A 54705-nucleotide genomic window follows, 5' to 3' on the forward strand; every position below is an offset into this window, starting at 1 on the left:
AACGAAGACCGCTCCGGCTTCGTTCATGCTGAAGAAAGCGGCGGGCCTGAAGCCGGTGGGCAAGCGCAACCGTCCGAAAGGGTCGGTCAAGCCGGGCCACGTCGTCGCGGGCACCGTGACCGCGGCGCAGGTGAAGGCGATTGCCGAAGCCAAGATGAAAGACCTGAACGCCAACGACATTCAGGGCGCCATCAACATCATCCTCGGCTCGGCGAAGTCGGTCGGTATCGAGGTTAAGGGGTAAGCCATGGCCAAGATCGGTAAACGTTCGGCCGCTGCGCGGACCGCTTTCGAAGGCAAGGCCAACCTTTCGGTTGAAGAGGCCGTCAAGCTGATCAAATCGGCGGCTTCGGCCAAGTTCGACGAGACGCTTGAAATCGCGATGAACCTGGGCGTCGACCCGCGTCACGCCGACCAGATGGTCCGTGGCGTGGTGCAACTACCGCATGGCACCGGCAAGACCGTCCGCGTCGCCGTCTTCGCGCGTGGCGCCAAGGCCGACGAGGCGAAAGCCGCCGGGGCCGACATCGTGGGCGCCGAAGACCTGATGGAAACCATCCAGCAGGGCAAGATCGAATTCGATCGCTGCATCGCGACGCCGGACATGATGCCGCTCGTCGGCCGTCTGGGGAAAATCCTCGGGCCGCGCAACCTGATGCCGAACCCGAAAGTCGGCACCGTGACGATGGATGTGAAGAACGCCATCGAAGCGGCCAAGGGCGGCGAAGTGCAGTTCAAGGTCGAAAAGGCCGGCGTGATCCACGGCGGCATCGGCAAGGTCTCGTTCACCGAGGACAAGCTGGCGGACAACGTCCGTGCCTTTGTCGACGCGGTGTCGAAAGCCAAGCCGGCGGGCGCCAAGGGCACCTATCTGAAGAAGGTGTCGCTGTCCTCGACCATGGGCCCGGGCGTGACGGTCGATCTGACCTCGGCCGCGGCCCGCTGAGAATTTGCCGGGAAACCGGCGAATGACGGGGCTTGAAAAAGCCCCGTCCTGTCCGAGACGGAGGGTGGGGGTTTCCCCCGTAAGTCCTTCCCGAGATGGGGAACGAGAATTTCCGGGGCTGCTGCCTCGGGCGATCTCTCGGGAACCGATCGGACCCGACCTGCGGGCATGTGCCCGTGGGAAACAGAGCCGGGGGGAAACCCCCATACTTGGAGTGTAACCGTGGATAGAGCCCAAAAAGAGAAAGTGGTCGAGGAACTCGGCCAGATCTTCGAAAGCTCTGGCGTCGTGGTGGTTGCCCGCTACGAAGGCATGACGGTTGCTCAGATGCAGGACCTGCGCGCGAAAATGCGTGACGTGGGTGGGTCCGTGCGCGTTGCCAAGAACACGCTCGCCAAGATCGCCCTGGAAGGCAAGCCCTGCGAGAGCATGGCCAAACTTCTGACGGGGATGACCGTTCTTGCCTATTCCGAGGACCCGGTGGCTGCGGCCAAGGTCGCGGAAGCCTATGCCAAGACGAACGACAAGTTCGCCATTCTTGGCGGGGCCATGGGCAAGGACGCTCTGGATCCGGCCGGTGTCAAAGCCGTTGCCGCCATGCCGTCGCGCGAAGAGCTCATCGCTCAGATCGCGTCGTGCATCGGGGCGCCTGCTTCGAACATCGCCGGTGCCATTGGCGCGCCTGCTTCCAACATCGCGGGCATCCTCAAGACTCTTGAGGAGCGGGAAGCCGCCTGACGCAACATCTTGCCTTCGTCGGGATATCTCGACGTTGGATCAACCCTATATCAGAATGGAACGGAAAAATGGCCGATCTTAAAGCCCTTGCCGAGCAAATCGTCAACCTGACGCTGCTGCAGGCCCAAGAACTGAAAACCATCCTCAAGGACGAGTATGGCATCGAGCCGGCCGCCGGTGGCGCCGTCGTCATGGCTGGCCCGGCTGCTGGCCCGGCTGAAGCTGCGGAAGAAAAAACCGAGTTCGACGTCGTCCTCGTGGACGCCGGTGCGAACAAGATCAACGTGATCAAAGAAGTCCGCGCCGTCACCGGCCTGGGCCTCAAAGAAGCGAAAGATCTCGTCGAAGCCGGTGGCAAGGTGAAAGAAGCCGCTGCCAAGGCCGAAGCCGAAGAGATCAAGAAAAAGCTCGAAGCGGCTGGCGCCAAAGTCGAGCTCAAGTAATCGGGCAGGGTGCTGTCGCATCCTATCAGATGACTTCAGGCTGGGTTCGGGGTTTCCCCGAGCCCAGCCGTACCTGTCTCGGCAAGAGGTTTTGCGAAACCCTTTCCCAAGGCAGGGTCGGTTCGGGAGCCTTCCGGTGGGACGGAAGGCAGGTATGGAACCGCCTCCCATTCGCAAGCGGCGTGCATCGGGCCCCGACGATGCACACCCGCGAAGAGACGAAAGGTCACGACGAGCATGGCTCAAGCTTACGTTGGTCAGAAGCGTATCCGCCGTTACTACGGCAAAATTCGCGAAGTTCTGGAAATGCCGAACCTCATCGAGGTTCAGAAAGCCTCCTATGACCTGTTCCTGCGCTCGGGCGACGCCGATCGTCCGCTGGACGGCGAAGGCATTCAGGGCGTCTTCCAATCGGTCTTCCCGATCAAGGACTTCAATGACAACGCGATCCTCGAATTCGTGAAATACGAGCTCGAAAAGCCGAAATACGACGTTGACGAATGCATGAGCCGCGATCTGACCTATTCGGCGCCGCTCAAGGTGACGCTGCGTCTGATCGTGTTCGATGTCGATGAAACCACCGGGGCGCGGTCGGTCAAGGACATCAAGGAACAGGATGTCTACATGGGCGACATGCCCCTGATGACGCCCAATGGCACCTTCATCGTCAACGGCACCGAACGGGTGATCGTGTCGCAGATGCACCGCTCGCCCGGCGTGTTCTTCGACCATGACCGCGGCAAGACCCATTCCTCGGGCAAGCTTCTGTTCGCCTGCCGGATCATTCCCTATCGCGGCAGCTGGCTTGATTTCGAGTTCGACGCCAAGGACCTCGTGTTCGCGCGCATCGACCGTCGCCGCAAGCTGCCGGTGACGACGCTGCTTTATGCGCTCGGCCTCGATCAGGAAGGCATCATGGATGCCTATTACAACACCGTCACCTTCCGCGCCGAGGGCAAACGCGGCTGGGTGTCGAAGTTCTTCCCCGAGCGGGTGCGCGGCACCCGTCCGACCTATGACCTGATCGACGCCGCTTCGGGCGAAGTGATCCTGAAGGCGGGCGAAAAGGTCACGCCGCGGATGGTGAAGAAATGGCTCGATGAAGCCAAGGTGACCGAGCTGCTCTTGCCGTTCGACCACATCCTGGGCCGTTACTGCGCCAAGGACATCATCAACGAGCGCACCGGCTACATCTACATCGAAGCGGGCGACGAGCTGACGGCGGAATATGACCGTGACGGCCAGCTGGTCGGCGGTTCGGTGAAGACGCTTCTGGACAACGGCATCACCGAGATCCCCTGTCTCGACATCGACAACATCAACGTCGGCCCCTACATCCGCAACACGATGGCGGCGGACAAGAACATGGGCCGCGACGGCGCGCTGATGGACATCTACCGCGTCATGCGTCCGGGGGAACCGCCGACCGTCGAAGCCGCAAGCTCGATGTTCGACACGCTGTTCTTCGATTCGGAACGCTATGACCTCTCGGCCGTGGGCCGGGTGAAGATGAACATGCGTCTGGATCTGGATGCGCCGGACACCCAGCGCACGCTGCGCCGCGCCGACATCATCGCCTGCATCAAGGGGCTGGTGGAGCTGCGCGACGGCAAGGGCGAGATCGACGACATCGACCACCTCGGCAACCGCCGCGTGCGCTCGGTCGGCGAGCTGATGGAAAACCAGTATCGCGTCGGTCTTCTGCGCATGGAACGGGCGATCAAGGAACGCATGTCCTCGGTCGAGATCGACACGGTGATGCCGCAGGATCTGATCAACGCGAAACCGGCTGCGGCCGCGGTGCGCGAATTCTTCGGCTCCTCGCAGCTGTCGCAATTCATGGACCAGACCAACCCGCTTTCCGAAGTCACGCACAAGCGGCGTCTTTCGGCGCTCGGGCCGGGCGGTCTGACCCGCGAACGCGCGGGCTTCGAGGTGCGCGACGTTCACCCGACCCACTATGGCCGGATGTGCCCGATTGAAACGCCCGAAGGTCAGAACATCGGTCTGATCAACTCGCTGGCGACCTTTGCCCGCGTCAACAAATATGGCTTCATCGAGACCCCCTATCGCAAGGTCCGCGACGGTCAGGTGACCGACGAGGTCGTCTACATGTCGGCCACGGAAGAGATGCGCCACACCATCGCGCAGGCGAACGCCACGCTCGATGAGAACGGCAAGTTCGTCAACGATCTGGTCTCGACCCGTCAGGCCGGCGAATTCATGCTCAACCCGGTCGAGGCCGTGGACCTGATCGACGTGTCGCCGAAACAGCTGGTTTCGGTCGCCGCGGCGCTGATCCCCTTCCTTGAAAATGACGACGCCAACCGCGCCCTGATGGGCTCGAACATGCAACGTCAGGCGGTTCCGCTGCTGCGCAACGAAGCGCCCTTCGTCGGCACCGGCATGGAAGCGACGGTGGCGCGCGATTCGGGCGCCGCGATCATGGCCCGTCGTGGCGGGATCGTGGATCAGGTCGATGCGTCGCGTATCGTTATCCGCGCCAATGAAGACATCGGCATGGGCGACGCGGGCGTCGACATCTATCGTCTGCGCAAGTTCAAACGCTCGAACCAGTCCTCGACGATCAACCAGCGTCCGATCGTCAAGGTGGGCGACATCGTTGCCAAGGGTCAGGTTGTGGCGGACGGTCCCTCGACCGATCAGGGCGAACTGGCGCTGGGGCGCAACGTGGTCGTCGCCTTCATGCCCTGGAACGGCTACAACTACGAAGACTCGATCCTGATTTCGGAACGCATCCACCGCGATGACGTGTTCACCTCGATCCATATCGAGGAATACGAAGTGGCGGCGCGCGACACGAAACTCGGGCCGGAAGAGATCACCCGCGACATCCCGAACGTCGGCGAGGAAGCGCTTCGCAACCTCGACGAGGCGGGCATTGTCTATATCGGCGCCGAAGTTGGTCCGGGCGACATTCTTGTGGGCAAGATCACGCCGAAGGGCGAAAGCCCGATGACGCCGGAAGAAAAGCTTCTGCGCGCCATCTTCGGTGAAAAGGCGTCCGACGTCCGCGATACCTCGCTGCGTCTGCCGCCCGGCGCCTATGGCACGATCGTCGAGGTTCGCGTCTTCAACCGTCATGGTGTGGACAAGGACGAACGCGCGCTGCAGATCGAGCGTGAGGAAATCGAACGTCTTGCCCGCGACCGCGACGACGAGATGGCGATTTTGGAACGCAACATCTACGCGCGTCTGAAAACGCTGATCCTCGGCAAGGTGACGGTCAAAGGGCCGAAGAACACCTCGATCAAGGCCGGGTCGGAAATCACCGAAGAGCTGCTCGCCTCGCTGTCGCGTGGCCAGTGGTGGCAGCTGGCGCTGGAAAACGAAGCCGATGCCAAGGAAGTGGAAGCGCTGAACGACCAGTTCGACGCGCAGAAGCGCGCCCTTGAGCACCGTTTCGATGACAAGGTGGAGAAAGTCCGTCAGGGCGACGATCTGCCCCCCGGCGTGATGAAGATGGTCAAGGTCTTCGTCGCGGTGAAGCGCAAGCTGCAAGCGGGCGACAAGATGGCCGGTCGTCACGGCAACAAGGGTGTGGTGTCGAAGGTCGTTCCGATCGAAGACATGCCGTTCCTCGCCGATGGCACCCCGGTCGACCTCGTTCTGAACCCGCTCGGCGTGCCGTCGCGGATGAACGTCGGGCAGATCCTGGAAACCCACATGGGTTGGGCCAGCCGTGGTCTCGGCATCCGGATCGACGAGGCGCTGAAAGCCTATCGTCGCAACGGTGACCTGTCGCCCGTGCGCGAGGAAATGCGCCACGGCTACGGCGACGAGACCTACGAGGCGGTCTTTGCCGAGATGGAGAACGAGCGGTTCATCGAATGCGCCGAACAGGTGCGTGGTGGTGTTCCGATCGCCACCCCGGTCTTCGATGGTGCCAAGGAAGCTGATGTGAACGATGCGCTGATCCGCGCGGGCTTCAACAAGTCGGGCCAATCGATCGTCTTCGACGGCCGCACCGGCGAGCAATTCGCCCGTCCGGTCACCGTGGGCGTGAAATACTTCCTCAAGCTGCACCACCTTGTCGATGACAAGATGCACGCGCGCTCGACCGGGCCGTATTCGCTCGTCACCCAGCAACCGCTGGGCGGCAAGGCGCAATTCGGCGGTCAGCGTCTCGGGGAGATGGAGGTCTGGGCTCTGGAAGCTTACGGCGCCGCCTATACCCTGCAGGAGATGCTGACGGTGAAGTCGGACGACGTTGCCGGCCGGACCAAGGTCTACGAGAGCATCGTCAAGGGCGAGGACAACTTCGAGGCCGGCGTGCCGGAATCGTTCAACGTGCTTGTCAAGGAAGTGCGGGGCCTCGGCCTCAACATGGAACTCCTGGATTCGGAGGAAGAGTGAGCGCGAAAGCGCTCACCACCCCCCTCTGACCTCACGCAAGGAAAGATCTGATGAACCAGGAAATCACCAACAACAACCCGTTCAACCCGCTGGCGCAGCCGAAGGCCTTTGACGAGATCAAGATCTCGCTTGCTTCGCCGGAACGGATCCTCTCGTGGTCCTATGGCGAGATCAAGAAGCCCGAGACGATCAACTACCGGACCTTCAAGCCCGAGCGCGACGGCCTGTTCTGCGCCCGCATCTTCGGGCCGATCAAGGACTACGAATGCCTGTGCGGCAAATACAAGCGGATGAAATATCGCGGCGTCGTCTGCGAGAAATGCGGCGTTGAAGTCACGCTGCAAAAGGTCCGCCGCGAGCGCATGGGCCACATCGAGCTGGCCTCGCCCGTCGCCCACATCTGGTTCCTGAAATCGCTGCCCTCGCGCATCGGCCTGATGCTCGACATGACGCTGCGGGATCTGGAACGCATCCTTTATTTCGAAAACTACGTCGTGATCGAACCCGGTCTGACGGAGCTCTCCTATGGTCAGCTGCTGACCGAGGACGAATATCTGGATGCGCAGGACCAGTTCGGCGCCGACGCCTTCACCGCCAATATCGGTGCGGAAGCGATCCGCGAGATGCTGGCCGCGATCGACCTTGAGGCGACCGCGGAACAGCTGCGCGAGGAGCTGAAGGAAGCCACGGGCGAACTCAAGCCGAAGAAGATCATCAAGCGTCTGAAGATCGTCGAAAGCTTCCTTGAATCGCAAAACCGTCCCGAATGGATGATCCTGACGGTGCTGCCGGTGATCCCGCCGGAACTGCGCCCGCTGGTGCCGCTCGATGGCGGCCGCTTCGCGACCTCGGACCTGAACGACCTTTACCGTCGCGTGATCAACCGGAACAACCGTCTGAAACGGCTGATCGAACTGCGGGCGCCCGATATCATCGTGCGCAACGAAAAGCGGATGCTGCAGGAAGCCGTTGACGCTCTGTTCGACAACGGCCGTCGCGGTCGCGTCATCACCGGCACCAACAAGCGGCCGCTGAAATCGCTGTCCGACATGCTCAAGGGCAAGCAGGGCCGGTTCCGTCAGAACCTGCTCGGCAAGCGCGTCGACTTCTCGGGCCGCTCGGTCATCGTGACCGGGCCGGAACTCAAGCTGCATCAATGCGGCCTGCCGAAGAAAATGGCGCTCGAACTGTTCAAGCCCTTCATCTACTCGCGCCTTGAAGCCAAGGGCCTGTCGAGCACGGTGAAACAGGCGAAGAAACTGGTCGAGAAAGAGCGTCCCGAGGTCTGGGATATCCTTGACGAGGTGATCCGCGAACACCCGGTGCTGCTGAACCGCGCGCCGACGCTGCACCGTCTGGGGATTCAGGCGTTCGAGCCGACGCTGATCGAAGGCAAGGCGATCCAGCTGCACCCGCTCGTCTGCTCGGCCTTCAACGCCGACTTCGACGGTGACCAGATGGCCGTTCACGTGCCCCTCTCGCTGGAAGCCCAGCTCGAGGCGCGCGTGCTGATGATGTCGACGAACAACGTGCTCTCGCCCGCCAACGGCGCGCCGATCATCGTTCCGTCGCAGGACATGATCCTTGGGCTTTACTACACCACGATGGAGCGCAAGGGCATGGTCGGCGAAGGCATGGTCTTCGCCTCGGTCGAGGAAGTCGAACATGCGCTGACCTCGGGCGCCGTGCACCTGCATGCCAAGGTGAAGGCCCGGATCAAGCAGATCGACGAAGAGGGCAACGAGGTCTGGAAGCGCTATGACACTACGCCGGGCCGGATCCGTCTGGGCAACCTGCTGCCGCTCAATGCGAAAGCGCCCTTCGATCTGGTGAACCGCCCGCTGCGGAAGAAAGACGTGCAGAACGTCATCGACACCGTCTACCGCTACTGCGGCCAGAAGGAATCGGTGATCTTCTGTGACCAGATCATGGGTCTGGGCTTCCGCGAAGCGTTCAAGGCGGGCATCTCGTTCGGTAAGGACGACATGCTGATCCCCGAACGCAAGTGGGAGATCGTCGATGCCGTGCGCGATCAGGTCAAGGAATTCGAACAGCAATACATGGACGGTCTGATCACCCAAGGTGAGAAGTACAACAAGGTCGTCGATGCCTGGTCGAAATGCTCGGATGCCGTCGCGGCCGAGATGATGAAGGAAATTTCCGCCGTGCGCGTCGATGACGCGGGCGCCGAGAAAGAGCCGAACTCGGTCTACATGATGTCCCACTCCGGGGCGCGGGGTTCGCCGGCGCAGATGAAGCAGCTGGGGGGCATGCGCGGCCTGATGGCCAAGCCTTCGGGCGAGATCATCGAAACGCCGATCATCTCGAACTTCAAGGAAGGTCTGACCGTTCTTGAATACTTCAACTCGACCCACGGCGCCCGCAAGGGTCTGGCCGATACCGCGCTGAAGACGGCGAACTCGGGGTACCTGACCCGTCGTCTGGTGGACGTGGCGCAGGACTGCATCGTGCGTTCGCACGATTGCGGCACCGAACGCGCGATCACCGCTTCGGCGGCCGTCAACGACGGCGAAGTCGTCGCGCCGCTGTCGGAACGAGTGCTGGGCCGTGTCGCCGCCGATGACGTTCTGGTTCCGGGCACCGACGAGGTGCTGGTGCGCAAGAACGAGCTGATCGACGAGCGCAAGGCCGATCTGATCGAGCAGAACGCGATCCAGTCGATCCGCATCCGCTCGGCGCTGACCTGCGAGGCCGAAGAGGGCGTTTGCGCGCTCTGCTACGGTCGCGATCTGGCGCGTGGTACGCTGGTGAACCAGGGCGAAGCGGTGGGCATCATCGCGGCGCAGTCGATCGGCGAACCGGGCACGCAGCTGACGATGCGGACCTTCCACATCGGCGGCATCGCGCAGGGCGGCCAGCAGTCGTTCCTGGAAGCCAGCCAGGAGGGCAAGATCGAGTTCCGCAACGCCAACCTGCTGATCAACGACGCGGGCGAGCAGATCGTCATGGGCCGCAACATGCAGCTGGCGATCGTCTCGGATCAGGGCGAGGAACGGGCGAGCCACAAGCTGTCCTACGGCTCGAAGATCTTCGTCAAGGATGGCGACGCGGTGAAACGCGGCACCAAACTGTTCGAATGGGACCCCTATACCCTGCCGATCATCGCCGAAAAGGCCGGTGTGGCGAAATTCGTCGACCTGATCTCGGGCATTGCGGTGCGCGAAGAGACCGACGAAGCCACCGGCATGACGCAGAAGATCGTGACCGACTGGCGCTCGGCGCCGAAGGGCAACGATCTGAAGCCGGAGATCATCATCGTCGATGCCGATGGCGAGCCGGTCCGCAATGATGCGGGCAACCCGGTCACCTATCCGATGTCGGTCGATGCGATTCTGTCGGTCGAGGACGGGCAGGAGGTGAAGGCCGGGGACGTGGTGGCGCGTATTCCGCGCGAAGGGGCGAAGACCAAGGACATCACCGGGGGTCTTCCCCGCGTGGCGGAACTGTTCGAAGCCCGTCGTCCGAAGGATCACGCGATCATCGCCGAACTCGACGGCTATGTGCGCTTTGGCAAGGACTACAAGAACAAGCGCCGCATCACCATCGAGCCCTCGCAAGAGGGGCTGGAGCCGGTCGAATACATGGTGCCGAAAGGCAAGCACATCCCGGTGCAGGAAGGCGACTTCGTGCAGAAGGGCGACTACATCATGGACGGCAACCCGGCGCCGCATGACATTCTGCGCATCATGGGGATCGAGGCTCTGGCCGACTACCTCATCGACGAAGTGCAGGACGTTTACCGGCTGCAGGGCGTGAAGATCAACGACAAGCACATCGAGGTGATCGTGCGGCAGATGCTGCAGAAGATCGAGATCCTCGACAGCGGCGACACCACGCTTCTCAAGGGCGAGAACATCGACAAGTCGGAGTTCGACGAAGAGAATGCGAAGGTCGAAGCCCGCGGCGGCCGTCCGGCGACGGGCGAGCCGGTGCTCTTGGGCATCACCAAGGCGTCCTTGCAGACGCGGTCGTTCATCTCGGCGGCCTCGTTCCAGGAAACGACGCGGGTGCTGACCGAAGCATCGGTGCAGGGCAAGCGCGACAAGCTGGTCGGGCTGAAGGAAAACGTCATCGTCGGCCGTCTGATCCCGGCGGGCACGGGTGGCGCCACCACCCGCGTGCGCAAGATCGCAGCCGAGCGCGACAGCAAGGTGATCGAGGCGCGTCGCGCCGAGGCCATCGATGCCGCGGCTCTGGCGGCGCCGATCGACACCGGCTATGGCGAGGAAGATTTCGGCCCGGTGGAAACCCCGGAAAGCCGCGATTGATCGGCTGATCCGACCAAAGCCCCCGCGCAGTCCGCTGCGCGGGGGTTTTCTTTTGCCTTGACCCCCGGGATCGAAGCGGAAATCCTGCCGCGGTCAGAACGGGAGCCAGTGTCTTGTCGCCAGAATTTCGCAACCAGATCGTCGGGTTGATCCGCTTTTCCTTTGTCACCACCGGCGATTTCTACCCCGGCTTCGACACCGTTGCGGATATGAAGGCCTTCCTGTTCGACGAGGCGCGGCTGGAACGCCGGTTCCGGCTGTTCGAGGGGATTTGCCTGCCGGTGCTGAAGGCGCAGACGGACCCGGATTTCACCTGCATCTTTCTGGTGGCACAGGATTTCCCGAAGAGATGGCGCAAGCGGCTTGACCGGCTGCTGGACGGGCTGGCCTTCGTGCGGATCGTCGAAAAGCCGCCGATGCCGCATTATCAGGGCATCCGCGAGGCCTTTGCCGAAGTGCCAAATGCCGGTTTCACCCATCGCACCACCTTCCGGTTGGACGACGACGACGCGGTGAACCTGAATTTCATCGCCACGCTGCGCGCTCTGGCGGCCAAGGTCCACGTGATTCCCGACCGGGACGAGCCGATCGGGATTTCCTTCAACCGCGGGCTTTATCTGACCTATTCGAAGACGGGCACGAGCTATCAGCGCGCGGTCGAACGCACGCCGCTGTCGATCGGCACCGCGCTTCTGGCGCCGGTGTCTTTTGCGGGCAACATCTATGCCTATAACCACCGCGCCCTAGCAGGCCGCTGAAATAGTCGGCAGACGAGAAGGACTTCCCGTTTTCGTACGAGTTCTGGGCTTGAGCGCCCGCCGGTCCACTGCTCTTCGTCCTCAGGCGGCGAGCAGCCTGGGCAGTCTTGCCAGATTGTTGGCGGCCATCGTCAGGATGAACCGCGACTGCACCCGTTCGATGCCGCGATACATCGTCTGCGCCATCCCTCCGACCGTCTTGGCCCAGCCGAAAGCCTCTTCGATCCGCTTTCGATGCTTGAGGGAAAGGGCGTAGCCGTCGTGGCGGGTGGTGCGGCGGTCGATGGCGGAATGTCGGGCCTTTTGCGCGACATGGGGCGTGACGCAGGCCCTGCGCAGATCTCGGATGAATTCGGCGGCGTCATAACCTTTGTCGGCGCCCAGCGTCAGGCGCCGGGTTGACCCCGGCGAATGTCGGTGGATCATGTCGAGCGCGGCTTGCCGTTCGGCGTGGCCATCGGCGCGGGTCAGCTCGCCCTGCACGATCAGGCCGGAGCGGTTCTCCATCAGCGCATGGCCGATGAAGCACAGCATCGCACCGGTGCCGGGGGATTTCTTGTAAAGCCGCGCCTCGGGATCGGTGGTCGAGGCATGCGTCGCATTCGAGCGTTTCTCGCCCCGGAAGTCGACCTCGGCATTGCGGTTCTGGCGGCGGCTGCGGGGCATCGGATCGGGCTTTGCTTCGGTCGCGTCGGGGGCGGGGCTTGGCGGCGGCGGCGCGCCGGGATCCTCGTCACCCGGATCATCATCGGGATCCTCGGCCTCGGGCGGCGGCGCCTTCGGCTGAAAGCTTTTCATCGACGCCCAAGCCTTCACCAGCGTGCCATCGACCGAGAAATGCTCGTCCGACAGGAGCGGCGCCACCTCGCGATGCGCCAGGATCGCGGCCATTATCTTGCGCGACATCTCGGTATTCATCAGCCGGTCGCGGTTCTTCGTGAAAACCGTCGGCACCCAAACCTGATCGTCGATCCCCAGCCCGACGAACCAGCGAAACAACAGGTTGTAATCCATCTGCTCCATCAGCTGGCGCTCGGAGCGGATCGAAAACAGGATCTGCAGAAGGCTCGCCCGGATCAGCCGTTCCGGCGCGATCGAGGGGCGGCCGAAGCGGATGTAAAGCCCTTCGAAATCAGCATCGAGGCTGGCCAGCGCATCATTGACCACCTGCCGGATCTTGCGCAGCGGATGCCTGGCCGGGATGCGATCCTCGAGGTCGACATAGCTGAAAAGCGACCCGCTCGTCTCGTCCGTGCCCCGCATCGTGATCCCCCTTCGCTATGGGAAGGGGTGAATCATGTTCTGCATCCGCGGTCGAGGCCGACTATTTCAGCGGCCTGCTAGGGCAGGTCCACAACACCTGGATGGATCAGCAGGATATCGTCTATCTGCGCAGCCTGCATCGTGACAACAAGTCGAAGCCGCATTTCTCCGGCAGTATGGAGCCGGTCGGGCGGGACCGGGCGGCGGTGCTGTTGCAGCAGAAGTTCGGTCTCGATTTCGACCGGATCGAGACGCTGATGACCGGCACCTGAGGGCCGCGGGGGCTGCGCGGTTGACAAGGGGGGCGCAACCGCCTATAGCCGCGGCGATCCTGCGGACAGACCTGCCCGCGGGAGACGATTGACAGTGGTGATGGTCCGGGTCCCATAGCCCGCTCCTCTGGATATCACCCGTTCGGCAGCCTTCGGGTGGCCCGGACGGTTTTGGCGTTTCGCGATGGGCGCGGAATGTCGTCGAGAAGTGGCGCACCCAGGTCCGGGTGCGAGTATTGACAGCAGAACGGGGAACCGAATGCCGACGATCCAGCAGCTGATCCGCAAACCGCGGCAGCCCAAGGTGCAGCGCTCCAAGTCGCAGCACCTTCAGTCGTGCCCGCAAAAGCGGGGCGTGTGCACGCGCGTGTACACCACGACGCCGAAGAAACCGAACTCCGCTATGCGTAAGGTGGCCAAAGTCCGCCTGACGAATGGCTTCGAGGTCATCTCCTACATTCCGGGCGAAAAGCACAACCTGCAAGAGCACTCCGTCGTGCTCATCCGCGGCGGCCGGGTGAAAGACCTTCCGGGTGTCCGTTACCACATCCTGCGCGGTGTGCTGGATACCCAAGGCGTCAAAGACCGTCGTCAGCGTCGTTCGAAATACGGCGCGAAGCGTCCGAAATAAGGAGATCACCAGATGTCTCGTCGTCACGCAGCTGAAAAGCGCGAAGTGCTGCCCGACGCCAAATATGGCGATCGCGTGCTGACCAAATTCATGAACAACCTGATGATCGACGGCAAGAAGTCGGTCGCGGAACGGATCGTCTACAACGCGCTCGAGCGCGTCGAAGGCCGCGCCAAGCGCGCCCCGGTGGAAGTGTTCCACGAGGCGCTCGACAACGTGAAGCCCTCGGTCGAAGTTCGCTCGCGTCGCGTCGGCGGTGCCACCTATCAGGTGCCGGTCGAAGTGCGTCCGTCGCGCCGTGAGGCGCTGGCGATTCGCTGGCTGATCAACGCCGCGAAAAACCGCAACGAGAACACCATGGAAGAGCGCCTCGCGGGCGAGCTGCTCGATGCCATGAACTCGCGCGGTTCGGCGGTGAAGAAGCGCGAAGACACCCACAAGATGGCCGACGCGAACAAAGCGTTCAGCCATTACCGCTGGTAAGGAGAGCCTCTCATGGCACGCGAATATCCGCTCCAGCGCTACCGCAACTTCGGCATCATGGCCCACATCGATGCCGGGAAAACCACCACGACCGAACGGATTCTTTTCTACACCGGCAAGTCGCACAAGATCGGCGAGGTGCATGACGGCGCCGCGACGATGGACTGGATGGAGCAGGAGCAGGAGCGGGGGATCACCATCACCTCGGCTGCGACCACCACCTTCTGGCAGCGTCAGGAAGATCCGAGCACCGAGGGCACTTCCGCGACGAAGTACCGCTTCAACATCATCGACACCCCCGGCCACGTCGACTTCACCATCGAAGTCGAACGCTCGCTGGCGGTGCTTGACGGCGCGGTCTGCCTGCTGGACGCCAACGCCGGGGTCGAACCGCAAACCGAAACGGTGTGGCGTCAGGCCGACCGCTACAAGGTTCCGCGGATCGTCTTCGTCAACAAGATGGACAAGATCGGCGCCGACTACTTCAAATGCGTCGACATGATCAAGGATCGCACCGGCGGCACCCCCTGCCCGGTGGTCCTGCCGATCGGTGCCGAGGACAAGCTCGAAGGCATCATCGACCTGATCAAGATGGAAGAGTGGGTGTGGAAGGGTGAAGACCTTGGCGCAAGCTGGGTTCGTCAGCCGATCCGCGACGATCTGAAAGACCTCGCCGACGAATGGCGTGCCAAGATGATCGAACTCGCCGTCGAACAGGACGACGCGGCGATGGAAGCCTATCTCGAAGGTAACGAGCCCGACGAGGAAACCCTGCGCGGTCTGATCCGCAAGGGCACCCTTGCCATGGCCTTCTTCCCGGTTCTGGCCGGGTCGTCCTTCAAGAACAAGGGCGTGCAGCCGCTGCTGAACGCGGTGATCGACTTCCTGCCGGCGCCGGTCGACGTGCCGACGCTGATGGGCTTCTCGCCCGATGACGAGACCGAAACCCGCAACATCGCCCGCAATGCGGATGATGCGGAACCGTTCTCGGCGCTGGCGTTCAAGATCATGAACGACCCCTTCGTGGGCTCGCTGACCTTCACCCGGATCTATTCTGGCGCGCTCAAGAAGGGCGACCAGATGCTGAACTCGACGAAGGGCAAGCGCGAACGCGTTGGCCGGATGATGATGATGCACGCGATCAACCGCGAGGAGATCGAAGAGGCGTTTGCCGGGGACATCATCGCGCTGGCCGGTCTGAAGGACACCACCACGGGCGACACGCTTTGCGATCCGTCGAAACCGGTGGTTCTGGAAACCATGACCTTCCCCGAGCCGGTGATCGAGATCGCCGTGGAACCGAAGTCGAAAGCCGACCAGGAAAAGATGGGCCTCGCGCTCGCCCGCCTGTCGGCCGAAGACCCGTCGTTCCGCGTCGAGACGAACTTCGAATCGGGCCAGACGATCATGAAGGGGATGGGCGAACTTCACCTCGACATTCTCGTCGACCGCATGCGTCGCGAGTTCAAGGTGGAAGCCAACATCGGTGCGCCGCAGGTGGCCTACCGTGAAACCATCTCGACGCAGTCCGAAATCGACTACACGCACAAGAAACAGACCGGTGGTACCGGCCAGTTCGCGCGCGTCAAGCTTGTCATCACCCCGACGGAACCGGGCGAAGGCTATTCGTTCGAGAGCAAGATCGTGGGCGGTGCGGTGCCGAAGGAATATATCCCCGGCGTCGAAAAGGGCATCAAGTCGGTGATGGACTCGGGTCCGCTGGCGGGCTTCCCGGTGATCGACTTCAAGGTGGCGCTGATCGACGGTGCTTTCCACGATGTCGACTCGTCGGTTCTGGCCTTCGAAATCGCGGCCCGTGCGGCGATGCGCGAAGGTCTGAAAAAGGCCGGTGCGAAGCTGCTTGAACCGATCATGAAAGTCGAAGTGGTGACGCCGGAAGAATATACCGGTGGCATCATCGGCGACCTGACCAGCCGTCGCGGTATGGTTCAGGGGCAGGACACCCGCGGCAATGCCAACGTGATCAACGCGATGGTGCCGCTGGCCAACATGTTCGGCTACATCAACAACCTGCGTTCGATGTCCTCGGGCCGCGCCGTCTTCACGATGATCTTCGATCATTATGACGCCGTGCCGCAGAACATCTCGGACGAGATCCAGAAGAAATACGCCTGATGCGACGGGGCCCGGAACGCCCGGGCCCCCTCTCGCGCAGGATCAACGAACCAGGAGGCCATTATGGCAAAGGCAAAGTTTGAACGGAACAAGCCGCACGTGAACATCGGCACGATCGGCCACGTGGACCACGGCAAGACGACGCTGACGGCGGCGATCACGAAGTACTACGGCGAATTCCGCGCCTATGACCAGATCGACGGTGCGCCGGAAGAGCGTGCGCGCGGGATCACGATCTCGACGGCGCACGTTGAATACGAAACCGCTGCGCGTCACTATGCGCACGTGGACTGCCCCGGCCACGCCGACTATGTGAAGAACATGATCACCGGCGCGGCGCAGATGGACGGCGCGATCCTCGTGGTTGCCTCGTCGGACGGCCCGATGCCGCAAACGCGCGAGCACATCCTGCTCGGCCGTCAGGTGGGCATCCCCTACATGGTCGTCTACATGAACAAGGTTGACCTTGTTGACGACGCGGAACTGCTCGAGCTCGTGGAAATGGAAGTCCGCGAACTGCTGTCGTCGTACGAATACCCCGGCGATGACATTCCGATCATCAAGGGCTCGGCGCATCAGGCGATGATCGGCGAGATGAAGGAAATCGGCGAGGATTCGATCCATGCGCTGATGAAAGCGGTCGACGAATACATCCCGACCCCGGCGCGTGCGGTTGACCAGCCGTTCCTGATGCCGATCGAAGACGTGTTCTCGATCTCGGGCCGCGGCACCGTGGTGACCGGCCGTGTGGAACGCGGTGTGATCAACGTGGGCGACGAACTTGAGATCGTCGGCATCCGCGACACCAAGAAGTCGGTCTGCACCGGCGTCGAGATGTTCCGCAAGCTGCTGGATCGCGGCGAGGCGGGCGACAACATCGGCGCGCTGCTGCGCGGCATCGACCGTGACGGCGTGGAGCGTGGTCAGGTTCTGTGCAAGCCGGGTTCGGTGAAGCCGCACACGAACTTCGAAGCCGAAGCCTACATCCTGACGAAGGAAGAAGGCGGCCGCCACACGCCGTTCTTTGCGAACTACCGTCCGCAATTCTACTTCCGCACGACGGACGTGACCGGGACCGTGAAGCTGCCGGAAGGCACTGAAATGGTGATGCCGGGCGACAACCTGAAGTTCGAAGTCGAACTGATCGCGCCGATCGCGATGGAAGAGAAGCTGCGCTTCGCCATCCGTGAAGGCGGCCGCACCGTCGGCGCCGGTGTCGTGTCGAAGATCCTCAAGTAAGACCTGCCGGTCTTTCTGTACGAAATCGGAAGGAGCGCCCCCGGGCGCTCCTTTTGCTCTTGACAGACTCGGGGGGGTCCCGTAGGGCCACGGCCTGATCTGCCAAGATTACGGTTCGATGCAGGCGTCGCATGCGGCGGGGTCTGCCTCTCAACTTGAAAGCCCTGCGAAAAGGGAAGACTGCATGTCTGGTCAAAACATTCGCATCCGGCTCAAGGCGTTCGATTACCGCGTGCTGGATGCCAGCACCCAGGAAATCGTGAACACCGCGAAGCGTACGGGTGCAGAGGTCCGCGGGCCGATCCCGCTGCCCAACAAAATCGAGAAATTCACGGTTCTCCGTGGTCCGCACATCGACAAGAAGTCGCGCGACCAGTGGGAAATCCGCACGCACAAGCGTCTTCTCGACATCGTCGATCCGACCCCGCAAACCGTGGACGCGCTGATGAAGCTCGACCTCGCGGCTGGCGTGGACGTCGAGATCAAAGTCTGAGGAGCGGGCACATGCGTTCTGGTGTTATCGCCAAGAAGCTGGGCATGACCCGGCTGTTCCTCGAAGACGGCAAGCAGGTTCCGGTGACCGTGCTGCAACTCGACAACCTGCAGGTTGTCGCGCAGCGCACCGTGGAAACCGACGGCTATACCGCGGTGCAACTGGGTGCGGGCGAGGCGAAAGCCAAGCGCACCACCGCCGCGATGCGTGGCCATTTCGCGAAAGCGAATGTGGCGCCGAAGCGCAAGCTGGCGGAATTCCGCGTTTCGCCCGAAAACCTGATCGACGTTGGCGCCGAGATCTCGGCCGAGCATTATCTTGCCGGTCAGCATGTCGACATCGCCGGTACCTCGATCGGTAAGGGCTTTGCCGGTGCGATGAAGCGTCACAACTTCGGTGGTCTGCGCGCTTCGCACGGTGTGTCGGTCTCGCACCGTTCGCACGGCTCGACCGGCCAGTGCCAGGACCCGGGCAAGGTGTTCAAGGGCAAGAAGATGGCTGGCCATCTGGGTGCCGTGCGTGTCACCACGCAGAACCTGCAAGTCGTGCGCACCGATGCCGCCCGTGGCCTGATCATGGTCAAAGGGTCGGTTCCGGGCGCCAAGGGCGGCTGGGTCACGATCAAGGACGCGGTGAAGAAAGCCGCTCCGGCCGATCTGCCGCTGCCGGCCGCGCTGAAAACCGCTGCTCCGGCCGAACAAGTCTCGGTCGAAGGGGGTGAAGCATGAAACTCGATGTGATCAAGCTTGACGGCGGCACCGCCGGTTCGATCGAGCTCGACGAAGCGCTGTTCGGCCTCGAGCCGCGCGCCGACATCCTGCACCGCGTCGTGCGCTGGCAGCGGGCCAAGGCCCAGGCTGGCACCCACTCGGTGCTCGGCAAGTCGGAGGTCAGCTACTCGACCAAGAAGATCTACCGCCAAAAAGGCACCGGTGGCGCGCGTCACGGGTCCAAGAAGGCGCCGATCTTCCGTCACGGTGGCGTCTACAAGGGCCCGACCCCGCGGTCGCATGCCCATGACCTGACCAAGAAGTTCCGTGCCCTCGGCCTGCGCCATGCGCTGTCGGCCAAGGCGAAATCGGGCAGCCTCGTGGTGATCGAAGCGGCCGACATGGCCGAAGCGAAAACCGCCCTTCTGGCGAAAGCCGCGAAGGAACTGGGCTGGAAAAAGGTCCTGGTCATCGACGGCGCCTCGGTCAACGAGAACTTCGCTCTGGCGGCGCGCAACCTCGACGGCATCGACGTGCTGCCGACCATGGGCGCCAACGTTTATGACATCCTGAAGCGTGACACGCTGGTGATCACGAAAGCGGGTGTCGAAGCTCTGGAGGCTCGCCTGAAATGAGCGCGAAACCCGAACATTACGACGTGATCGTGAAGCCCGTCATCACCGAGAAAGCCACCATGGCTTCCGAGGCTGGTGCGGTGGTCTTCCAGGTGACCAAGACGGCGACGAAACCGCTGATCAAGGAAGCCGTGGAAGCCCTTTTCGGCGTTAAGGTGAAGGCGGTCAACACCACCATCACCAAAGGCAAGACCAAGCGTTTCAAGGGCCGCCCCGGCGTGCGCTCGGACGTGAAGAAAGCCTATGTGACGCTGGAAGCCGGTCAGACGATCGACGTTTCGACCGGTCTTTGAGGCCGGTTTGAAGAGACAGGAAAGGCCCTCGCGCGAGCGGGGGCCTTTTTGCTTGTGGCGCCGAAATGCACCGCTGATTTATAACAACTTTCGTGCGCGAGGTTCTCCGAGACGTTAGCTCGGTGACAAGCTGATTTCATCTGGAGTTGGGCGCCGAGTGTCGTGAGCGTCAATGAAGCTTAGGCGTTTGTGTATAGTGTTCGCTTGCCTTGCCTCCCCACTTGCCACACCACGCCAACCCTGCTATGCCCCGCCAGTCGCTCGGCCCCGGATTCGTCCGGGGTCTGTGATTTTTACACCCGGGGAGCTACGGCGCCCCTTACGCAACGGACCTTCGGGTCCAAAGCAACGGAAGACAGAGAGCATGGCACTCAAGTCGTATAAGCCGACGACGCCTGGCCAGCGTGGACTGGTTCTGATCGACCGTTCGGAACTTTGGAAAGGTCGCCCCGTCAAAGCCCTCACCGAGGGTCTGACGAAAACGGGCGGTCGGAACAACACCGGACGCGTCACGATGTGGCACAAGGGTGGTGGCGCGAAGCGTCTCTACCGGATCGTCGATTTCAAACGTCGCAAATTCGACGTGGCCGCCACGGTGGAACGGATCGAATATGACCCGAACCGCACCGCCTTCATCGCGCTCATCAAGTATGAAGACGGCGAGCTGGCCTATATCCTCGCGCCGCAGCGCCTTGCCGTGGGTGACACCGTCATCGCCGGCCTGAAGCAGGACATCAAGCCGGGCAACGCGATGCCGTTCTCGGGCATGCCGATCGGGACGATCGTGCACAACGTCGAACTGAAACCGGGCAAGGGCGGCCAGCTGGCGCGCGCTGCCGGGACCTACGCGCAATTCGTCGGCCGTGACGGCGGCTATGCGCAGATCCGCCTCTCGTCGGGCGAGCTGCGTCTCGTGCGTCAGGAATGCATGGCGACCATCGGTGCCGTGTCGAACGCCGACCACAGCAACCAGAACCTCGGGAAAGCCGGGCGTCGTCGTCACATGGGCATCCGCCCGACCGTTCGCGGTGTTGCGATGAACCCGATCGATCACCCGCATGGTGGTGGTGAAGGCCGGACCTCGGGTGGCCGGACGCCGGTGACGCCCTGGGGCAAGGACACCAAGGGCAAGAAGACCCGGTCGAACAAGCAGACCGACAAGTATATCCTGCGGTCGCGTCACGCCAAGAAGAAGGGTCGCTAACCTATGGCACGTTCTCTCTGGAAAGGCCCCTTCGTCGATGCCTATCTGCTGAAGAAAGCGGAAAAGGCTCGGGCTTCGGGCAAAGGCGACGTCATCAAGATCTGGTCGCGTCGGTCCACCATCCTGCCGCAATTCGTCGGCCTCACCTTTGGCGTCTACAATGGCCAGAAACATATCCCGGTGAACGTCACCGAGGAAATGATCGGCCAGAAGTTCGGTGAATATTCGCCGACCCGGACCTATTACGGTCACGCCGCCGACAAGAAAGCGAAGAGGAAGTAATCGCCATGGGTAAGGAACAAAATCCGCGCCGCGTGGCGGACAACGAAGCCTTCGCGAAAGCGAAGATGCTGCGCACCTCGCCGCAGAAACTGAACCTCGTCGCCGCGCTGATCCGTGGCAAGAAGGTCGAGAAGGCCCTGGCCGATCTGACCTTCTCGAAGAAGCGGATCGCCGAAGACGTGCGCAAGTGCCTGCAATCGGCGATCGCGAACGCCGAAAACAACCACGGCCTTGACGTCGACAACCTGGTGGTTGCCGAAGCCTGGGTCGGCAAGAACCTCGTGATGAAGCGTGGCCGTCCGCGGGCGCGTGGCCGGTTCGGCAAGATCATGAAGCCGTTTTCGGAAATCACCATCAAGGTGCGTCAGGTCGAGGAGCGCGCGTAATGGGTCAGAAGGTCAACCCCATCGGGATGCGTCTTCAGGTCAACCGTACCTGGGACAGCCGCTGGTTCGCCGAATCGAAAGACTACGGCAACCTGCTTCTGGAAGACCTGCGCATGCGCGAGTTCATCCATGAAGAGGCGAAGCAAGCCGGCATCGCCCGCGTGATCATCGAGCGTCCGCACAAGAAGTGCCGCGTCACGATCCACGCCGCGCGTCCGGGTGTCATCATCGGCAAAAAAGGCGCCGATATCGAGACCCTGCGCAAGAAGCTGGCGAATTTCACCGCTTCGGAACTGCACCTGAACATCGTCGAAGTCCGCAAGCCGGAACTCGATTCGCAGCTGGTGGCCGAGTCGATCTGCCAGCAGCTCGAGCGTCGGGTCTCGTTCCGCCGCGCGATGAAACGCGCCGTGCAGAACGCGATGCGCATGGGTGCCCTGGGGATCCGGGTCAACGTTTCGGGCCGCCTGGGTGGTGCCGAGATCGCCCGCACCGAATGGTACCGTGAAGGTCGCGTGCCGCTGCACACCCTGCGTGCCGACATCGACTATGCGCTGGACGAGGCCATGACCCCCTATGGGATCATCGGCGTCAAGGTCTGGATCTTCAAAGGCGAGATCATGGAACATGATCCGCAGGCCCGTGACCGCAAGGCCGCCGAAGCCCAGGATGGCCCGGCTCCGCGCGGTCCGCGTCGCGACCGCGACGCTCGCTGAGGAGTGACTTGAAATGCTGCAACCGAAACGGACGAAATTCCGCAAACAGCACAAGGGCCGCATCCACGGCGAAGCCAAAGGCGGCTTCAACCTGAACTTCGGCTCCTTCGCCCTCAAGGCGACGGAACCGGAGCGTGTGACGGCGCGTCAGATCGAAGCGGCCCGCCGCGCGATCACCCGCCACATGAAGCGTCAGGGCCGCGTCTGGATCCGCGTGTTCCCGGATGTGCCGGTCTCGTCGAAACCCACCGAGGTTCGGATGGGTAAAGGTAAGGGCTCGGTCGATTACTGGGCGTGCAAGGTGAAACCGGGCCGCATCATGTTCGAGATCGACGGCGTGCCGGATGCGGTCGCCCGCGAGGCCCTGCGCCTTGGGGCGAACAAGCTGCCGGTGATGACCCGCATCGTGGCCCGCGAAGACTGGTAAGGTCTTCCACGGTTCGAGATCGAAACCCCCGCCCGAAACGGCGGGGGTTTTGCTTTGCCGCTCGCTGCAATGTGACAGCTGGATGACAGACTGCCCTTGCAGGAGCCGGGCGCTTGCCGGATGCTGGGTATCTGGCCTGGAGGGAAGATGTCCGCGGGGCGTATCGAAAGAACCGTCGTGTCCGGGCAAGCCGGATGGGTGAAGCGCGTCGAGCAGGTCGGGCTGCGGCTGCGGTTGCAAAAAGGCGACCCGCGGCGGCTGTTCGAGGCCGAGCGCCGGGCCTATCTGAGCTTGCAGGACGCGCATCTGCCGTTTCCGAAGGTGCTGGCCGAGGGGCCGGATCATTTCGTTCTGGCCGATGCCGGACCGACCCTGCGCAGTCTGCTGCGGGCCTCCGGACCCGAGGCGCCCGAGGTGCGGCGCGCGCTGATCGCCGGGGCCAGCGCGCTGGCGCGGCTGCATGGGGCGGGCTACAGCCACGGCCGGCCGAACCTGTGCGACATCTGCTGGAAGGACGGGCAGATCACCTTCATCGATCTGGAGAAATACCGGCCGCGTCGCAACACGCCCGGCGGCCATGTCTGGGATCTGCTGATCTTTTTCTTCGATCTGTGCGCCGAGACCGGCCGGATCGATGCCGCCGTGCTGGCCGCCCGCGACGCTTACTGCGCGGCGGACACCAAGGGGATCTGGCCCGCGGCGGTGCGGCGGATGCGGCTGCTGCGCCCGGCTTTGGCGCTGCTGGCGTGGCTGACCCGGCCGCTGCGGCACAAGCGCGACTTTCGCGCCATCGCCCCGGTCATGGCGCTGTTTGCCGATCCGCGCTGAGGCTGGCCTGCATTCGGGGCTTGCCCCGCGGGGCGCTTTCCTGTAGGCAGCGGCATCCGCGCGCCGGTCCCTTCGGGAATCGGCCGTGGCTGACATAACCCACCGGACCACGGGTCACCCCAAGCGTGTGCGAACACCCAAGCGGGGCCTTCCGGTGCCAGACAAGGAACCCTGGGATGAAAGCCCAAGATCTCAAGGCGAAGACGCCTGACGAGCTTCGCGACGCGCTTGTTGCGCTGAAAAAGGAAGCCTTCAACCTCCGCTTCCAGGCCGCCACCAACCAGCTGGAAAACACCGCCCGCATGCGCGCCGTCCGTCGTGACGTTGCCCGTGTGAAGACGGTGCTGAACCAAAAAGCTGCTGAAGCCGCGAAGTAAGGAGACTTCCGATGCCCAAACGTATCCTTCAAGGGGTCGTGACCTCGGACAAGAACGATCAGACGATCACTGTCCTCGTGGAACGCCGCTTCAAGCATCCGCTGCTGCAAAAAACGGTGCGGAAATCGAAGAAATACCGCGCGCATGACGCGCAAAACCAGTTCAAGACCGGCGATACCGTCCGCATCGAGGAATGTGCGCCGATCTCGAAGACGAAACGCTGGACGGTCGTCGTCGAGGCCTGAGCAATCAGGCCCGGCGATGAACTTTCAGTTCATCGAAACCCTGGGACGGCTACCTGCATAGGCGTTCCCAAAGGTCGGGAGTAACAACATGATCCAGATGCAGACCAATCTGGATGTCGCTGACAACTCCGGCGCGCGCCGGGTGCAGTGCATCAAGGTTCTGGGCGGGTCGCACCGCCGTTACGCATCCGTGGGCGACATCATCGTGGTGTCGGTCAAGGAGGCGATTCCGAAAGGCCGCGTGAAGAAGGGGGATGTCCGCAAGGCCGTCGTCGTTCGCACCGCCAAGGAAGTCCGTCGCGAAGATGGCACCGCCATCCGCTTCGACCGCAACGCCGCCGTCATCCTGAACAACCAGGGCGAACCGGTCGGCACCCGTATCTTCGGGCCGGTCGTTCGCGAACTGCGCGCGAAGAACTTCATGAAGATCATCTCGCTTGCGCCGGAGGTGCTGTGATGGCTGCGAAACTCCGCAAGGGCGACAAGGTCGTCGTGCTGACCGGCAAGGACAAGGGCAAGCAAGGTGAAATCACCGCTGTCATGCCCAAGGACAACAAGGCGATCGTCGATGGCGTGAACATGGCGATCCGCCATCAGCGTCAGACCGCGACCGCTCAGGGCGGCCGCACGCCGAAGGCGATGCCGATCGACCTGTCGAACCTCTCGCTGATCGACGCGAACGGCAAGGCGACCCGCGTCGGCTTCCGCATCGAAGCCGATGGCAAGAAGGTCCGTTTTGCCAAGACCACCGGGGAGGCGATCTGATGCTCGACCAAGCCACCTATACCCCGCGTCTGAAGGCGCTTTATGCGTCCTCGATCCGCGCTGCGATGAAAGAGCAGTTCGGCTACCAGAACGACATGCAGATCCCCCGGATCGAAAAGATCGTTCTGAACATGGGCGTCGGCGAAGCCGTCAAGGACACCAAGAAAGTCAAGCAAGCCGCCGAGGAGCTGACGCTCATCGCCGGTCAGAAGGCTGTCATCACCAAGGCCAAGAACTCGATCGCCGGGTTCCGCGTCCGTGAAGAGATGCCGCTGGGCTGCAAGGTGACCCTGCGCGGTGACCGGATGTATGAATTCCTCGACCGTCTGATCAACATCGCCCTGCCGCGCGTGCGCGACTTCCGCGGTGTGAAACCGGCGTTCGACGGCCGCGGCAACTTTGCGATGGGTCTGAAGGAACATATCGTGTTCCCGGAGATCGATTTCGACAAGGTCGACGAAGTGCTGGGGATGGACATCATCATCTGCACCTCGACCCAGGTCGATGCCGAAGCGAAGGCGCTGTTGAAAGCCTTCAACATGCCTTTCAACGCCTGATCGCGGAGAGAATTTATGGCCAAAAAATCCATGGTTGAACGCGAAGTGAAGCGCGCCAAGCTGGTGAAGCAATTCGCTGGCAAGCGCGCCGCACTCAAGGCGATCATCGAAGATCAGTCCCGCCCGATGGAAGAGCGCTTCAAGGCGACTCTGAAACTGGCGGAACTCCCCCGCAACTCGTCGGCCGTGCGTCTGCACAACCGTTGCCAACTGACCGGCCGTCCCCATGCTTACTACCGTAAGCTCAAACTCTCGCGGATCATGCTGCGTGACCTGGCCTCGTTCGGCCAGATCCCCGGCATGGTGAAGTCGAGCTGGTAAGGGAGACCGGGAATGTCCATGAACGATCCCCTCGGCGATATGCTGACCCGCATCCGCAACGCGCAACTGCGCGGCAAGTCCACCGTGAAAACCCCGGCGTCGAAACTGCGCGCCTGGGTGCTCGATGTGCTTGCGTCGGAAGGCTACATCCGTGGCTATGAGAAAACGACCTCGACCGACGGCCATCCGGAGCTCGAGATCAGCCTGAAGTACTTCGAAGGCACCCCGGTGATCCGCGAAATCCATCGCGTGTCGAAACCGGGCCGCCGGGTTTATGCTTCGGTCAAGGAAATCCCGTCGGTCCGCAACGGCCTCGGTGTTTCGATCGTCTCCACGCCGAAAGGCGTCATGACGGACGCGGCCGCACGCACTGCCAATGTTGGCGGTGAAGTGCTCTGCACCGTGTTCTAAGGAGGGAAGCATGTCTCGTATCGGCAAGAAACCGGTCGAATTGCCCAAAGGCGTCACCGCGACGCTCTCGGGTCAGACCATCGAAGTGAAGGGGCCGAAAGGCACCCGCAGCTTCACCGCCACCGACGACGTGACGGTTGCTCTCGACGGCTCGACCGTCACCGTGACCCCGCGCGGCACTTCGAAACGTGCCCGCCAGCAATGGGGCATGGTGCGGTCGATGGTCGAGAACCTCGCCATCGGCGTCTCCACCGGCTTCAAGAAAGAGCTTGAAATCCAAGGCGTGGGTTACCGCGCCGCGATGGCTGGCAACGTTCTGAAGCTCTCGCTTGGTTATTCGCACGAAGTCAACTTCGAGGCCCCGGCCGGTGTCACCATCGCCACCCCGAAGCAGACCGAAATCACCATCGAAGGCATCGACCAGCAGCTGGTCGGCCAGGTGGCCGCGAACATCCGCGAGTGGCGCAAGCCCGAGCCCTACAAGGGCAAAGGCATCCGCTACAAGGGCGAGTTCATCTTCCGCAAGGAAGGCAAGAAGAAGTAAGGGGCGCGAGAACAATGGCGAACAAGAAGAGAGAGCTGTTCCTCAAACGCCGCCTGCGCGTCCGGAACAAACTGAAGGCGATGGCCAATGGCCGCGCCCGTCTGTCGGTGCATCGCTCGTCGAAGAACATCAGCGTTCAGCTGATCGACGATGTCAAAGGCGTGACGATTGCTGCGGCGTCGACTCTGGAAAAAGAGTTCGGCCTCGTTGGCAAGAACAACGTCGAAGCGGCTTCGAAAATCGGTGCCGCGATCGCCGAGCGTGCGAAGAAAGCCGGTGTCGAAGAATGCTACTTCGACCGTGGCGGCTTCCTGTTCCACGGGAAGATCAAGGCTCTGGCCGACGCAGCCCGCGAAGGCGGTCTGAAGTTCTGAGCCTGGTGGGGGGCTTTGCAGCCCTCCCGATGATCCGGGGGCGGTTCCTTTGGGGCCGCCCACCTGGATTGGATCAACGGCGTGAACCCACGCCATTCACGAAAGGAATGCCTGATGGCAGAACGTGAAAACCGCCGGGAGCGTCGCGCCGAGCGCGAAGAGACCCCGGAATTCGCCGATCGTCTGGTTGCGATCAACCGCGTCTCGAAAACCGTGAAGGGTGGGAAACGCTTCGGCTTTGCCGCGCTCGTGGTGGTCGGTGACCAGCGCGGCCGCGTCGGCTTCGGCAAGGGCAAGGCCAAGGAAGTGCCGGAAGCGATCCGCAAGGCGACGGAACAGGCGAAACGCTCGCTGATCCGCGTGCCGCTGCGCGATGGCCGCACCCTGCACCATGACATCGAAGGCCGTCACGGCGCCGGCAAGGTGGTGATGCGGACGGCTCCGGCCGGGACCGGGATCATCGCCGGTGGTCCGATGCGCGCTGTCTTCGAGATGCTGGGCGTTCAGGACGTGGTCGCGAAATCGATCGGGTCGCAAAACCCCTACAACATGATCCGCGCCACCCTGGACGGTCTGAAACTGGAAGCCTCGCCCCGCAACGTTGCGGCGCGTCGTGGCAAGAAAGTGGCCGACATCCTGCCGAAGACCGCCGCTGACGCGTCGGCCGAAGCCTGAGGAGTGTGAAAGATGGCGAAGAAAACCATCGTCGTGCAACAGGTGGCCTCGGCCGCCCGTCGTCCGGCCATCCAGACCGCGACCCTGAAAGGTCTCGGCCTGAACAAGATCCGCCGCACCCGTGAGCTGGAAGACACTCCGGCCGTCCGTGGCATGGTCAACAAGATCTCGCATCTGGTGAAGATCATCGAAGAGCGCGGCTAAGCGTCCTTCGGAAAGATTGCGGAACGCCCCGGGTATCCCCCGGGGCGTTTTTCGTTTAGGAGGGGTGGGGCAACCAAGGAGGCGATCATGGACCTGAAGCAGCAGAAGGCCGAGACCGAACAGGTGTTTCGGGAAATCCAGTCGATGGAATCGCTGCCCGAGAAGGCCTGCATCAACTTCCAGTTCGTTACCGACGAGCCGAAAGCCGATTGGGACGGCTTCACTGAGGCCGCCGAGGCCGCGGGCTACACGGTCGAATGGTATGAGGCCGATGACGAGGACGACGAGGATTGCCTTGAAATCACCACCGGGCCGGTGGTGCTGACCTTTGAAAACCTCTGGGCCGAAGAAGAAAAGCTGACCCTGATGGCCGCGATCTACGGCTTTATCGCCGACGGCTGGGGGTTCTTCGAGGAGGAGTGAATGACCGAGCACTACGAAAAATGGGTCAACTTCTTGAACCCCGTGGTGCTCAGGCGACGCATTCTGACTGCCGGGATATTTCTCTGCGCGTTTGAAATGCTGCGGGAAGCGGTTGTGAGTCGTCTTCGCGCGTTTTACGCGGTCGAATGGGCGGCTGAAAAGGGCTGGAGAGAAAGCGATCGCTACAAGGAATGCGTCCTCACGCTAGATCCGAAGGGGAAGGGCGACCCTTTTCGGGCGAGTATTGCGTGGCTTGTTGAGAATGAAGTTATCTCCGTATTGGAAGAAAAGGAATTCCGTCGCCTAACGGACGCCCGAAACGAATTCGCTCATGAGATCGTTTCGGTGGTTTCGCTGGGGCAAGCCCCGGACTTTGACGAGCTTTTCCCAATACTTCGCGCATTGATGATCAAGATAGATCGGTGGTGGATCAAGAATGTGGAGATCGAATGTGATGAAGAGCTTTTGGGGCAGAACATTGAAATTGAAGACATAACTCCGGCGCGGATGCTCATACTCGATCTCATGAACAATGCCGCACTTGGCAACGATGACGAAGCTATGAAATTCTACGATGACTTTGTTCAGGTGATGAAGGAGCAGAGCAGGTCGTAACTCCTTGACCCCAACACCCCCTGCCGTCTATACGCCCCCGGTGGCCCAGCCACAGAATCAACAACAAACGCCGTGTGTGCTCCGGTTTCGCTTCCGGGGGCATCTTCCGGCAAAGGAGAAGCGACATGAAACTTCACGAAATCCGCGACAACGCGGGTGCTGCCAAGAAATCCAAACGCGTCGCGCGTGGTCCGGGTTCGGGCAAGGGCAAAACCGCCGGCCGCGGGATCAAGGGTCAGAAATCGCGTTCGGGCGTCGCTCTGGGCGGCTACGAAGGCGGTCAGATGCCGCTCTACCGGCGTCTGCCGAAGCGCGGCTTCAACAAGCCCAACCGCAAGGCCTTCGCCGTCGTCAACCTCGGCCTGATCGAGAAATTCATCGCGGCCGGCAAGCTCGACGCCTCGGCGCCGATCACCGACGACATCCTCGTCGCGGCTGGCCTGACCTCGCGCAAGCGGGACGGTATCCGCGTTCTCGCCAAGGGCGAAATCACCACCAAGGTCACGCTGGTTGTGACCGGCGCCTCGGCTGCGGCCGTTGAAGCCGTCGCGAAAGCCGGTGGCACGCTGACCGTTGCTGCGGCCGCTGCCGAATAATCGGTTGTGAACGGGCCTTGGCCCGCTTACATAGGCAACAGTTTTCCAGGCGCCGCCGACCGGGGAACGGTCTGGCGGCGCTTCTCGCATGAAAGAGACGGGCATGGCATCTGCTGCAGAGCAAATGGCGGCGAACCTGAGCTGGTCGGCCTTTAGCAAGGCCAGCGATCTCAGGGCGCGCATCTTCTTCACCATCGGGCTGCTGATCATCTACCGGCTCGGCACCTATATTCCGGTGCCCGGCATCGACGCCGACGCGCTGCGCGACTTCATGGAACGGGCCTCGCAAGGGATCGGCGGCATGCTGTCGATGTTCACCGGTGGCGCGCTCGGGCGGATGGGCGTCTTCGCGCTTGGCATCATGCCCTATATCTCGGCCTCGATCATCGTGCAGCTGATGACGGCGCTGGTGCCCGCGCTGGAACAGATGAAGAAGGAAGGCGAGCAGGGCCGCAAGAAGATCAACCAGATCACCCGCTATTCGACGGTGGCTCTGGCGACCTTCCAGGCCTGGGGTCTGGCCACCAGCCTTTACAACGGCGGCATGGCCACCGATGCGGTGCCGCATCTGTTCTTCATCGTCTCGGTCGTGGTGACGCTGGTCGGCGGCACGATGTTCCTGATGTGGCTGGGCGAGCAGATCACCGCACGCGGCATCGGCAACGGCGTCTCGCTGATCATCTTTGTCGGCATCGTCGCGGAAATTCCGGCGGCGGCGGCCTCGTTCTTCGCGCAGGGCCGGGCGGCGGGCAACAGCTCGATCCCCGTCACCATCGGCGTGCTGGTGATGATGATCGCGGTCATCGCCTTCGTCGTGTTCATGGAACGGGCGCTGCGCAAGATCCACATTCAATATCCGCGCCGTCAGGTGGGGATGAAGATCTATGACGGCAGCTCCTCGCATCTGCCGATCAAGGTCAACCCGGCGGGCGTGATCCCGGCGATCTTCGCCTCGTCGCTGCTGCTTCTGCCGACCACGATCTCGACCTTCTCGGGCGACAACACCGGCCCGATCATGTCGACGATCCTGGCCTATTTCGGGCCGGGGCAACCGCTCTATCTCGCCTTCTATGCCGGGATGATCGTCTTCTTCTCCTATTTCTACACTGCCAACGTCACCTTCAAATCCGACGAAGTGGCGGACAACCTGAAGAATCAGGGCGGCTTCATTCCGGGCATCCGCCCCGGCAAGAAGACCGAGGATTACCTTGATTATGTCGTGGCCCGCATTCTGGTGATCGGTTCTGCCTATCTGGCGCTGGTCTGTCTGCTGCCCACGATCCTGCAGACGGAGCTGGGGGTTCCGTTCTACTTCGGCGGGACTTCGGTGCTGATCGTGGTCTCGGTGACGATGGACACGATCAACCAGGTTCAGTCGCATCTTCTGGCGCATCAATATGAGGGGCTCATCGAGCGGTCTCAGCTGCGCGGCAAACGCAAATCGGCCACGAAGAAGGCGCCCACGCGGCGCTGAGGGAGGAAAGCATGGCCAATATCATCCTGCTGGGACCGCCCGGCGCAGGCAAGGGCACCCAGGCCCGCAAGCTGGTCGAGGAACGCGGCATGGTGCAGCTGTCCACCGGCGACATGCTGCGCGAGGCCAAGACCTCGGGCACCGAAATGGGCAAGAAAGTCGCCGAGGTGATGGACCGTGGTGAGCTGGTGACGGATGAAATCGTCATCGGCCTGATCGAGGAGAAACTCTCCTCGGGTCACGCCAAAGGCTTCATTTTCGACGGCTTCCCGCGCACGCTGCCGCAGGCGGATGCGCTGGGGCGGCTGCTGGCGAAGATTGGCCAGAAGCTCGATGCGGTGATCGAGATGCGCGTCGACGACGAGGCGCTGGTGGACCGGATCTCCGGGCGCTACACCTGCGGCAAATGCGGCGAGGTCTATCACGACACGACGAAGCCGGTGAAGGTTGCGGGCACCTGCGACGCCTGCGGCTCGACCGACCTGCGCCGCCGCGCCGACGACAATGCCGACAGCCTGCGCATCCGGCTGATGGAATATTACAAGAAGACCTCGCCGCTGATCGGTTATTACTATCACGCGGGCGATCTGTTCGGTGTCGATGGCCTGGCCGAGATCGACGAGGTGGCGGCCTCGGTCGCGGCGATCCTCGATCAGCAGGCGTAAGGCGGTTATTGCTTGACCTGCGCGGAAATACCCTCTAGGTCGCGGTGTCTCAGATGAGAATCGCCCGAATCTCCGGATGCCGGAGGTTCGGGCGTTAAGCCGTCCGGAAGAAACTTTTTCGGACAAGTTGTGAAAAAAGGTTCTGGCACCACGGAACCGCAACGAAAGGAAGCACGCTTTGGCACGTATTGCTGGCGTCAACATTCCGACCGGGAAACGCGTCCCGATCGCTCTTCAATACATCCACGGGATCGGCCCGATGTTCGCGAAACAGATCGTGGACGCTGTCGGCATCGCCGAAGCCCGTCGTGTGAACGAACTGACCGACGCCGAAGTGCTGGCCATTCGCGAATACATCGATGCGCATTTCACCGTCGAGGGTGACCTGCGTCGCGAAGTTTCGATGAACATCAAGCGTCTGATGGACCTTGGTTGCTACCGTGGCCTGCGTCACCGCAAGAACCTTCCGGTTCGCGGCCAGCGCACCCACACCAACGCCCGCACCCGCAAGGGCCCGGCGAAACCGATCGCCGGCAAGAAGAAATAAGGGGAGGGGTAGCACATGGCTCGTGACAAGACTCGCGTCAAGCGCAAGGAACGCAAGAACATCGCCGCTGGTGTGGTGCATGTGAACTCGTCGTTCAACAACACCAAGATCCTGATCTCGGACGTGCAGGGCAACGCCATTTCGTGGTCGTCCTCGGGCACGATGGGCTTCAAGGGCTCGCGCAAATCGACCCCCTATGCCGCGCAGATGGCCGCCGAAGACGCTGCCCGCAAGGCGCAGGAACATGGCCTGAAAACCGTGGACGTGGAAGTTCAGGGCCCGGGTTCGGGTCGCGAATCGGCGCTGCGCGCGCTGGCCGCGGTTGGTCTCAACATCACCTCGATCCGTGATGTGACGCCGATCGCCCACAACGGCTGCCGTCCGCCCAAGCGCCGCCGCGTCTGAGTATCTGTATTAAGCCGGGCCATGCGGTGTTTTGCGTGGCCCGGTCAGTTTCGTTTTTTCCTCGGGCGTTCCGGGCAAGGGACATGGGTCCGGAACAAGAATGGAGGCAGAGCGCATGATCCACAAGAATTGGGCCGAACTGATCAAGCCGACGCAGCTTGAAATCAAGCCGGGCAACGATCCGCAGCGGCAGGCCACGGTCATCGCCGAACCGCTGGAACGCGGCTTCGGTCTGACGCTGGGCAACGCGCTGCGCCGCGTGCTGATGAGCTCCCTGCAAGGGGCTGCGATCACCTCGGTGCAGATCGACAACGTGCTGCACGAGTTCTCCTCGGTCGCGGGCGTGCGGGAAGATGTCACCGACATCATCCTGAACCTCAAGGGCATTTCGCTCAAGATGGACGTGGAGGGGCCGAAGCGGCTCTCGATCTCGGCCAAGGGGCCGCGCGTCGTGACCGGCGCCGACATCTCGGAATCGATGGGGATCGAGGTCCTGAACAAGGATCACGTGATCTGCCACCTCGACGATGGCGCCGACGTGTTCATGGAGCTGACCGTGAACACCGGCAAAGGCTATGTGGCCGCCGACAAGAACCGTCCGGAAGATGCGCCGATCGGGCTGATCCCGATTGATGCGATCTATTCGCCGGTGAAGAAGGTCGCCTATGACGTGCAACCGACCCGCGAGGGCCAGGTGCTCGACTATGACAAGCTGACGATGAAGATCGAGACCGACGGCTCGCTGACGCCGGAAGACGCGGTGGCCTATGCCGCCCGCATCCTGCAGGACCAGCTGTCGATCTTCGTGAACTTCGAAGAGCCGGAATCGGCCTCGAAAGCCGATGCCGACGACGGGCTCGAGTTCAACCCGCTGCTGCTGAAGAAAGTGGACGAGCTGGAACTGTCGGTTCGTTCGGCGAACTGCCTGAAGAACGACAACATCGTCTATATCGGCGATCTGATCCAGAAGACCGAAGCCGAGATGCTGCGCACCCCGAACTTCGGCCGCAAGTCGCTCAACGAGATAAAGGAAGTGCTCTCCTCGATGGGGCTGCACCTCGGCATGGAAGTCGAGGATTGGCCGCCGGAGAACATCGAAGACCTCGCGAAGCGCTTCGAAGACCAGTTCTGAGAAAGTCCGGGGGGTGGGTGACTGCCCCCCGAAAATGCCCGGACCGCCGGGGAACCCTGGGCATGATGCCCCAACGAAGCCCCCCGCACGCACGGGGCGCAACACAAAGCAAAACGACCTTAGGAGAGACCCATGCGTCACGCTCGCGGCTACCGCCGTCTGAACCGCACCCACGAACACCGCAAGGCGCTGTTCGCCAACATGTGCGGTTCGCTCATCGAACATGAACAGATCAAGACCACCCTGCCGAAAGCCAAGGAACTGCGTCCGATCATCGAAAAGCTGATCACGCTGGCCAAGCGCGGCGATCTGCACGCCCGTCGTCAGGCGGCGGCGATGCTTAAGCAGGACAAGGACGTGACCAAGCTCTTCGAAGTGCTTGGGCCGCGTTACAAGGACCGTCAGGGCGGCTACACCCGCGTGCTGAAGGCCGGTTTCCGCTATGGCGACATGGCGCCGATGGCCTTCATCGAATTCGTCGAGCGCGATGTCTCGGCGAAGGGCGCGGCTGACAAGGCCCGCGAAGCCGCCTTCGAAGCGGCCGACGAATAAGTCTTCCGCAAGGAAAGACGGAAGCCCGCCCGAAACGGCGGGCTTTCGTTTGCCGTCGGGGCGCAACCGTCGGTGGAACGGCATCGGCCCCCCTGCGCCGGGTGGTGCGGATTTCGTCAATACTTCCCCGTCCGAGAGCAATTCCCGGTTGATCTTTTCCGAGAGCACCTGTCTAAAAAGGCATGTCCATACACACCGAAATCAACAAGTGTCTGCGGGAGATCGGTCGCGTCGCGACGGATGGCTATTTCATTGGCCTGCATATCCGTTTTGCCGCCCCGATCATGCAGTTCCAGACCTATCCCGAAGCGTGGACAGACCACTACACCCGGCAGGCCTATGCCCTGCGCGATCCAACGATCGCCTGGGGCTTTTCCGAAGAGGGCGCCTGCCGCTGGAGCGAATTCACCCTGCCTGATCCGTTCAACATCCTGGGCGAGGCGCGGCGATTCGGGCTCAATTACGGGGTGACCGTGTCCTGCGGTCCGGTCACCTCGCGGACGATTGCCTCTTTTACCTTGCGGGACCGCGAGTTCCGGGACGACGAGATCGATCTGATCTCGCAACAGATCCGGCGTCTGCATGACTTGGCGCAGCCGCCGGAGGGCCTGACCAAGGCCCAGATCGAGGCCCTGCGGTGCATCGCTGCCGGGGATCGACATGCTGCTGCTGCTGCGAAGCTTGGCATCACGCAGTCTGCGTTCAAGGCGCGGCTTCTGTCGGCGCGCGAACGCCTGATGGCCAGAACCACGGCCGAAGCAATCCAGAGAGCGAAGGAGTACCGGCTGCTGTAGGTCCTCGCAGCGGTCACTTCCGGGCCGTTTTCAACCCGGAGTAGACCGATGCAGACCACCACACTTTCCTTTGCCAACATGCACAACCACGGCGAGCTTTTCGCCAATATCCTTCGCGCAAGGCGGCAAAGTTTCATCATTCAAAACCGCTGGGAGCTTCCCGAGGCTCTTGGCATGGAATTCGACCAATATGACACGCCGCAAAGCCGCTGGATCGCGGTGCATGACGACGGTCAGGTGTATGCCGGGCTTCGGCTGACCCCCTCCACCGCGCGTTGCGGCATTTACAGCTACATGATTCGCGATGCCCAGAAGGGCACATTGGGCGGATCGATCCCGCAAGATCTGCTTTGGGAGCCCGCACCTGTCGATCCGCAGGTCTGGGAGAACTCGCGCGTGTTCGTGTCACATGACATCCCGATGCAGGACCGTCGCAAGGTGCATTTCCAGCTGGTCGAGGCGATGGTGCGCTCGGCGCGCGATCAGGGCGCGACGCGGCTTCTGGCGATCAGCGCGGCAAGCTGGCCGCGCTGGTATCGCCGCTGCGGGCTGGTTGCGCAGCCGATCGGGCCGGTGATGTTCATCGGTGACGGCGATTACCAATGCGTTTCGATCGACCTGATGGCGAAGCTGCACTGATCCACGGGTAAAGCCCGGTGGCGGCCCTGCCAATCGCCCCTTCCGCCGCGCGGCGGGCAAGGGTAGGCTGGGGCCGCCATGCCCGATCTGTTCGACACATCCGCATCCAAGGGGGCCGAGGCCCCGCGGCCGCTGGCCGACCGCATCCGTCCGCAGCATCTGTCCGAGGTGATCGGCCAGACCCATGTGCTTGGCCCCGAGGGGCCTTTGGGGGCAATGCTGGCGGCGGGGTCGCTTGGCTCGCTGATCCTGTGGGGGCCGCCCGGCGTCGGCAAGACGACGATTGCCCGGCTGCTGGCGCATGAAAGCGACCGCGCCTTCGTGCAGATTTCGGCGATCTTTTCCGGCGTGCCGGAGCTGCGCAAGGTCTTTGACGCGGCGAAGCTGCGGATGGGGCAGGGGCGGGGGACGCTGCTCTTCGTGGACGAAATCCACCGCTTCAACAAGGCGCAGCAGGACAGTTTCCTGCCGCATATGGAGGATGGCACGATCCTTCTGGTCGGCGCCACGACGGAAAACCCGAGTTTCGAGCTGAACGCCGCGCTTTTGTCGCGGGCGCAGGTGATCGTTCTGGAACGGCTCAGCTTGGCCGATCTCGAACGGCTGGCGCAGCGGGCGGAACAGGCGATGGGCCGGGCGCTGCCGCTCAAGGCCCCGGCGCGCGAGGCGCTTTTGGAAATGGCCGATGGCGATGGCCGCGCCGCGCTCAACCTGATCGAGCAGGTGATGGCCTGGAAGCTGTCGGCGCCCCTCGATACCGAGGCGCTCTCCACCCGGCTGATGCGGCGGGCGGCGAATTATGACAAATCGGGTGACGGCCATTACAACCTGATTTCGGCCTTGCACAAATCCGTCCGCGGCTCCGACCCCGATGCCGCGCTTTACTGGTATTGCCGGATGCTGGAGGGCGGCGAGGACCCCCGCTTCATCGCCCGGCGCCTGACCCGGATGGCGGTCGAGGATATCGCGCTGGCCGATCCGCAGGCGCAGACGCTCTGCCTGCATGCCTGGGAAACCTATGAACGGCTGGGGTCGCCCGAGGGCGAGCTGGCCCTGGCGCAGGCGGTGATCTATCTGGCGCTCGCGCCGAAATCGAACGCGGGCTATGTCGCCTACAAGGCCGCGCGCGAGGCCGCCCGCAAGACCGGCTCGGCGCCGCCGCCCAAGCACATCCTGAATGCCCCCACCCGGCTGATGGAGGAACAGGGGTTCGGGTCGGGGTATCAATACGACCACGATGCCGAAGACGGGTTTTCGGGGCAGCATTATTTCCCCGACGGGATGAAGCGGCCGGTCTTCTACAGCCCGGTTGAACGCGGCTTTGAACGCGAGTTGAAGAAGCGTGTCGACTGGTTCGCGAAGCTGCGCGAAAAGCGTGGCAGTTGACATTGGCGGCGCGGGGGGCAAAGGAGGCCGGATGATCCAGACCCTGCTTTTCGTCGCGCTTGGCGGTGCCCTTGGCTCCGCGCTGCGCTATCTCGTCAACATCACCCTGCCGCGGCTGTTCGGCCATGGCTTTCCCTATGCCACGATGACGGTGAATGTCGTCGGCAGCTTCCTGATGGGGGTGCTGGTCGTGGTGCTGGCGATGAAGGGCGGCAATCGCTTCGCCCCCTTCCTGATGACGGGGGTTCTGGGCGGCTTCACCACCTTCTCGGCCTTTTCGCTGGATGCGGCGACGCTTTGGAAAGCGGGCGAGGTGACCACGGCCGCCGGTTACGTGATCGGTTCGGTCGTTCTGGGTCTGGCAGCACTTTTCGCGGGCATGGCGTTCGCACGGGGGTTTTTCGCATGAGTTCGGTGCAACTGATCAAGGTGACCGAGGACGAGGGCGAAAGCCGTCTTGACCGCTGGTTGAAGAAGAAATTCCCGACCCTCACCCAGGGCGCGGTGGAAAAGATGTGCCGCACCGGGCAGCTGCGGGTGGATGGCGGGCGGGTGAAGGCCTCGGACCGGATCGGCCCCGGCATGGAAGTCCGCGTGCCGCCGCTGCCCGAAGCGGGCGCCAAGGCCCCCGAAAGCCGGTCGGAAGCGCGGCGCGAGGCGACGCAGATTTCGCCCGCCGATGAGAAGATGATCCAGGCCGCGGTGCTGTGGAAGGATGAGCATATCATCGCGCTGAACAAGCCTGCGGGGCTGCCCTCGCAGGGCGGTTCGGGGCAGGGGGACCGGCATGTCGATGGGCTGCTTGATGCGCTGAAATTCGGCTACAAGGACCGGCCGAAGATGGTGCACCGGCTCGACAAGGACACCTCGGGGGTGCTGCTGATTGCGCGCACCGACCGCGTGGCCCGGGCGCTGTCCGAATCGTTCCGGCTGAAGACCACCCGCAAGATCTATTGGGCGGCGGTGGCGGGCGTGCCCAGCCCGAAGAAGGGCACGATCCGCTATGGTCTGGTGAAGGCCCCCGGCCATGGCCGCGGCGGCGAGGGCGAAAAGATGCTTTGCATCCACCCGTCCAAGGTCGATTCGACGCCCGATGCGAAACGCGCCACCACCGATTTCGCGGTGATCGACGGGCTGGGAAGCCGCGTCAGCTGGGTCGGGCTGGTGCCGATCACCGGCCGCACCCACCAGCTGCGCGCGCATATGGCGGAACTGGGCCATCCGATCGTCGGCGATGGCAAATATGGCGGCTCGGGGCAGGAGAATCTGGGCGACGGCTGGGGGTCGCAGCTGGGCGGCGAGATTTCGCGCAAGCTGCATCTGCACGCCCGCACGATTTCCTTTGACCATCCGATCACGAAAAAACGCATCACCCTGACCGCGCCCCTGCCCGATCACATGCTGCGGACCTGGAAGACACTGGGCTGGATCGAGGGCGAAGCGCCGCTCGATCCGTTCGAGGATGCCCGATGAAGCTGGCGATCTTCGACGTTGACGGCACGATCAGCGACAGTCAGGCGCATATCCTCGCTGCGATGACCGAGGCGTTCCGCACCGTCGGCCTGCCGCTGCCGCCGCGCGACGCGGTGCTGGCGATCGTCGGCCTGTCGCTGCCGGTGGCGATGGCGGAACTGGCCCCCGCCGCCGATGCGGCGACGCAGGCGGCGCTGGTTGCGGCCTACAAGGCCAGCTATTTCACCGGCCGCGCGGCCTCGCCCGCGCCGCTTTACCCGGGCGCCAAGGATTGTCTTCTGCATCTGGCCGGGCGCGCGGATCTGCTTTTGGCCATCGCCACCGGCAAGTCGCGGCGCGGCGTGACGGCGCTGATCGCCCATCACGGGCTCGACGGGCTTTTCACCTCGGCGCAGGTGGCCGATGACCATCCGTCAAAGCCGCATCCCGCGATGGTGCTGGAGGCGCTCCGCGCCGCCGGGGTGGAGGCGCAAGATGCAGTGATGATCGGCGACACCACCTTCGACATCGAGATGGGCCGCGCGGCCGGGGTGGCGACGATCGGCGTCAGCTGGGGCTATCACCCGGTATCCGAATTGAAAAAGGCCGGGGCCGGGCGGATCGTTGAAAGTTTCGCCGAGCTGGAACAGGCTCTGCAGGAGAGGTTTGCATGAGTGGTTGGAGCGCGAAACGGTTCTGGAAATCGGCCACGGTCGAGCCCTGCGAGGGCGGTTTCACGGTGACGCTCGACGGGCGCGCGGTGAAGACCCCGGCCAAGGCGGCGCTGGTTCTGCCCACGCGGGCCATGGCCGAGGCGGTCGCCGCCGAATGGCAGGCGCAGGGCGCAAAGATCGATCCGACGACGATGCCGGTGACGCGCTCGGCCAATGCCGCGCTCGACAAGGTGCGGGCGCAGCACGCCGAGGTGGCCGCGCTGATCGCGGCCTATGGCGAGACCGATCTTCTGTGCTACCGCGCGAAGATGCCCGAGGAGTTGGTGGCGCGGCAGGCCGCGGCCTGGGACCGCTGGCTCGATTGGGCGGACAGCCGCTATCAGGCGCGGCTGACCGTGACCGCGGGCGTGCTGCCCGTGGCGCAGCCCGAACAGGCGCAGGCCGCGCTGGCGTCCCGGGTCGCCGCTTGCGACATCTGGGAGCTGGCGGCTTTGCATGATCTGGTCGGCATCACCGGCTCGCTGGTGCTGGGCTTGGCCGTCGCCGAGGGCGAGATCGCCGCCGAAGAGGCCTGGCAGCTTTCGCGCATCGACGAGGACTGGCAGATCGCGCAATGGGGCGCGGATGAGGAAGCCGCCGAGATGGCCGCGCTGAAGCGCGCGGCGCTGATCCATGCCGGACGATTCTGGATACTGCGGCATACCGCCTGAAACCCCGAGCTGCACGCCTTTGCGATCTGCCGGATGCCTGCGAGACGGGCATTTGCCCGGCGAATGGGCGGTTTCGACCTTGATAATTGCTCAGACCGCTTGACCAATTCCGGGGTATTTGCGCAAACTTCCTCTGCCGGTGAAGATCGGCACAGAACTTGCAGACCCGTCAAGGGCAGACTCACCGTCGCAAAGGCGGCAACTCAGGAAGAGGTAGACATGAAAAAATCCGTATTCTTCGGCTCGGTCGCACTTGCCGCCCTTGTGGCGGGCGCTGCTTCGGCCTCGACGCTGGATGAGGTCAAGGCCCGCGGCCAGCTGATCTGCGGCTCGAACCCCGGCCTGACCGGCTTCGCCGCGCCGGATGCCAACGGGGCCTATCAGGGCTTCGACGTGGCGGTCTGCAAGGCCGTCGCGGCGGCGGTGCTGGGCGATCCGATGAAAGTGAAATACGTGCCGCTGACCGGCGAGACCCGCTTTACCGCGCTGGCCTCGGGCGAGGTCGATGTGCTGGTGCGCAACTCGACCTGGACCTTCTCGCGCGATACCGAGCTGGCGCTCGATTTCGTCGCCGTCAACTACTACGACGGTCAGGGTTTCATGGTGAACAAGTCGCTTGGCGTCAGCTCGGCCAAGGAACTTGATGGCGCGACGATCTGCGTGCAGACCGGCACCACCACCGAGATGAACCTCGCCGATTTCTTCAAGGCGAACAACATGACCTACACGCCGGTGAACATCGCCGATGACGCGGAAGGCCAGCAGAAATTCGCCGCCGGTGCCTGCGACAGCTATACCACCGACGCCTCGGGCCTGGCCTCGTCGCGCGCGACGCTGCCCAATGCCGCCGATATCGTGATCCTGCCCGAGATCATCTCGAAGGAACCGCTCGGCCCGGTCGTGCGTCATGGCGACAACAACTGGGGCGACATCGTCCGCTGGAGCTTCTACGCGCTCGTCGCCGCCGAGGAATACGGCATCACCAAGGCCAACCTGGAAGAAGTGGCCGCCTCGACGCAGAACCCGGAAATCCGCCGCCTGCTCGGCCTCGAAGGCGACATGGGCAAGAAGATCGGTCTCGACAATGATTTCGCCAAGCGCGCGATCCTGGCCTCGGGCAACTATGGCGAGATTTTCGAGGCCAATATCGGCGCCTCGACCTCGATCGGTCTGGCGCGCGGCCTGAACGCGCAATGGACGCAAGGCGGGCTGATGTACGCCCCGCCGTTCCGCTGATCCATTTCTTCGATGCGGCCGGGCCAAGCCCCGGCCGCATTCTGCATTTCAAGGACGGTCTGCCGGGGCACAAGCCCGAACGCAGTCGGCGCAAAGCCGCGGGGCAGACCGGACAGGGGAAAACCATGGCACTTGCAAGTGACCCGCCGAAAGCTGGCTTTCGGCTCTCGATGCTCGTTTACGACACCCGGTTCCGATCGATCACCATCCAGATCATGGTGCTGCTGCTGTTTCTGGCCGGTCTCGTCTGGCTGCTCAACAACGCCTATGTGAACCTTGAGGCGAAGGGCAAGGATTTCGATTTCGGCTTCCTGTGGACGCGGGCGGGGTATGACCTCGCGCAGACGCTGATCCCCTATTCGAATGACGACACCCATATGCGGGCGCTGGTCATCGGGCTGTTGAACACGCTTCTGGTTTCGGTGCTGGGGTGTTTTTTCGCCACGATCCTCGGCACGATCATCGGCGTGCTGCGGCTGTCGCAGAACTGGCTCGTGGCGCGGATCATGACGGTCTATGTCGAGACCTTCCGCAACATTCCGCTGCTGCTCTGGATCCTGCTGATGGGCACGATCCTGGCCGAGACCCGGCCGGTGCCAAAGGATTTCCGCCTGACCGAGGCGATGAAGGCCGCGGGCGAGGAGCCCAAGGCCTCGATGTGGTTTTTCGACACCGTTGCGGTGACGAACCGCGGCACCAACCTGCCCGCCCCCGCCTTTGACCAGTCGCTGGGCGTCGTCGATATCGGCTGGAACCTGCCCGTCAGCCTGAATGCGCTGGCGATCCTCGCGGTGATGTCGGCGTCCTTCTGGGGCTGGCGGCGGCTGATGGCGCGCGCCAAGGCGATGCAGGAGGCGACCGGCATCCGGCCGATGACCTGGTTGCCCAGCCTGCTGATCCTCTTCGCGCCGATTTCCGCGCTGCTTTACGGTCTGGGGTTCCATCTGGACTATCCGCAGATCACCAAATTCGACTTCACCGGCGGCTTCCAGATGCAGCATGCCTTCACCGCCTTGCTGATCGCGCTGACGCTTTACACCGCGGCCTTCATCGCGGAAATCGTGCGGGCGGGGATTCAGGCGATCTCGCGGGGACAGACCGAGGCGGCCTATGCGCTGGGTCTGCGCCCGGGCCGGACCATGAGCCTTGTCATCCTGCCACAGGCGCTGCGGGTGATCGTGCCGCCCCTGATCTCGCAATTCCTCAACCTGACGAAGAACTCGTCGCTGGCCATCGCGGTCAGCTACATGGACCTGCGCGGCACGCTGGGCGGCATCACGCTGAACCAGACCGGCCGCGAGCTGGAATGCATGCTGCTGATGATGCTGATCTATCTGACCATCAGCCTGATGATTTCAAGCCTGATGAACCTTTACAACTCATCGATCAAGCTGAGGGAGCGCTGAGATGGCAGAGACCTCTTTCGTGCGCACCGAGATGCTGCCGCCGCGCCCCGCCCCCGTGTCGCAGGTGGGGGCGGTGAAATGGCTGCGCGAGAACCTGTTTTCGGGGCCGCTCAATACCGCGCTGACGGTCTTCGGCCTGTTCGCGACGGTCTGGCTGGTGCAGGCGGCGGCGCCCTGGCTGTTGCACGGCGTCTGGAACGCGAATTCGCTGAGCGAATGCCGCGCGATCATCGCCGCCGCCCATGGACCCGAGGCCACCGGCGCCTGCTGGGCGGTTATCCGGGTGCGCTGGAACCAGTTCCTGTTCGGCTTTTACCCGGTCGATCAATACTGGCGGCTGATCCTGACCTTTGCCGGGCTGTTCCTGGCCCTTGCGCCGGTGCTGTTCGACAGCCTGTCGCGCAAGCTGCTTTGGGGCGCGCTGCTCTATCCGCTGGTGGCGTTCTGGCTTTTGTGGGGCGGCTCGGTCTGGGGGCCGGTGGCGGTTCTGGCGGGCTTCGTGCTTCTTGGCCTGTCGTTCAACGCGCTGGCACCGAAACTCGGCGTGCCGGTTTCGGCCGGGATCGGCCTTGTCGCCGCGGCGCTGTTCTGGCTTTACGCCGCCGCGCCGATCGAGGCGGCGCTGCAATCGGTGCTGCCCTTCGCGCTGTCCGAGGTGGACAGCGACCGCTTTGGCGGCTTCCTGCTGGCGCTGGTGATCGGGGTCACCGCCATCGTCGTCTCGCTGCCCCTGGGCATCCTGCTTGCGCTCGGTCGGCAATCCGACATGCTGATCGTGAAATCGCTCTCGGTCGGCGTGATCGAATTCATCCGCGGCGTGCCGCTGATCACGCTGCTGTTCACCGCCTCGCTGCTGCTGCAGTACTTCCTGCCGCCGGGATCGAATTTCGATCTGATCCTGCGCGTGGTGATCCTGGTGACGCTGTTTGCCGCCGCCTATATCGCCGAGGTGATCCGCGGCGGTCTGGCGGCCCTGCCGCGCGGCCAATATGAGGCCGCCGATGCGCTGGGGCTGGATTACTGGCAGGCGCAGCGGCTGATCATCATGCCGCAGGCGCTGAAAATCTCGATCCCGGGGATCGTCTCCTCCTTCATCGGGCTGTTCAAGGATACGACGCTGGTGACCTTTGTCGGGCTCTTTGACCCGCTCCGCGGCATTTCGAATGTCGTGCGCTCGGACATGGCGTGGAAGGGCATCTATTGGGAACCCTATATCTTCGTCGCCGTCATCTTCTTCCTCTTCAACTTCAGCATGTCGCGCTACTCGATGTATCTTGAGCGCAAGCTGAAGCGTGACCACCGATAAGGAGGCGCTCATGTCAGAGCCCAGCTATGATCACCAGGTCGACCGCAGCCATATGCAGGTGAGCGACGAGATCGCAATCCAGATCAGTCAAATGAACAAGTGGTACGGCCAGTTCCACGTGTTGCGCGACATCAACTTGACGGTGCATCGCGGCGAGCGGATCGTGATTGCCGGGCCCTCGGGCTCGGGGAAATCGACGATGATCCGCTGCATCAACCGGCTGGAGGAACACCAGTCCGGCAAGATCATCGTGGACGGGATCGAGCTGACCTCGGATCTGAAGAACATCGACAAGGTGCGCTCGGAAGTCGGGATGGTGTTCCAGCATTTCAACCTGTTCCCGCATCTGACGATCCTCGAGAACCTGACGCTGGCGCCCATTTGGGTGCGCAAGGTGCCCAAGCGCGAGGCCGAGGAAACGGCGATGTACTACCTCGAAAAGGTGAAGATCCCGGAGCAGGCGCAGAAATACCCCGGCCAGCTTTCGGGGGGGCAGCAGCAGCGGGTGGCGATTGCGCGCAGCCTGTGCATGAAGCCGAAGATCATGCTGTTCGATGAACCCACCTCGGCGCTTGATCCCGAGATGATCAAGGAAGTGCTGGATACGATGATCCAGCTGGCCGAGGAAGGCATGACGATGCTTTGCGTGACCCACGAGATGGGCTTTGCCCAGGCGGTGGCGAACCGGGTGATCTTCATGGCGGACGGGCAGATCGTCGAGCAGAACAACCCGCATGATTTCTTCCGCAACCCGCAATCGGAGCGGACGAAGCAGTTCCTGAGCCAGATTCTGGGACACTGACGGCAGAAGCGGGGGTTTCACACCCCCGCACCCCCGTGGGATATTTGCGGCAAGATAAAGGGGCGGCCGCAGGGCAGCCCTTTTTATTTGCCGCGGCTGGCGGGCAGGAAGAAGTCGAGCATCGAGCCCTGACCGGGGGCGACTTGCGACCAGTCGTCGATCTGGAAATCGACGATCAGGGTGGCGCAGGTCGGATATTTGCGGAAATCCGGGTCGTAATTCGGCCGCGACGGCAGCGAAGCCGCGAATTCGGCAATGCCCGGGTTATGCGCGATCAGCATCACCGTGGGCGCGGTCGCGGTTTTCAGCACATCGAGCAGCGTCTCGGGCGTCGCGTGATAGAGGCTGTCGATATAACGCACCTCGGGCCGGGTCTCGATCACCGCCGAGGCGACGCCCTCCCAGGTCTCGCGGGTGCGGGCGGCGGGGGAGCACAGCACCTCCTCGGGTTCGAGCCCGCGCGAGGCGAGGAAATCGCCCAGCTCATGTGCCGCGAAGCGTCCGCGCGCGTTCAGCGGGCGGTCGGCATCGGCCATCAGGGGGTCGTCCCAACTCGATTTCGCATGGCGGGTGAGGATCAGGCGACGGTGTCCGAGGGGGGTCATCTGTGGAAGTGCCTCATGTGCCAAGCGGATTGAGCCTCCAGCCTGCCATAGCTTTGACCCGGGGGGCAAGAGCGCCGGACAAGACATCCACCGGAAAGGCAGTTTTCCCCTTCCCCGGTGTTAAGGAACGCATGACAGGCGGCAACGTCATAGCCCTTTTCTGACAGGGCGCCGCAGGGGCAGGCGGTGGTGCAGGGCGCCGCGCAGCCCGAACAGGGGTGTTTTGACGCAGGGGGGCGGGGAAGTGTCCCGGGCAGCGCCAAAGCCCCCCGAAACGAGGTCCAAAGCCCCATCCGCGGATGTGCAAGCATCTGAACCGGCGAGGGAAAGGCCTGCTGCGACTCGGTTGCCCAGGCGAAGAACGGCGGGTAGGGCGGCCCGTCCGAGGGAAAGACCGCGCGCCCGCCGAAGGCCGTGGCAAGCGCCCCGATCACCCGTTTTGACCAGCGGTCGAGCGGATCGGGGCCGCCATCGGCAAATTCCGGCTGCGCGGTGACATGGGGCCAGAAGCCCGGCTCGTCGGGAGAGAGGAGCAGGACCGTTTCCGGCACCGCGTGAACGGCACCGGCCACGAACAGATGCTCTGCGGCCAGCGCCCCGGTCAGGGCTTGCGGCAGGCTCACCGGCGGCGCGGCATCATCCGCGTCTGCGTCGTGCGGATCATCGAGCCCGCCCCGTGTTCGGTGAACAGCTCCAGCAGGCAGGCGTTCTGCACCCGGCCATCCAGAATGACCACGGCACGCACGCCCTCCTTGACCGCCTTCAGCGCGGTTTCGACCTTCGGGATCATGCCCCCCGAGATCGTGCCATCCTCGATCAGCGCATGGACTTCGTCGGGGCTCATCTGGGTGATGACCTCGCCCGCCTTGTTCTTCACGCCCGCGACATCGGTCAGAAGCAGCAGCCGGTCCGCCTGCAACGCGCCCGCGATGGCGCCCGCGGCGGTGTCGCCGTTGACGTTGAAGGTCTCGTTGTCCTTCATGCCGGTCGCCACCGGGGCGATCACCGGAATGAGCCCTGCGCCGTAAAGGTCGCGCACGATCTGCACGTTCAACTCGACCGGGCGGCCGACGAAACCGAGTTCGGGGTCATCCGCCTCGCAGACCATCAGATCGTCGTCCTTGCCGGAAATGCCGACAGCGCGGCCGCCCTGATCGTTGATCGCCTGCACGATGCGCTTGTTCACCAGACCCGAGAGGATCATCTCGACCACCTCGACCGTGGCCTTGTCGGTGACGCGCTTGCCGCGGACCCAATCCGACTTGATGCCAAGCTTGGCCAGCATCTCGTTGATCATCGGCCCGCCGCCATGCACCACGACCGGGTTCATGCCGACCTGTTTCATCAAGACGACATCGCGGGCGAATTCCGCCATCGCCTCGTCGTCGCCCATGGCATTGCCGCCGAATTTCACCACGACGACCGCGCCGGTGTAGCGTTGCAGATAGGGAAGCGCTTCGGAAAGCGTTTTCGCGGTGGCGATCCAGTCACGGTCCATCGTCTGTTTTCTCATCAGGTGCCCTCGGGGAAGTCGGGAAAGTGTTAGAACCAATCGCGCCCCCTGCCAAGGGCATTGCCAATGCCGCCGGGGTGATTACATCGAAGGGGAAAAGCAGGAGAACGGGCATGGATGGACGGAAGGTAATGCTGTTGACTGGGGCAAGCCGCGGGATCGGCCATGCCACGGTGAAGCGCTTCGCACGCGAGGGCTGGCGGATCATCACCTGCTCGCGCCAGCCCTTTCCCGAGCAATGCCCCTGGGGCGGCGGGCGCGAGGATCACATCCAGCTCGATCTGGGCGATCCGAATGCGACGATCCAGGCCATCGACGAGATCAAGTCGCGGCTGGATGGCAAGCTGCATGCGCTGGTGAACAATGCGGGGATTTCGCCGAAAGGGCCGGGGGGCTCGCGGCTCAACACCATCGACACCGACCTGCGGACCTGGGGGCAGGTGTTCCATGTGAACTTCTTCGCCTCGATCGTGCTCGCCCGCGGGCTGAAGGACGAGCTGTCGGCAGCCAAGGGCGCGGTGGTGAATGTCACCTCGATCGCGGGCTCGCGCGTGCATCCCTTTGCGGGGGCGGCCTATTCGACCTCGAAAGCGGCGCTGAAGGCGCTGACGCGGGAAATGGCGCATGATTTCGGGCCGCTGGGCGTGCGGGTGAATGCGATCGCGCCCGGCGAGATCGAGACCTCGATCCTCTCGCCCGGCACCGAAAAGATCGTCGAGACCCTACCGCTGCGCCGCCTTGGCCAGCCGCGCGAAGTGGCCGATGTGATCTGGTTCCTGTGCTCGGATGCGTCAAGCTATGTCACCGGCACGGAGATCGAGGTGAACGCGGGCCAGCACGTCTGACCGGCGGGCGAGGGGGGCTCTGCCCCCCGGCTGCGCCGCGACAGGTAAACTTCAGGCCCCCGAGATATTTCGGCCAAGGGGAAAGGGCCCTTTATCTTGCCTAAAATATCCCGGGGCAGGCCCGCAGGGACGGGGGCCGCCTCCCCCTCACGCCAGCGTCGCGATGATCGCGCGGAGCGTCTCGATGCCCTCGCCCTTTTCCGAGGAGGTGACGACGATCTCGGGATAGGCGGCCGGGTGTTTGGCCAGCGCGCCCTTGACCTGTTCGATCACCCGCTCCAGCTCGGCCCTGGAAATCTTGTCGGCCTTGGTCAGCACCGCCTGAAAGGTCACGGCGGAGCGGTCGAGCAGCTGCAGGATTTCCTCGTCCACCGCCTTCACCCCGTGGCGCGCATCGATCAAGACGAAGGCGCGGCGCAAAGTGGCGCGGCCCGAGAGATAGGATTTCAGCAGCGCCTGCCACTTCTTCACGATCGCCACCGGCGCTTCGGCGAAACCGTAGCCGGGGAGGTCGACCAGATAGGGGCCGCCCTCGGTGCTGAAGAAGTTGATTTCCTGCGTGCGGCCCGGCGTGTTCGAGGCGCGGGCCAGGTTCTTGCGCCCGGTCAGGGCATTGATCAGCGAGGATTTCCCCACATTCGAGCGGCCCGCGAAACAGACCTCGATCCGGTCGGCAGGGGGCAGGCCCGCCATCGCGACGACGCCCTTGAGGAACGTCACCTGCGCGGCAAACAGCAGCCGTCCACGTTCGCGCGCCTCTTGCTCCGGCTCCGGGGCCAGCGTGAATTGCATCTGCATCAAAGCACCTCCACAGGGTCGCCAAGGGTGATGGTGCCGCCCTCGATCACCGTCGCATAACAGCCGAAATGCCAGTCGCCGTTCAGGCGCTCAAGCAGGTCCAGCATTTCAAGATCTTCCGTCCCCGTCACCGGATCGGTGCAGGTGGCCCGGCAGCGGGTGATCGGCATCACCACCTCGAGCACGGCCGCACCAAGGCGCAGCCGTTTGCCCAGCAGATCCCGCTCGGCCCAGGGCGCCCAGCCGTCCACCCAGAGATTGCCGCGGAAGCGATGCCGCGAGAGATCCTGCCCGGCGGCCTGAGCAAGCGCGGCGAGCGAGGAAAGCGACAGCAGCGAAACATAGGGCTCGGCCATGTCGGCCAGCGCGACACCCTCGACCCGTTCGACGGCGCGCGGCGCCGGGCGGCTCTCGGGCCAGAGCGGGCGCAGCCAGTCGATCAGCCGCACCTGATCCTCGGGCCGGTCGGGATCGACGGTCAGGGCGGGGCGCTCGGAATGGGTCAGGGTGATCTGCCCGGTGTCCTGCATCTGCGCCTGCACCGCCATCAGCTTCGGGGCGGCGACACCGCGCAGGAAATTCATCTTGCGCGCCCAGGTGCCCAGGGGACTGTCGAATTTCGCCGCCTGATGCGACACCGCCCAGACCCGGTCAAAAGGCAGAACGCGCCCCTGCATCAGGGGCGCGCTGTCGATGTCCTCATAGCCGACCGACTTGATCGGATGCCGGACGATATGGGTCAACCGTCCGGTCATTTCTTCGGCGGTTCTTCCGCGGTCTTCTTGCGGAACCCGGCGATGATGTTGCCAAACAGGTCAGGCCGTTTGCCGTGCAGCGACATGATCGAATATTGCTGCACGAAGGTGATCACGTTGTTGGCGATCCAGTACAGCACCAGCCCCGAGGCGAAGCCGCCCAGCATGAACATGAAGATCCACGGCATCCAGGCGAAGATCGCGGCCTGGCTCGGATCGGTCGGCGCCGGGTTCAGCTTTTGCTGGAACCACATCGAGATGCCCAGCAGGATCGGCAGCACGCCAAGGCTGAAGATGAACAGCAGCGAACCCGGTTCCGGCGTCGCATAGGGCAGCAGGCCGAACAGGTTCAGGATCGAGGACGGATCGGGCGCCGAGAGGTCCTTGATCCAGCCGATCCAGGGCGCGTGGTACAGCTCGATCGTGACGTAGATCACCTTGTAAAGCGAGAAGAAGATCGGGATCTGCAGCAGGATCGGCAGACAGCCCGCGGCGGGGTTGATCTTTTCGCGCTTGTACAGCTCCATCATGCCGCGTTGCAGCGCCTGCTTGTCATCCTTGGTGCGCTCTTTCAGCGCCTCCATGGCGGGCTGGATTTCCTTCATCTTCGCCATCGAGATGTAGGAGGTCCGCGCCAGCGGGAAGACGATCAGCTTGATGATCACGGTCAGTGCGATGATCGCCCAGCCCATGTTGCCCAGCACCGCATGCAGCCAGTGCAGCAGCCGGAACATCGGCTTGGTCAGGAAGTAATACCAGCCCCAGTCGATCGAATCGACGAAACGGGTGATCTGCGGCTGCGTCGGGTCGATCTTGTCGCCGAACAGCCGGTCGAACATGCCGGGATCGTTCTGATATTGCGCGATCGCTTCCCATTCCTTCGCGCCCGCGAAAAGTCGCATCGTGACCGAAGTGCTGGCCCCGGCGGCGATCTCGACGGCGGGCTGGCGGGTCTCGGTCTGGTAAAGATCGGCCGAGGGGACGTATTTCACCACCGAGGTGAAGCGCGCGGTTTCCGGAATGAGCGTGGTCATCCAGTATTTGTCGGTGAACCCGGCCCAGCCGCCGGTCTCGGCGCTGCGCACATCGGCCTGACCCTCGCCCGCGACGGCGTCAAGATCGGTGATCTTCTTGTATTTGATCTCCTGCAGCTCGCCGTTGGTCATCCGCACCGCGCCTTCGTGCAGCACATAGACGCGGTTGCCCGCCGGAATGCCGTGCCGGGCGATGATACCCCAGGGCGCGATGCTGACCGGCGCGGCGCCGGTGTTGGTCACCGCATCGGTCACGGTGAACAGATATTGCGGATCGACGGCGATGGTGCGGGTGAAGGTCAGCCCGGCGCCATTGTCCCAGGTCAGCACCAGCGGCGTCTCGGGCGTCAGCTTCGCACCTGCGGGCGCGGTCCAAAGGGTCTTCGGCCCGGGCACCTGCGCGGCGGTCACGCCCGCAAGCGCCGACCAGCCCTGCACCACGTAATAGGGCTTGGCGGCATTCAGATCGCTGCCGCCGACCGGCGCCAGCAGCCGCACGAGCGGCGAGGCGGGGTCGAGTTTCTCGTGGTAATGCTTGAGCGAGAGGTCATCGAACCGCGCGCCAAGCAGCGAGATCGAGCCGGTCAGCGCGGGCGTGTCGATGGCGACGCGCGGCGCCTCGGGCGCGGGCTCGACCGCGGGCGCGGCCGTGGCCAGAGGGGCGGCGGCGGGCGCCGGGGTCGCGGTCTGCCCCGCCGCGGTCTGCTCCGCCACGGCCGGGTCCGAAGCGGTCGGTTTCGGCGGCGGGAAGAAGACGGTCCAGACGACGATCACCAGTGCCGAAAGCACCGTCGCAAGGATGAGGTTCCTGTTTTGATTGTCCATGGGCGTGCATTTCCCCTGCCGATCCGGAGTCGGCCCGGTTCAACAGAAGGGGCGGCCAAAGGTCAAGCGGTTTCGCGCGCGCGCCCGCCGCAAGCGGCGATTCCAGCCTTATGTCGCAGCGGCACGGCGGCGGGGATCAGGCGCCGCGGCGCAGGTCCGGCCGCGGGATCGAGGCCAGCCGCGCATCATGGCGTCCCATCCAGCCCGCGCATTCATCCAGCGGCAGCGGCGCCGAGATCGCCTTGCCCTGCACATGATGGCAGCCGAGCTGCGCCAGCATCGCATGTTCGCCGATCGTCGCCACGCCTTCGGCCAGGGTCTCGAGGCCGAGCCCGGCGGCAAAGGAGATGATCGCCGCGACAAGGCGCTGCTGTTCCGGGTCGCGTTCGACATTGGTCACGAAAGAGCGGTGGATGCGGATGCGTTCGGCGCCGGTGCGGCGGATCGCCGAGACCGAGATCGGCCCGGTGCCGAACCCGGCCAGCTCGATCCGGCAGCCCATCTTCGCGCATTGCGAGATGTTGCGCATCACCACCTCGTCGTCGAGCCGGGCGGTGATGTCACGGTGCAGCACCAGACCGATCCGCTGCGGCGCCGTGTCGAAGCGGTCGAATTCCCATTTCAGCCGGTCGAACATCTTCGGATCGGTGACATGCTCGAGCCCGACCGGCAGGCTCACCACGCCCGGCCCCGCAGGCAGCTTGTCCCAGTCGCGCAACGCGCCGAAACATTGAAACAGCATCACTTCCGCCAGACGCCCCTGCAGCCCGTTCGCGGTGACGGCGGGCAGGATCTCGGCCTCGCCCAGGATGCCGCGATCGCGGTCAAGCCAGCGCGGCACCGCCTGCATCCCCGAGATCGCCCCGGTGTCGGTGCTGATCTGCGGCTGGAAATAGGCGACGATGCGGCCTTCCTCGAGCGCGGGGGTGATCTCGTTGTCAAGCGCGCCCCGCGGCCGGACAAAGCCCGGGAGGTCCGGCGCATAGGCCCGGATGCTGCCCGGACCATGGCGCGCGGCCTCCTCGGCGGCGGTTTCGGCGGCCGTCAGGATCGCCCGCCCGGTCGGCTCGGGGGCGCGGGTCATCAGGCAGAAGCCGACATGGCTGGTGATGTTCACGCTGCGTCCGGTGATCGAATAGGGCGCGCCGCAGGCCAGCTGCAGCCGCCCCGCCAGCTGGATCATGCTTTCCAGATCGGGCCGGTGCGTCGGGGCAAGGATGGCCGCGTAGCGGGCGTTGTCGATCAGGGCGATTCGGTCGGTGTTGCGCAGCACGCCGCGCAGGCGGGTGGCGAAGGCCTGCAGGAACTCCTCGAATTCGGCGCGCGACATCTGCCGCGACACCGCCGCCGGATCGTCGATGCCGATCACCAGACAGGCCGTGCCCTTGCCCGCCGCCTGCGCATCCTGTGCCGCGGCCTGCATCATCTCTTCGGCATCGGCGCGTTGCGGCAGCGCCCGCAGGGCCTCGCCCTCCTCCGCGCTCTCCTCGGGGATCGCCAGCGGCCGACTCATCCAGGCGACGATCAGCGCGGTGACGCCGATCAGGATCATCCCCTCCAGTCCGAACCAGAGCCAGGCCAGCGCGGTGGCAGGCACAAAGGCCACCATATCCCGGCGCCAGAGAATCGGCCCCTTCCGTTTCGCCCCGGTTTTCTTGCCCTTCCTTGCGGATTTGACCATTTTGCCCTCGACCCGGTCCAAAGGGGCATGCCCCCGTCTCGCCGTTGACCCTAGGCAGCTTTGGTCAGGGATTGGTTAATAGGCTTGGCGCAAATTTGGCATGTTTTCGATAAAATCCGTGGCAATCGGCGCCTCGGACCGCAGCAGCGCGGCAAAGTCGAACAGGCCCGGGTCGCACAGATGCGAGGGGCGGACATTCATCAGCGACCGGAACATCACCTGACGGCGGCCGGGGCTGCGCGCCTCCCAGGCATCGAGGATCTGCTTGACCTGCACCCGTTGCAGCCCCTCCTGCGAACCGCAGAGATTGCAGGGGATGATCGGATAGCCCATGCCACGGGCGAATTTCTCGCAATCGGCCTCGGCGACGAAGGCAAGCGGGCGGCAGACGAACAGATCGCCCTCCTCGTTCAGCAGCCGCGGCGGCATCGTTGCCAGCCGCCCGCCGTGAAAGAGATTCATGAAGAAGGTTTCAAGGATGTCGTCGCGGTGATGGCCAAGCACCACCGTCGAGCAGCCCTCTTCGCGGGCGATGCGGTAAAGATTGCCGCGCCGCAACCGCGAACACAGGCTGCAGGTGGTCTGGCCTTCGGGGATCTTGTCCTTGACCACCGAATAGGTGTCCTGAAACTCGATCCGGTGCGGCACCTGCATCCGGGTCAGGAAGTCGGGGAGCACGGTGGCGGGAAAGCCCGGCTGGCCCTGATCGAGGTTGCAGGCGAGCAGCTCGACCGGCAGCAGGCCGCGCCATTTCAGCTCGACGAGCGCGGCGAGCAGCGTGTAGCTGTCCTTGCCGCCCGACAGGCAGACCAGCCAGCGATCGCCGGGCCTGACCATGCCATAGGTCTCGATCGCCTCGCGGGTCTCGCGCAGGATGCGCTTGCGCAACTTCTTGAATTCGGTCGAAGACGGCGCCCCCGCCAGCAGCGGCGGCAGGCCGGTGTCATCCTCGTCAGCCATGGTCGTGATCCTTGTGCCGCGTTGCGTCAAAGGCCGGATCGGCGCCCGGCACCGGGTCGTAGCCATGCCCGCCCCAGGGGTGGCACGAGGCGACCCGCTTCGCCGCCAGCCAAGCCCCCTTGAGCGCGCCGTGGCGTTCGAGCGCCTCCATCGCATAGGCGGAACAGGTCGGCTGGTAGCGGCAGCCATGCCCGACCCAGGGGGACAGCAGCAGCCGATAGCCGCGCACGGGCAGGGAGATCAGAAAGGCGAGCGGGCTCATTTGCCCCGTCTCCGGCCCTTTGGCACCTCGCCCAGGGGGCGCGGCTTCAGGCTGCGCCCGGCGTGAATATCGGTGATGGCGCGAACCAGATCGGCCTGCAGCGCGGCAAAATCGCGGCTGGCCGTGGCCTCGGGGCGGCCGACCAGCACATAATCCCAGCCCGGCAGGCCCAGATCCGGCAGGCCCAGCCGCGCCACCTCGCGCAGCCGACGCTTGGCGCGGTTGCGGGCCACGGCATTGCCGAGCTTCTTCGAGCAGGTGAAACCGACGCGGATCAGATCGGCGGGGGCGGTGTCGGCCGCGCCGCGCTTGCGCGCCTGCAAGAGAAAGCCGGGCGCGCTCATCCGCTGTGCCGAGGCGGCACGCAGGAAATCGGCGCGTTTGCGCAGGACGATGATGGTCTTGCCCGGACATGAAGAAACCGCCGGGAGGCTTTCCGGGTCCCGACCCTTCGGGTCAGTTGCGGGCGCCTCCGGCGGTGTCATCGGTCAGGCCGTCAGCCTTACGCCGACAGGACCTTGCGGCCGCGGGCGCGACGGGCGTTCAGAACCTTGCGGCCGCCTTTGGTCGCCATGCGGGCGCGGAAGCCGT

66 protein-coding genes (2 of these 66 running past the window's edge) are annotated in these 54705 nt (G+C 63.5%); 54 read left to right on the forward strand and 12 right to left on the reverse strand.

The window, feature by feature from the left end; genetic code table 11:
- The 7 genes from rplK to AC4PTB_RS01640 all read left to right on the forward strand — a co-directional run.
- Window positions 1–244 carry the 3' portion of a 50S ribosomal protein L11 gene (gene rplK / locus AC4PTB_RS01610; protein WP_492191382.1) on the forward strand. Its footprint begins 209 nt before the window's first position, so only the last 244 of its 453 coding nucleotides appear in the window; its start codon lies beyond the left edge, outside the window; the stop codon is at window positions 242–244.
- Window positions 245–247: 3 nt separating this feature from the next.
- On the forward strand, window positions 248–946 hold the full coding sequence (gene rplA, locus AC4PTB_RS01615) for a 50S ribosomal protein L1 (RefSeq protein WP_492191383.1): 699 nt from the start codon (window positions 248–250) through the stop codon (window positions 944–946).
- A gap of 222 nt (window positions 947–1168) precedes the next feature.
- A complete protein-coding gene (rplJ, locus tag AC4PTB_RS01620; RefSeq protein WP_492191384.1) occupies window positions 1169–1684 on the forward strand; it encodes a 50S ribosomal protein L10 in 516 nt (171 codons plus the stop codon).
- Between the two features lie 68 nt (window positions 1685–1752).
- Complete coding sequence (gene rplL / locus AC4PTB_RS01625; protein WP_492191385.1) at window positions 1753–2127, forward strand: 50S ribosomal protein L7/L12; 375 nt, start codon at window positions 1753–1755, stop codon at window positions 2125–2127.
- A gap of 237 nt (window positions 2128–2364) precedes the next feature.
- Window positions 2365–6504 (forward strand): DNA-directed RNA polymerase subunit beta, encoded by a 4140-nt coding sequence (rpoB, locus tag AC4PTB_RS01630; RefSeq protein ID WP_492191386.1) that lies wholly within the window; start codon window positions 2365–2367, stop codon window positions 6502–6504.
- Window positions 6505–6554: 50 nt separating this feature from the next.
- Complete coding sequence (rpoC, locus tag AC4PTB_RS01635; protein WP_492191387.1) at window positions 6555–10793, forward strand: DNA-directed RNA polymerase subunit beta'; 4239 nt, start codon at window positions 6555–6557, stop codon at window positions 10791–10793.
- A gap of 113 nt (window positions 10794–10906) precedes the next feature.
- The gene (locus AC4PTB_RS01640; protein ID WP_492191388.1) at window positions 10907–11551 is read left to right on the forward strand and encodes a glycosyltransferase; all 645 of its coding nucleotides are present in this window, start codon (window positions 10907–10909) and stop codon (window positions 11549–11551) included.
- Between the two features lie 81 nt (window positions 11552–11632).
- Here the strand turns inward: AC4PTB_RS01640 and AC4PTB_RS01645 are convergent, their stop codons facing one another.
- Complete coding sequence (locus AC4PTB_RS01645; protein WP_492190214.1) at window positions 11633–12814, reverse strand: IS5 family transposase; 1182 nt, start codon at window positions 12812–12814, stop codon at window positions 11633–11635.
- A gap of 101 nt (window positions 12815–12915) precedes the next feature.
- Between AC4PTB_RS01645 and AC4PTB_RS01650 the strand changes: the two genes are divergently transcribed.
- The 46 genes from AC4PTB_RS01650 to AC4PTB_RS01875 all read left to right on the forward strand — a co-directional run bounded on the left by AC4PTB_RS01650 (window position 12916) and on the right by AC4PTB_RS01875 (window position 44836).
- Window positions 12916–13086 (forward strand): hypothetical protein, encoded by a 171-nt coding sequence (locus AC4PTB_RS01650; RefSeq protein ID WP_492191389.1) that lies wholly within the window; start codon window positions 12916–12918, stop codon window positions 13084–13086.
- Between the two features lie 259 nt (window positions 13087–13345).
- On the forward strand, window positions 13346–13717 hold the full coding sequence (gene rpsL, locus AC4PTB_RS01655) for a 30S ribosomal protein S12 (RefSeq protein WP_010399029.1): 372 nt from the start codon (window positions 13346–13348) through the stop codon (window positions 13715–13717).
- 12 nt (window positions 13718–13729) lie between these two features.
- Window positions 13730–14200, forward strand: a complete 471-nt coding sequence (gene rpsG / locus AC4PTB_RS01660) for a 30S ribosomal protein S7 (protein WP_055209137.1) — start codon at window positions 13730–13732, stop codon at window positions 14198–14200.
- A 12-nt stretch (window positions 14201–14212) separates the two neighbouring features.
- Window positions 14213–16336 (forward strand): elongation factor G, encoded by a 2124-nt coding sequence (gene fusA / locus AC4PTB_RS01665; RefSeq protein ID WP_492191390.1) that lies wholly within the window; start codon window positions 14213–14215, stop codon window positions 16334–16336.
- Window positions 16337–16399: 63 nt separating this feature from the next.
- Window positions 16400–17575: an elongation factor Tu gene (tuf, locus tag AC4PTB_RS01670; protein ID WP_492191244.1), complete on the forward strand. Its 1176-nt coding sequence runs from the start codon at window positions 16400–16402 to the stop codon at window positions 17573–17575.
- 184 nt (window positions 17576–17759) lie between these two features.
- A complete protein-coding gene (gene rpsJ, locus AC4PTB_RS01675) occupies window positions 17760–18068 on the forward strand; it encodes a 30S ribosomal protein S10 (RefSeq protein WP_492191391.1) in 309 nt (102 codons plus the stop codon).
- Between the two features lie 11 nt (window positions 18069–18079).
- Complete coding sequence (gene rplC / locus AC4PTB_RS01680) at window positions 18080–18796, forward strand: 50S ribosomal protein L3 (protein WP_492191392.1); 717 nt, start codon at window positions 18080–18082, stop codon at window positions 18794–18796.
- Entirely contained in the window at window positions 18793–19413 is a 621-nt protein-coding gene (rplD, locus tag AC4PTB_RS01685) for a 50S ribosomal protein L4 (RefSeq protein WP_444453996.1), read from the forward strand. Before rplC ends, rplD begins: the two co-directional genes overlap by 4 nt.
- On the forward strand, window positions 19410–19706 hold the full coding sequence (locus AC4PTB_RS01690; RefSeq protein WP_492191393.1) for a 50S ribosomal protein L23: 297 nt from the start codon (window positions 19410–19412) through the stop codon (window positions 19704–19706). Before rplD ends, AC4PTB_RS01690 begins: the two co-directional genes overlap by 4 nt.
- A 364-nt stretch (window positions 19707–20070) precedes the next feature.
- The gene (rplB, locus tag AC4PTB_RS01695) at window positions 20071–20910 is read left to right on the forward strand and encodes a 50S ribosomal protein L2 (RefSeq protein ID WP_492191394.1); all 840 of its coding nucleotides are present in this window, start codon (window positions 20071–20073) and stop codon (window positions 20908–20910) included.
- 3 nt (window positions 20911–20913) lie between these two features.
- Window positions 20914–21192, forward strand: coding sequence for a 30S ribosomal protein S19 (gene rpsS / locus AC4PTB_RS01700; RefSeq protein ID WP_013066048.1), 279 nt, complete (start codon window positions 20914–20916; stop codon window positions 21190–21192).
- 5 nt (window positions 21193–21197) lie between these two features.
- Window positions 21198–21578: a 50S ribosomal protein L22 gene (gene rplV / locus AC4PTB_RS01705; RefSeq protein WP_013066049.1), complete on the forward strand. Its 381-nt coding sequence runs from the start codon at window positions 21198–21200 to the stop codon at window positions 21576–21578.
- Window positions 21578–22294 carry a 30S ribosomal protein S3 gene (gene rpsC, locus AC4PTB_RS01710; RefSeq protein ID WP_013066050.1) on the forward strand — a complete coding sequence of 239 codons (717 nt, stop codon included), beginning with the start codon at window positions 21578–21580 and terminating at the stop codon, window positions 22292–22294. The genes rplV and rpsC overlap by 1 nt, the downstream gene beginning before the upstream one ends.
- Before the next feature lie 13 nt (window positions 22295–22307).
- Entirely contained in the window at window positions 22308–22721 is a 414-nt protein-coding gene (gene rplP, locus AC4PTB_RS01715; RefSeq protein WP_492191395.1) for a 50S ribosomal protein L16, read from the forward strand.
- Window positions 22722–22898: 177 nt separating this feature from the next.
- Entirely contained in the window at window positions 22899–23549 is a 651-nt protein-coding gene (locus AC4PTB_RS01720) for a hypothetical protein (RefSeq protein WP_492191396.1), read from the forward strand.
- 176 nt (window positions 23550–23725) lie between these two features.
- Complete coding sequence (gene rpmC, locus AC4PTB_RS01725; protein WP_013066053.1) at window positions 23726–23926, forward strand: 50S ribosomal protein L29; 201 nt, start codon at window positions 23726–23728, stop codon at window positions 23924–23926.
- Window positions 23927–23937: 11 nt separating this feature from the next.
- A complete protein-coding gene (gene rpsQ / locus AC4PTB_RS01730) occupies window positions 23938–24171 on the forward strand; it encodes a 30S ribosomal protein S17 (protein ID WP_492191397.1) in 234 nt (77 codons plus the stop codon).
- An 88-nt stretch (window positions 24172–24259) separates the two neighbouring features.
- Window positions 24260–24628 carry a 50S ribosomal protein L14 gene (gene rplN / locus AC4PTB_RS01735; protein ID WP_013066055.1) on the forward strand — a complete coding sequence of 123 codons (369 nt, stop codon included), beginning with the start codon at window positions 24260–24262 and terminating at the stop codon, window positions 24626–24628.
- Window positions 24628–24936: a 50S ribosomal protein L24 gene (gene rplX / locus AC4PTB_RS01740; RefSeq protein ID WP_444463889.1), complete on the forward strand. Its 309-nt coding sequence runs from the start codon at window positions 24628–24630 to the stop codon at window positions 24934–24936. The genes rplN and rplX overlap by 1 nt, the downstream gene beginning before the upstream one ends.
- Window positions 24936–25493: a 50S ribosomal protein L5 gene (gene rplE, locus AC4PTB_RS01745; protein ID WP_492191398.1), complete on the forward strand. Its 558-nt coding sequence runs from the start codon at window positions 24936–24938 to the stop codon at window positions 25491–25493. The genes rplX and rplE overlap by 1 nt, the downstream gene beginning before the upstream one ends.
- A gap of 15 nt (window positions 25494–25508) precedes the next feature.
- Entirely contained in the window at window positions 25509–25814 is a 306-nt protein-coding gene (gene rpsN / locus AC4PTB_RS01750; protein ID WP_492191399.1) for a 30S ribosomal protein S14, read from the forward strand.
- Window positions 25815–25826: 12 nt separating this feature from the next.
- Entirely contained in the window at window positions 25827–26225 is a 399-nt protein-coding gene (rpsH, locus tag AC4PTB_RS01755; RefSeq protein WP_013066059.1) for a 30S ribosomal protein S8, read from the forward strand.
- A gap of 10 nt (window positions 26226–26235) precedes the next feature.
- Entirely contained in the window at window positions 26236–26769 is a 534-nt protein-coding gene (gene rplF / locus AC4PTB_RS01760; RefSeq protein ID WP_492191400.1) for a 50S ribosomal protein L6, read from the forward strand.
- Window positions 26770–26783: 14 nt separating this feature from the next.
- Window positions 26784–27143: a 50S ribosomal protein L18 gene (rplR, locus tag AC4PTB_RS01765; protein ID WP_492191401.1), complete on the forward strand. Its 360-nt coding sequence runs from the start codon at window positions 26784–26786 to the stop codon at window positions 27141–27143.
- A gap of 114 nt (window positions 27144–27257) precedes the next feature.
- On the forward strand, window positions 27258–27818 hold the full coding sequence (rpsE, locus tag AC4PTB_RS01770; RefSeq protein ID WP_492191402.1) for a 30S ribosomal protein S5: 561 nt from the start codon (window positions 27258–27260) through the stop codon (window positions 27816–27818).
- Window positions 27819–27830: 12 nt separating this feature from the next.
- Complete coding sequence (rpmD, locus tag AC4PTB_RS01775) at window positions 27831–28022, forward strand: 50S ribosomal protein L30 (RefSeq protein WP_013066063.1); 192 nt, start codon at window positions 27831–27833, stop codon at window positions 28020–28022.
- Between the two features lie 87 nt (window positions 28023–28109).
- Entirely contained in the window at window positions 28110–28445 is a 336-nt protein-coding gene (locus AC4PTB_RS01780; protein ID WP_013066064.1) for a ribonuclease E inhibitor RraB, read from the forward strand.
- Window positions 28446–29060 (forward strand): hypothetical protein, encoded by a 615-nt coding sequence (locus AC4PTB_RS01785; RefSeq protein WP_492191403.1) that lies wholly within the window; start codon window positions 28446–28448, stop codon window positions 29058–29060.
- A 125-nt stretch (window positions 29061–29185) separates the two neighbouring features.
- On the forward strand, window positions 29186–29656 hold the full coding sequence (rplO, locus tag AC4PTB_RS01790) for a 50S ribosomal protein L15 (RefSeq protein ID WP_492191404.1): 471 nt from the start codon (window positions 29186–29188) through the stop codon (window positions 29654–29656).
- A 103-nt stretch (window positions 29657–29759) separates the two neighbouring features.
- Window positions 29760–31130, forward strand: a complete 1371-nt coding sequence (secY, locus tag AC4PTB_RS01795) for a preprotein translocase subunit SecY (protein WP_492191405.1) — start codon at window positions 29760–29762, stop codon at window positions 31128–31130.
- A gap of 11 nt (window positions 31131–31141) precedes the next feature.
- Complete coding sequence (locus AC4PTB_RS01800; protein ID WP_492191406.1) at window positions 31142–31795, forward strand: adenylate kinase; 654 nt, start codon at window positions 31142–31144, stop codon at window positions 31793–31795.
- A 178-nt stretch (window positions 31796–31973) separates the two neighbouring features.
- On the forward strand, window positions 31974–32342 hold the full coding sequence (gene rpsM, locus AC4PTB_RS01805; protein WP_136908052.1) for a 30S ribosomal protein S13: 369 nt from the start codon (window positions 31974–31976) through the stop codon (window positions 32340–32342).
- A gap of 15 nt (window positions 32343–32357) precedes the next feature.
- Complete coding sequence (gene rpsK / locus AC4PTB_RS01810; RefSeq protein WP_013066070.1) at window positions 32358–32747, forward strand: 30S ribosomal protein S11; 390 nt, start codon at window positions 32358–32360, stop codon at window positions 32745–32747.
- Between the two features lie 115 nt (window positions 32748–32862).
- The gene (locus tag AC4PTB_RS01815; protein WP_444463899.1) at window positions 32863–33879 is read left to right on the forward strand and encodes a DNA-directed RNA polymerase subunit alpha; all 1017 of its coding nucleotides are present in this window, start codon (window positions 32863–32865) and stop codon (window positions 33877–33879) included.
- A gap of 132 nt (window positions 33880–34011) precedes the next feature.
- Complete coding sequence (rplQ, locus tag AC4PTB_RS01820) at window positions 34012–34431, forward strand: 50S ribosomal protein L17 (protein WP_492191407.1); 420 nt, start codon at window positions 34012–34014, stop codon at window positions 34429–34431.
- A 182-nt stretch (window positions 34432–34613) separates the two neighbouring features.
- Window positions 34614–35225, forward strand: coding sequence for an autoinducer binding domain-containing protein (locus tag AC4PTB_RS01825; RefSeq protein ID WP_013066073.1), 612 nt, complete (start codon window positions 34614–34616; stop codon window positions 35223–35225).
- Window positions 35226–35273: 48 nt separating this feature from the next.
- A complete protein-coding gene (locus AC4PTB_RS01830; protein ID WP_492191408.1) occupies window positions 35274–35864 on the forward strand; it encodes an acyl-homoserine-lactone synthase in 591 nt (196 codons plus the stop codon).
- Between the two features lie 78 nt (window positions 35865–35942).
- Complete coding sequence (locus AC4PTB_RS01835; RefSeq protein WP_492191409.1) at window positions 35943–37250, forward strand: replication-associated recombination protein A; 1308 nt, start codon at window positions 35943–35945, stop codon at window positions 37248–37250.
- 31 nt (window positions 37251–37281) lie between these two features.
- Window positions 37282–37659, forward strand: coding sequence for a fluoride efflux transporter CrcB (gene crcB / locus AC4PTB_RS01840; protein ID WP_492191410.1), 378 nt, complete (start codon window positions 37282–37284; stop codon window positions 37657–37659).
- Window positions 37656–38723 carry an RluA family pseudouridine synthase gene (locus AC4PTB_RS01845; protein ID WP_492191411.1) on the forward strand — a complete coding sequence of 356 codons (1068 nt, stop codon included), beginning with the start codon at window positions 37656–37658 and terminating at the stop codon, window positions 38721–38723. Before crcB ends, AC4PTB_RS01845 begins: the two co-directional genes overlap by 4 nt.
- Window positions 38720–39376 carry an HAD-IA family hydrolase gene (locus AC4PTB_RS01850; protein WP_492191412.1) on the forward strand — a complete coding sequence of 219 codons (657 nt, stop codon included), beginning with the start codon at window positions 38720–38722 and terminating at the stop codon, window positions 39374–39376. The genes AC4PTB_RS01845 and AC4PTB_RS01850 overlap by 4 nt, the downstream gene beginning before the upstream one ends.
- Window positions 39373–40086: an ATP12 family chaperone protein gene (locus AC4PTB_RS01855; protein ID WP_492191413.1), complete on the forward strand. Its 714-nt coding sequence runs from the start codon at window positions 39373–39375 to the stop codon at window positions 40084–40086. Before AC4PTB_RS01850 ends, AC4PTB_RS01855 begins: the two co-directional genes overlap by 4 nt.
- Window positions 40087–40305: 219 nt before the next feature.
- A complete protein-coding gene (locus tag AC4PTB_RS01860) occupies window positions 40306–41322 on the forward strand; it encodes an amino acid ABC transporter substrate-binding protein (protein WP_492191414.1) in 1017 nt (338 codons plus the stop codon).
- A gap of 125 nt (window positions 41323–41447) precedes the next feature.
- Window positions 41448–42728 (forward strand): amino acid ABC transporter permease, encoded by a 1281-nt coding sequence (locus tag AC4PTB_RS01865; RefSeq protein ID WP_492191415.1) that lies wholly within the window; start codon window positions 41448–41450, stop codon window positions 42726–42728.
- A gap of 1 nt (window position 42729) precedes the next feature.
- Window positions 42730–44034, forward strand: coding sequence for an amino acid ABC transporter permease (locus AC4PTB_RS01870; RefSeq protein WP_492191416.1), 1305 nt, complete (start codon window positions 42730–42732; stop codon window positions 44032–44034).
- Window positions 44035–44044: 10 nt separating this feature from the next.
- Complete coding sequence (locus AC4PTB_RS01875; protein WP_492191417.1) at window positions 44045–44836, forward strand: amino acid ABC transporter ATP-binding protein; 792 nt, start codon at window positions 44045–44047, stop codon at window positions 44834–44836.
- A gap of 83 nt (window positions 44837–44919) precedes the next feature.
- Here AC4PTB_RS01875 and AC4PTB_RS01880 read toward each other — a convergent pair whose 3' ends face one another.
- Genes AC4PTB_RS01880 through argB form a run of 3 tightly spaced genes read right to left on the reverse strand, consistent with a single transcriptional unit; the run spans window position 44920 to window position 46939 of the window.
- Window positions 44920–45441 carry a SixA phosphatase family protein gene (locus tag AC4PTB_RS01880; RefSeq protein WP_492191418.1) on the reverse strand — a complete coding sequence of 174 codons (522 nt, stop codon included), beginning with the start codon at window positions 45439–45441 and terminating at the stop codon, window positions 44920–44922.
- The gene (locus tag AC4PTB_RS01885) at window positions 45438–46058 is read right to left on the reverse strand and encodes a ferredoxin (protein ID WP_492192573.1); all 621 of its coding nucleotides are present in this window, start codon (window positions 46056–46058) and stop codon (window positions 45438–45440) included. The genes AC4PTB_RS01880 and AC4PTB_RS01885 overlap by 4 nt, the downstream gene beginning before the upstream one ends.
- A 2-nt stretch (window positions 46059–46060) precedes the next feature.
- A complete protein-coding gene (gene argB / locus AC4PTB_RS01890; RefSeq protein ID WP_492192574.1) occupies window positions 46061–46939 on the reverse strand; it encodes an acetylglutamate kinase in 879 nt (292 codons plus the stop codon).
- Window positions 46940–47067: 128 nt separating this feature from the next.
- Between argB and AC4PTB_RS01895 the strand changes: the two genes are divergently transcribed.
- The gene (locus AC4PTB_RS01895) at window positions 47068–47799 is read left to right on the forward strand and encodes an SDR family oxidoreductase (RefSeq protein ID WP_492191419.1); all 732 of its coding nucleotides are present in this window, start codon (window positions 47068–47070) and stop codon (window positions 47797–47799) included.
- Between the two features lie 147 nt (window positions 47800–47946).
- Here AC4PTB_RS01895 and yihA read toward each other — a convergent pair whose 3' ends face one another.
- The 8 genes from yihA to rpmH all read right to left on the reverse strand — a co-directional run.
- A complete protein-coding gene (yihA, locus tag AC4PTB_RS01900; RefSeq protein ID WP_492191420.1) occupies window positions 47947–48597 on the reverse strand; it encodes a ribosome biogenesis GTP-binding protein YihA/YsxC in 651 nt (216 codons plus the stop codon).
- The gene (locus AC4PTB_RS01905) at window positions 48597–49352 is read right to left on the reverse strand and encodes an MOSC domain-containing protein (protein WP_492191421.1); all 756 of its coding nucleotides are present in this window, start codon (window positions 49350–49352) and stop codon (window positions 48597–48599) included. The genes yihA and AC4PTB_RS01905 overlap by 1 nt, the downstream gene beginning before the upstream one ends.
- Window positions 49349–51211: a membrane protein insertase YidC gene (gene yidC, locus AC4PTB_RS01910; RefSeq protein ID WP_492191422.1), complete on the reverse strand. Its 1863-nt coding sequence runs from the start codon at window positions 51209–51211 to the stop codon at window positions 49349–49351. The genes AC4PTB_RS01905 and yidC overlap by 4 nt, the downstream gene beginning before the upstream one ends.
- 136 nt (window positions 51212–51347) lie before the next feature.
- Complete coding sequence (locus tag AC4PTB_RS01915) at window positions 51348–52820, reverse strand: EAL domain-containing protein (protein ID WP_492191423.1); 1473 nt, start codon at window positions 52818–52820, stop codon at window positions 51348–51350.
- Window positions 52821–52967: 147 nt separating this feature from the next.
- Window positions 52968–53852 carry a tRNA 2-thiocytidine(32) synthetase TtcA gene (gene ttcA, locus AC4PTB_RS01920; RefSeq protein WP_492191424.1) on the reverse strand — a complete coding sequence of 295 codons (885 nt, stop codon included), beginning with the start codon at window positions 53850–53852 and terminating at the stop codon, window positions 52968–52970.
- Complete coding sequence (gene yidD, locus AC4PTB_RS01925; protein WP_492191425.1) at window positions 53845–54114, reverse strand: membrane protein insertion efficiency factor YidD; 270 nt, start codon at window positions 54112–54114, stop codon at window positions 53845–53847. The genes ttcA and yidD overlap by 8 nt, the downstream gene beginning before the upstream one ends.
- Window positions 54111–54599, reverse strand: a complete 489-nt coding sequence (gene rnpA, locus AC4PTB_RS01930; RefSeq protein WP_492191426.1) for a ribonuclease P protein component — start codon at window positions 54597–54599, stop codon at window positions 54111–54113. Before rnpA ends, yidD begins: the two co-directional genes overlap by 4 nt.
- A 17-nt stretch (window positions 54600–54616) precedes the next feature.
- Window positions 54617–54705, reverse strand: partial view of a 50S ribosomal protein L34 gene (gene rpmH, locus AC4PTB_RS01935; protein WP_013066095.1) — the 3' portion only. The gene runs 46 nt beyond the window's last position; only the last 89 of its 135 coding nucleotides appear in the window; its start codon lies off the right edge, out of view; it ends in the stop codon at window positions 54617–54619.

It is taken from the genome of Rhodobacter sp. 4.3.4 (genome assembly GCF_058724655.1).

Coding starts and splice junctions, on each gene's coding strand:
- rplL (WP_492191385.1), top strand. CDS start 1,753: ATGGCCGATCTTAAAGCCCTTGCCGAGCAAATCGTCAACCTGACGCTG.
- crcB (WP_492191410.1), top strand. CDS start 37,282: ATGATCCAGACCCTGCTTTTCGTCGCGCTTGGCGGTGCCCTTGGCTCC.
- AC4PTB_RS01855 (WP_492191413.1), top strand. CDS start 39,373: ATGAGTGGTTGGAGCGCGAAACGGTTCTGGAAATCGGCCACGGTCGAG.
- rpsJ (WP_492191391.1), top strand. CDS start 17,760: ATGTCTGGTCAAAACATTCGCATCCGGCTCAAGGCGTTCGATTACCGC.
- AC4PTB_RS01650 (WP_492191389.1), top strand. CDS start 12,916: ATGGATCAGCAGGATATCGTCTATCTGCGCAGCCTGCATCGTGACAAC.
- yihA (WP_492191420.1), bottom strand. CDS start 48,597: ATGCAGATGCAATTCACGCTGGCCCCGGAGCCGGAGCAAGAGGCGCGC.
- rnpA (WP_492191426.1), bottom strand. CDS start 54,599: ATGACACCGCCGGAGGCGCCCGCAACTGACCCGAAGGGTCGGGACCCG.
- argB (WP_492192574.1), bottom strand. CDS start 46,939: ATGGACCGTGACTGGATCGCCACCGCGAAAACGCTTTCCGAAGCGCTT.
- rpoC (WP_492191387.1), top strand. CDS start 6,555: ATGAACCAGGAAATCACCAACAACAACCCGTTCAACCCGCTGGCGCAG.
- AC4PTB_RS01830 (WP_492191408.1), top strand. CDS start 35,274: ATGCAGACCACCACACTTTCCTTTGCCAACATGCACAACCACGGCGAG.
- AC4PTB_RS01865 (WP_492191415.1), top strand. CDS start 41,448: ATGGCACTTGCAAGTGACCCGCCGAAAGCTGGCTTTCGGCTCTCGATG.
- rplB (WP_492191394.1), top strand. CDS start 20,071: ATGGCACTCAAGTCGTATAAGCCGACGACGCCTGGCCAGCGTGGACTG.
- rpmC (WP_013066053.1), top strand. CDS start 23,726: ATGAAAGCCCAAGATCTCAAGGCGAAGACGCCTGACGAGCTTCGCGAC.
- AC4PTB_RS01870 (WP_492191416.1), top strand. CDS start 42,730: ATGGCAGAGACCTCTTTCGTGCGCACCGAGATGCTGCCGCCGCGCCCC.
- rplE (WP_492191398.1), top strand. CDS start 24,936: ATGCTCGACCAAGCCACCTATACCCCGCGTCTGAAGGCGCTTTATGCG.
- yidC (WP_492191422.1), bottom strand. CDS start 51,211: ATGGACAATCAAAACAGGAACCTCATCCTTGCGACGGTGCTTTCGGCA.
- yidD (WP_492191425.1), bottom strand. CDS start 54,114: ATGAGCCCGCTCGCCTTTCTGATCTCCCTGCCCGTGCGCGGCTATCGG.
- AC4PTB_RS01835 (WP_492191409.1), top strand. CDS start 35,943: ATGCCCGATCTGTTCGACACATCCGCATCCAAGGGGGCCGAGGCCCCG.
- ttcA (WP_492191424.1), bottom strand. CDS start 53,852: ATGGCTGACGAGGATGACACCGGCCTGCCGCCGCTGCTGGCGGGGGCG.
- rpsH (WP_013066059.1), top strand. CDS start 25,827: ATGTCCATGAACGATCCCCTCGGCGATATGCTGACCCGCATCCGCAAC.
- rplO (WP_492191404.1), top strand. CDS start 29,186: ATGAAACTTCACGAAATCCGCGACAACGCGGGTGCTGCCAAGAAATCC.
- rplN (WP_013066055.1), top strand. CDS start 24,260: ATGATCCAGATGCAGACCAATCTGGATGTCGCTGACAACTCCGGCGCG.
- AC4PTB_RS01815 (WP_444463899.1), top strand. CDS start 32,863: ATGATCCACAAGAATTGGGCCGAACTGATCAAGCCGACGCAGCTTGAA.
- rplF (WP_492191400.1), top strand. CDS start 26,236: ATGTCTCGTATCGGCAAGAAACCGGTCGAATTGCCCAAAGGCGTCACC.
- AC4PTB_RS01895 (WP_492191419.1), top strand. CDS start 47,068: ATGGATGGACGGAAGGTAATGCTGTTGACTGGGGCAAGCCGCGGGATC.
- rpsK (WP_013066070.1), top strand. CDS start 32,358: ATGGCTCGTGACAAGACTCGCGTCAAGCGCAAGGAACGCAAGAACATC.
- fusA (WP_492191390.1), top strand. CDS start 14,213: ATGGCACGCGAATATCCGCTCCAGCGCTACCGCAACTTCGGCATCATG.
- rpmD (WP_013066063.1), top strand. CDS start 27,831: ATGGCGAAGAAAACCATCGTCGTGCAACAGGTGGCCTCGGCCGCCCGT.
- AC4PTB_RS01785 (WP_492191403.1), top strand. CDS start 28,446: ATGACCGAGCACTACGAAAAATGGGTCAACTTCTTGAACCCCGTGGTG.
- AC4PTB_RS01880 (WP_492191418.1), bottom strand. CDS start 45,441: ATGACCCCCCTCGGACACCGTCGCCTGATCCTCACCCGCCATGCGAAA.
- tuf (WP_492191244.1), top strand. CDS start 16,400: ATGGCAAAGGCAAAGTTTGAACGGAACAAGCCGCACGTGAACATCGGC.
- AC4PTB_RS01780 (WP_013066064.1), top strand. CDS start 28,110: ATGGACCTGAAGCAGCAGAAGGCCGAGACCGAACAGGTGTTTCGGGAA.
- AC4PTB_RS01690 (WP_492191393.1), top strand. CDS start 19,410: ATGAGCGCGAAACCCGAACATTACGACGTGATCGTGAAGCCCGTCATC.
- rplR (WP_492191401.1), top strand. CDS start 26,784: ATGGCGAACAAGAAGAGAGAGCTGTTCCTCAAACGCCGCCTGCGCGTC.
- AC4PTB_RS01915 (WP_492191423.1), bottom strand. CDS start 52,820: ATGGTGGCCTTTGTGCCTGCCACCGCGCTGGCCTGGCTCTGGTTCGGA.
- secY (WP_492191405.1), top strand. CDS start 29,760: ATGGCATCTGCTGCAGAGCAAATGGCGGCGAACCTGAGCTGGTCGGCC.
- rpsN (WP_492191399.1), top strand. CDS start 25,509: ATGGCCAAAAAATCCATGGTTGAACGCGAAGTGAAGCGCGCCAAGCTG.
- rplA (WP_492191383.1), top strand. CDS start 248: ATGGCCAAGATCGGTAAACGTTCGGCCGCTGCGCGGACCGCTTTCGAA.
- rpsL (WP_010399029.1), top strand. CDS start 13,346: ATGCCGACGATCCAGCAGCTGATCCGCAAACCGCGGCAGCCCAAGGTG.
- rpsQ (WP_492191397.1), top strand. CDS start 23,938: ATGCCCAAACGTATCCTTCAAGGGGTCGTGACCTCGGACAAGAACGAT.
- AC4PTB_RS01800 (WP_492191406.1), top strand. CDS start 31,142: ATGGCCAATATCATCCTGCTGGGACCGCCCGGCGCAGGCAAGGGCACC.
- AC4PTB_RS01850 (WP_492191412.1), top strand. CDS start 38,720: ATGAAGCTGGCGATCTTCGACGTTGACGGCACGATCAGCGACAGTCAG.
- AC4PTB_RS01860 (WP_492191414.1), top strand. CDS start 40,306: ATGAAAAAATCCGTATTCTTCGGCTCGGTCGCACTTGCCGCCCTTGTG.
- rpsG (WP_055209137.1), top strand. CDS start 13,730: ATGTCTCGTCGTCACGCAGCTGAAAAGCGCGAAGTGCTGCCCGACGCC.
- rplX (WP_444463889.1), top strand. CDS start 24,628: ATGGCTGCGAAACTCCGCAAGGGCGACAAGGTCGTCGTGCTGACCGGC.
- rplC (WP_492191392.1), top strand. CDS start 18,080: ATGCGTTCTGGTGTTATCGCCAAGAAGCTGGGCATGACCCGGCTGTTC.
- AC4PTB_RS01825 (WP_013066073.1), top strand. CDS start 34,614: ATGTCCATACACACCGAAATCAACAAGTGTCTGCGGGAGATCGGTCGC.
- AC4PTB_RS01905 (WP_492191421.1), bottom strand. CDS start 49,352: ATGACCGGACGGTTGACCCATATCGTCCGGCATCCGATCAAGTCGGTC.
- rplD (WP_444453996.1), top strand. CDS start 18,793: ATGAAACTCGATGTGATCAAGCTTGACGGCGGCACCGCCGGTTCGATC.
- rplP (WP_492191395.1), top strand. CDS start 22,308: ATGCTGCAACCGAAACGGACGAAATTCCGCAAACAGCACAAGGGCCGC.
- rplV (WP_013066049.1), top strand. CDS start 21,198: ATGGGTAAGGAACAAAATCCGCGCCGCGTGGCGGACAACGAAGCCTTC.
- rpoB (WP_492191386.1), top strand. CDS start 2,365: ATGGCTCAAGCTTACGTTGGTCAGAAGCGTATCCGCCGTTACTACGGC.
- AC4PTB_RS01845 (WP_492191411.1), top strand. CDS start 37,656: ATGAGTTCGGTGCAACTGATCAAGGTGACCGAGGACGAGGGCGAAAGC.
- AC4PTB_RS01875 (WP_492191417.1), top strand. CDS start 44,045: ATGTCAGAGCCCAGCTATGATCACCAGGTCGACCGCAGCCATATGCAG.
- rpsS (WP_013066048.1), top strand. CDS start 20,914: ATGGCACGTTCTCTCTGGAAAGGCCCCTTCGTCGATGCCTATCTGCTG.
- AC4PTB_RS01645 (WP_492190214.1), bottom strand. CDS start 12,814: ATGCGGGGCACGGACGAGACGAGCGGGTCGCTTTTCAGCTATGTCGAC.
- rplQ (WP_492191407.1), top strand. CDS start 34,012: ATGCGTCACGCTCGCGGCTACCGCCGTCTGAACCGCACCCACGAACAC.
- rpsE (WP_492191402.1), top strand. CDS start 27,258: ATGGCAGAACGTGAAAACCGCCGGGAGCGTCGCGCCGAGCGCGAAGAG.
- rpsC (WP_013066050.1), top strand. CDS start 21,578: ATGGGTCAGAAGGTCAACCCCATCGGGATGCGTCTTCAGGTCAACCGT.